50 protein-coding genes and 2 tRNA genes (2 of these 52 running past the window's edge) are annotated in these 57671 nt (G+C 72.3%); 16 read left to right on the plus strand and 36 right to left on the minus strand.

Features of this window, described 5'->3' with window-relative positions:
- Both BMY89_RS09490 and macS read right to left on the minus strand, forming a co-directional pair.
- On the minus strand, positions 1-31 hold the 5' portion of the coding sequence (locus tag BMY89_RS09490; RefSeq protein ID WP_092378163.1) for a response regulator. 632 nt of this gene lie to the left of the window's left edge; the window shows 31 of its 663 coding nt (coding positions 1-31); its start codon is at positions 29-31; its stop codon lies beyond the left edge, outside the window.
- On the minus strand, positions 28-1152 hold the full coding sequence (gene macS / locus BMY89_RS09495; RefSeq protein WP_232521156.1) for a MacS family sensor histidine kinase: 1125 nt from the start codon (positions 1150-1152) through the stop codon (positions 28-30). Before macS ends, BMY89_RS09490 begins: the two co-directional genes overlap by 4 nt.
- 116 nt (positions 1153-1268) lie before the next feature.
- Between macS and BMY89_RS09500 the strand changes: the two genes are divergently transcribed.
- On the plus strand, positions 1269-1739 hold the full coding sequence (locus BMY89_RS09500) for an ATP-binding protein (RefSeq protein ID WP_092379207.1): 471 nt from the start codon (positions 1269-1271) through the stop codon (positions 1737-1739).
- Positions 1740-1768: 29 nt separating this feature from the next.
- Here BMY89_RS09500 and BMY89_RS09505 read toward each other — a convergent pair whose 3' ends face one another.
- The 6 genes from BMY89_RS09505 to BMY89_RS09530 all read right to left on the minus strand — a co-directional run bounded on the left by BMY89_RS09505 (position 1769) and on the right by BMY89_RS09530 (position 7702).
- Positions 1769-2599 (minus strand): phosphoribosylaminoimidazolesuccinocarboxamide synthase, encoded by an 831-nt coding sequence (locus BMY89_RS09505; protein ID WP_092378165.1) that lies wholly within the window; start codon positions 2597-2599, stop codon positions 1769-1771.
- A gap of 63 nt (positions 2600-2662) precedes the next feature.
- The gene (locus BMY89_RS09510) at positions 2663-2917 is read right to left on the minus strand and encodes a hypothetical protein (RefSeq protein ID WP_092378168.1); all 255 of its coding nucleotides are present in this window, start codon (positions 2915-2917) and stop codon (positions 2663-2665) included.
- Between the two features lie 109 nt (positions 2918-3026).
- Positions 3027-3100: transfer RNA gene (locus BMY89_RS09515), tRNA-Met, on the minus strand.
- Positions 3101-3270: 170 nt separating this feature from the next.
- Positions 3271-3344 (minus strand) — tRNA-Met (locus BMY89_RS09520).
- A 131-nt stretch (positions 3345-3475) separates the two neighbouring features.
- A complete protein-coding gene (locus BMY89_RS09525; protein ID WP_175510333.1) occupies positions 3476-6496 on the minus strand; it encodes a UPF0182 family membrane protein in 3021 nt (1006 codons plus the stop codon).
- 192 nt (positions 6497-6688) lie between these two features.
- Positions 6689-7702 (minus strand): YlbL family protein, encoded by a 1014-nt coding sequence (locus BMY89_RS09530; protein WP_092378172.1) that lies wholly within the window; start codon positions 7700-7702, stop codon positions 6689-6691.
- 111 nt (positions 7703-7813) lie between these two features.
- On the opposite strand from BMY89_RS09530, the gene BMY89_RS09535 reads away from it, so the two are divergent.
- Entirely contained in the window at positions 7814-9112 is a 1299-nt protein-coding gene (locus tag BMY89_RS09535) for a zinc-dependent metalloprotease (protein ID WP_170147620.1), read from the plus strand.
- A 15-nt stretch (positions 9113-9127) separates the two neighbouring features.
- On the opposite strand, the gene BMY89_RS09540 is transcribed toward BMY89_RS09535, so the two are convergent.
- Positions 9128-9757: a hypothetical protein gene (locus tag BMY89_RS09540; protein ID WP_092378178.1), complete on the minus strand. Its 630-nt coding sequence runs from the start codon at positions 9755-9757 to the stop codon at positions 9128-9130.
- A 31-nt stretch (positions 9758-9788) separates the two neighbouring features.
- Positions 9789-10310, minus strand: a complete 522-nt coding sequence (locus tag BMY89_RS09545) for a M48 metallopeptidase family protein (protein WP_092378180.1) — start codon at positions 10308-10310, stop codon at positions 9789-9791.
- A 529-nt stretch (positions 10311-10839) separates the two neighbouring features.
- Between BMY89_RS09545 and BMY89_RS30305 the strand changes: the two genes are divergently transcribed.
- The 3 genes from BMY89_RS30305 to BMY89_RS09555 all read left to right on the plus strand — a co-directional run bounded on the left by BMY89_RS30305 (position 10840) and on the right by BMY89_RS09555 (position 13655).
- Positions 10840-11007 (plus strand): DUF5679 domain-containing protein, encoded by a 168-nt coding sequence (locus tag BMY89_RS30305; protein WP_012014940.1) that lies wholly within the window; start codon positions 10840-10842, stop codon positions 11005-11007.
- A gap of 195 nt (positions 11008-11202) precedes the next feature.
- Positions 11203-12258, plus strand: a complete 1056-nt coding sequence (locus tag BMY89_RS09550; RefSeq protein ID WP_092378182.1) for a hypothetical protein — start codon at positions 11203-11205, stop codon at positions 12256-12258.
- A gap of 68 nt (positions 12259-12326) precedes the next feature.
- On the plus strand, positions 12327-13655 hold the full coding sequence (locus tag BMY89_RS09555; protein WP_092378183.1) for an ABC1 kinase family protein: 1329 nt from the start codon (positions 12327-12329) through the stop codon (positions 13653-13655).
- Between the two features lie 404 nt (positions 13656-14059).
- Here BMY89_RS09555 and BMY89_RS09565 read toward each other — a convergent pair whose 3' ends face one another.
- The 3 genes from BMY89_RS09565 to BMY89_RS09575 all read right to left on the minus strand — a co-directional run bounded on the left by BMY89_RS09565 (position 14060) and on the right by BMY89_RS09575 (position 17135).
- On the minus strand, positions 14060-14425 hold the full coding sequence (locus BMY89_RS09565; protein WP_092378188.1) for a WhiB family transcriptional regulator: 366 nt from the start codon (positions 14423-14425) through the stop codon (positions 14060-14062).
- A gap of 135 nt (positions 14426-14560) precedes the next feature.
- Positions 14561-14845, minus strand: coding sequence for a hypothetical protein (locus tag BMY89_RS09570; protein ID WP_092378190.1), 285 nt, complete (start codon positions 14843-14845; stop codon positions 14561-14563).
- Positions 14846-14984: 139 nt separating this feature from the next.
- On the minus strand, positions 14985-17135 hold the full coding sequence (locus BMY89_RS09575) for an ATP-dependent DNA helicase UvrD2 (RefSeq protein WP_092378193.1): 2151 nt from the start codon (positions 17133-17135) through the stop codon (positions 14985-14987).
- Between the two features lie 91 nt (positions 17136-17226).
- Here BMY89_RS09575 and BMY89_RS09580 point away from each other — a divergent pair, with 91 nt between their 5' ends.
- Positions 17227-17469 carry a mycoredoxin gene (locus BMY89_RS09580; RefSeq protein ID WP_092379211.1) on the plus strand — a complete coding sequence of 81 codons (243 nt, stop codon included), beginning with the start codon at positions 17227-17229 and terminating at the stop codon, positions 17467-17469.
- Positions 17470-17501: 32 nt separating this feature from the next.
- Here BMY89_RS09580 and BMY89_RS09585 read toward each other — a convergent pair whose 3' ends face one another.
- Positions 17502-18791, minus strand: a complete 1290-nt coding sequence (locus tag BMY89_RS09585) for an MFS transporter (protein ID WP_092378196.1) — start codon at positions 18789-18791, stop codon at positions 17502-17504.
- Between the two features lie 221 nt (positions 18792-19012).
- On the opposite strand from BMY89_RS09585, the gene BMY89_RS09590 reads away from it, so the two are divergent.
- From BMY89_RS09590 to BMY89_RS09600, 3 genes are all read left to right on the plus strand, one after another.
- On the plus strand, positions 19013-19993 hold the full coding sequence (locus BMY89_RS09590) for a helix-turn-helix domain-containing protein (protein ID WP_092378199.1): 981 nt from the start codon (positions 19013-19015) through the stop codon (positions 19991-19993).
- Positions 19994-20060: 67 nt separating this feature from the next.
- Positions 20061-20297, plus strand: a complete 237-nt coding sequence (locus BMY89_RS09595; RefSeq protein ID WP_092378201.1) for a DUF397 domain-containing protein — start codon at positions 20061-20063, stop codon at positions 20295-20297.
- A gap of 217 nt (positions 20298-20514) precedes the next feature.
- Positions 20515-20787, plus strand: coding sequence for a hypothetical protein (locus BMY89_RS09600; RefSeq protein WP_092379214.1), 273 nt, complete (start codon positions 20515-20517; stop codon positions 20785-20787).
- A 126-nt stretch (positions 20788-20913) separates the two neighbouring features.
- On the opposite strand, the gene nudC is transcribed toward BMY89_RS09600, so the two are convergent.
- The 9 genes from nudC to BMY89_RS09645 form a co-directional block, all read right to left on the minus strand.
- Complete coding sequence (nudC, locus tag BMY89_RS09605) at positions 20914-21867, minus strand: NAD(+) diphosphatase (RefSeq protein ID WP_092379216.1); 954 nt, start codon at positions 21865-21867, stop codon at positions 20914-20916.
- A 76-nt stretch (positions 21868-21943) separates the two neighbouring features.
- Positions 21944-23281, minus strand: a complete 1338-nt coding sequence (locus BMY89_RS09610; RefSeq protein WP_092379219.1) for a M16 family metallopeptidase — start codon at positions 23279-23281, stop codon at positions 21944-21946.
- Between the two features lie 85 nt (positions 23282-23366).
- Complete coding sequence (locus BMY89_RS09615) at positions 23367-24677, minus strand: M16 family metallopeptidase (RefSeq protein ID WP_092378203.1); 1311 nt, start codon at positions 24675-24677, stop codon at positions 23367-23369.
- A gap of 114 nt (positions 24678-24791) precedes the next feature.
- The gene (locus tag BMY89_RS09620; protein WP_092378205.1) at positions 24792-24974 is read right to left on the minus strand and encodes a hypothetical protein; all 183 of its coding nucleotides are present in this window, start codon (positions 24972-24974) and stop codon (positions 24792-24794) included.
- Positions 24975-25220: 246 nt separating this feature from the next.
- A complete protein-coding gene (locus BMY89_RS09625; RefSeq protein ID WP_092378207.1) occupies positions 25221-25424 on the minus strand; it encodes a cold-shock protein in 204 nt (67 codons plus the stop codon).
- Between the two features lie 229 nt (positions 25425-25653).
- On the minus strand, positions 25654-29007 hold the full coding sequence (locus tag BMY89_RS09630; protein ID WP_092378210.1) for an ATP-dependent helicase: 3354 nt from the start codon (positions 29005-29007) through the stop codon (positions 25654-25656).
- A complete protein-coding gene (locus BMY89_RS09635) occupies positions 29004-32561 on the minus strand; it encodes an ATP-dependent helicase (RefSeq protein ID WP_092378213.1) in 3558 nt (1185 codons plus the stop codon). Before BMY89_RS09635 ends, BMY89_RS09630 begins: the two co-directional genes overlap by 4 nt.
- A gap of 160 nt (positions 32562-32721) precedes the next feature.
- Positions 32722-33267 (minus strand): LOG family protein, encoded by a 546-nt coding sequence (locus BMY89_RS09640; protein WP_092378215.1) that lies wholly within the window; start codon positions 33265-33267, stop codon positions 32722-32724.
- Between the two features lie 3 nt (positions 33268-33270).
- A complete protein-coding gene (locus tag BMY89_RS09645; protein ID WP_092378218.1) occupies positions 33271-34110 on the minus strand; it encodes an LOG family protein in 840 nt (279 codons plus the stop codon).
- Between the two features lie 137 nt (positions 34111-34247).
- On the opposite strand from BMY89_RS09645, the gene BMY89_RS30310 reads away from it, so the two are divergent.
- The gene (locus BMY89_RS30310) at positions 34248-34400 is read left to right on the plus strand and encodes a hypothetical protein (protein WP_170147621.1); all 153 of its coding nucleotides are present in this window, start codon (positions 34248-34250) and stop codon (positions 34398-34400) included.
- A gap of 43 nt (positions 34401-34443) precedes the next feature.
- Here BMY89_RS30310 and dapE read toward each other — a convergent pair whose 3' ends face one another.
- A complete protein-coding gene (gene dapE, locus BMY89_RS09650; protein ID WP_092378221.1) occupies positions 34444-35517 on the minus strand; it encodes a succinyl-diaminopimelate desuccinylase in 1074 nt (357 codons plus the stop codon).
- Between the two features lie 128 nt (positions 35518-35645).
- Here dapE and dapD point away from each other — a divergent pair, with 128 nt between their 5' ends.
- On the plus strand, positions 35646-36605 hold the full coding sequence (dapD, locus tag BMY89_RS09655) for a 2,3,4,5-tetrahydropyridine-2,6-dicarboxylate N-succinyltransferase (RefSeq protein WP_092378224.1): 960 nt from the start codon (positions 35646-35648) through the stop codon (positions 36603-36605).
- 106 nt (positions 36606-36711) lie between these two features.
- Here dapD and BMY89_RS09660 read toward each other — a convergent pair whose 3' ends face one another.
- Entirely contained in the window at positions 36712-40008 is a 3297-nt protein-coding gene (locus BMY89_RS09660; RefSeq protein WP_232521206.1) for a S8 family serine peptidase, read from the minus strand.
- 182 nt (positions 40009-40190) lie between these two features.
- Here BMY89_RS09660 and BMY89_RS09665 point away from each other — a divergent pair, with 182 nt between their 5' ends.
- The gene (locus BMY89_RS09665; protein WP_092378230.1) at positions 40191-40748 is read left to right on the plus strand and encodes a sugar O-acetyltransferase; all 558 of its coding nucleotides are present in this window, start codon (positions 40191-40193) and stop codon (positions 40746-40748) included.
- Positions 40749-40851: 103 nt separating this feature from the next.
- Complete coding sequence (locus BMY89_RS09670; protein ID WP_092378232.1) at positions 40852-43482, plus strand: hypothetical protein; 2631 nt, start codon at positions 40852-40854, stop codon at positions 43480-43482.
- Here the strand turns inward: BMY89_RS09670 and BMY89_RS09675 are convergent.
- The 3 genes from BMY89_RS09675 to BMY89_RS09685 form a co-directional block, all read right to left on the minus strand.
- On the minus strand, positions 43459-44106 hold the full coding sequence (locus BMY89_RS09675) for a nucleoside/nucleotide kinase family protein (protein WP_092378235.1): 648 nt from the start codon (positions 44104-44106) through the stop codon (positions 43459-43461). The two genes, BMY89_RS09670 and BMY89_RS09675, sit on opposite strands and share 24 nt — an antisense overlap.
- Positions 44106-44753 (minus strand): SIMPL domain-containing protein, encoded by a 648-nt coding sequence (locus BMY89_RS09680; RefSeq protein WP_092378238.1) that lies wholly within the window; start codon positions 44751-44753, stop codon positions 44106-44108. Before BMY89_RS09680 ends, BMY89_RS09675 begins: the two co-directional genes overlap by 1 nt.
- 90 nt (positions 44754-44843) lie before the next feature.
- A complete protein-coding gene (locus BMY89_RS09685; protein WP_092378241.1) occupies positions 44844-45863 on the minus strand; it encodes a prephenate dehydrogenase in 1020 nt (339 codons plus the stop codon).
- A 325-nt stretch (positions 45864-46188) separates the two neighbouring features.
- Here BMY89_RS09685 and BMY89_RS09690 point away from each other — a divergent pair, with 325 nt between their 5' ends.
- Entirely contained in the window at positions 46189-48033 is a 1845-nt protein-coding gene (locus tag BMY89_RS09690) for a M48 family metallopeptidase (RefSeq protein ID WP_232521158.1), read from the plus strand.
- Positions 48034-48087: 54 nt separating this feature from the next.
- On the opposite strand, the gene dapC is transcribed toward BMY89_RS09690, so the two are convergent.
- Complete coding sequence (gene dapC, locus BMY89_RS09695) at positions 48088-49197, minus strand: succinyldiaminopimelate transaminase (protein ID WP_175510348.1); 1110 nt, start codon at positions 49195-49197, stop codon at positions 48088-48090.
- Positions 49194-49520, minus strand: a complete 327-nt coding sequence (gene fdxA, locus BMY89_RS09700) for a ferredoxin (protein ID WP_030490464.1) — start codon at positions 49518-49520, stop codon at positions 49194-49196. The genes dapC and fdxA overlap by 4 nt, the downstream gene beginning before the upstream one ends.
- Positions 49521-49599: 79 nt before the next feature.
- Here fdxA and BMY89_RS09705 point away from each other — a divergent pair, with 79 nt between their 5' ends.
- On the plus strand, positions 49600-50589 hold the full coding sequence (locus tag BMY89_RS09705) for a GNAT family N-acetyltransferase (RefSeq protein WP_092378246.1): 990 nt from the start codon (positions 49600-49602) through the stop codon (positions 50587-50589).
- A gap of 2 nt (positions 50590-50591) precedes the next feature.
- Here the strand turns inward: BMY89_RS09705 and BMY89_RS09710 are convergent, their stop codons facing one another.
- The 3 genes from BMY89_RS09710 to mshB all read right to left on the minus strand — a co-directional run bounded on the left by BMY89_RS09710 (position 50592) and on the right by mshB (position 52520).
- Positions 50592-51056: a hypothetical protein gene (locus tag BMY89_RS09710; RefSeq protein ID WP_092378248.1), complete on the minus strand. Its 465-nt coding sequence runs from the start codon at positions 51054-51056 to the stop codon at positions 50592-50594.
- A 79-nt stretch (positions 51057-51135) separates the two neighbouring features.
- Positions 51136-51579, minus strand: coding sequence for a hypothetical protein (locus tag BMY89_RS09715; RefSeq protein WP_092378251.1), 444 nt, complete (start codon positions 51577-51579; stop codon positions 51136-51138).
- A gap of 14 nt (positions 51580-51593) precedes the next feature.
- Positions 51594-52520: an N-acetyl-1-D-myo-inositol-2-amino-2-deoxy-alpha-D-glucopyranoside deacetylase gene (gene mshB, locus BMY89_RS09720; RefSeq protein ID WP_092378254.1), complete on the minus strand. Its 927-nt coding sequence runs from the start codon at positions 52518-52520 to the stop codon at positions 51594-51596.
- An 86-nt stretch (positions 52521-52606) separates the two neighbouring features.
- On the opposite strand from mshB, the gene BMY89_RS09725 reads away from it, so the two are divergent.
- Entirely contained in the window at positions 52607-54754 is a 2148-nt protein-coding gene (locus BMY89_RS09725; RefSeq protein ID WP_092378257.1) for a S9 family peptidase, read from the plus strand.
- Between the two features lie 10 nt (positions 54755-54764).
- On the opposite strand, the gene BMY89_RS09730 is transcribed toward BMY89_RS09725, so the two are convergent.
- From BMY89_RS09730 to BMY89_RS09740, 3 genes are all read right to left on the minus strand, one after another.
- The gene (locus tag BMY89_RS09730) at positions 54765-56507 is read right to left on the minus strand and encodes an ABC transporter substrate-binding protein (RefSeq protein ID WP_092378260.1); all 1743 of its coding nucleotides are present in this window, start codon (positions 56505-56507) and stop codon (positions 54765-54767) included.
- A gap of 124 nt (positions 56508-56631) precedes the next feature.
- Positions 56632-57618 (minus strand): ABC transporter permease, encoded by a 987-nt coding sequence (locus BMY89_RS09735; protein ID WP_092378262.1) that lies wholly within the window; start codon positions 57616-57618, stop codon positions 56632-56634.
- A gap of 9 nt (positions 57619-57627) precedes the next feature.
- Positions 57628-57671 carry the 3' portion of an ABC transporter permease gene (locus BMY89_RS09740; protein WP_232521160.1) on the minus strand. The gene runs 916 nt beyond the window's last position, so 44 of the gene's 960 nt are visible here — the last part of the coding sequence; the start codon falls outside the window, past its right edge; its stop codon occupies positions 57628-57630.

Genomic DNA, 57671 nt, shown 5'->3' on the forward strand with positions numbered 1-57671 from the left:
CGTCGACGACCATGACCCGCACGCCGCTCATGCTTGCCTCCTGGGCACGGTGAGTTCGACCTCGGTACCGGCATCCGGCGTCGAGCTGATCCGGGCGGTTCCGCCCAGATCGGCGAGCCGACCCCGGATCGCCTGCGCCACGCCCAACCGACCCTGGGCCGCGGCCTGGTCCAGCCGGCCCGGCGGGAAACCCGGCCCCTCGTCCCGGATCGACACGGTCACCGCCGAGCCCTCGTCCTCGACCAGGACCCAGGCTCGCCCACCACCGTGCCGGGCCGCGTTGTCCAGCGCCGCCCCGGCCGCCGCCGCCAGTTCGCGGGCCACCGCCGGGGGCAACGACACCGGGGTGGCCGGTACCGACAGCGACACGGTGGCCGAGGCGTACCGGCCGAGCAGCGCGCGTAGGTCCTCCGGCACGTCGGGGGCACCGGCCGGCACCGGCCCGGCGCCGGATATCAACGCCCGCAGCGCGGCCTCCTGCTCACCGGCGAGCCGGGCCAGTTCGCCCGCCTCACCGTCAAGTCGGGCGCCGCGCCGCTGCACCAGGGCGAGCACCTGGAGCACCGAGTCGTGGATGTCGCGGGCCAGCCGCTCCCGCTCCCGGGTGGCGGCCTCCAGCTCGATCGCCCGTTGCAGCCGTTCCCCGGCGGTCACCGTCAGCCGGGCCACATGCCCGACCACCACGCCGGCGAGCAGCATGAGGATCGCCCCGTTGAACGCGCTCGGGGTGACCACGCCCCGCGTCGAGAGGTCGGTCGCGCCGAGCACGAGCGCGGCGATCGTCCCGCGCCGCCGCCCCCCGGAGACGGCCCAGGCCAGCACCGGCCCGCTCAGCCAGGCCACCGGCAGGGTGGGCAGCCCGGCAGCGAGCGCCGGCCGGCCCATCACCCACGGCGTGGCGACCAGGATCGCCACGACGATGCCCAGATCGGCCAGGAGCAGTGGCCAGCCACGCCGGGCCGGGTTCGCGTAGCCGACCGCGGTCACGCTGGTCCAGACCGCCATCACCAGCACCAACGCACCGGCGGCGAAGGGGTGGGCGTACCGGTCCGCGTCGCGGATCAGCACCACGCAGACGTACGCCAGGGAAGCCACCCGGAAGACCGCGACGGCCCGCCAGAGCGGGACCTCGAAAGCACCGGGCGCGGGCACGTGCGTCACGATGCCATAGCCGGTCGGGCCCCCTGCCGCCGATGTGGTTCCACGAACACTGACGTACGGTGGTAAAAGCCGCGTAAACCTTTGTGATCTCTTGTCGGGACAGGGCCATGACGAACGGAGAATCCCCCACACCGCGTACGGTGGTGCCCATCGAACACGCCCTCCTGATCGCCGACGCCTTCGACCAGGCCCAGGTGACCGAGCTCAGACACTCGGTCGCCTCCTGTGCACGCGCGGCCGGGCTGCTCGACGAGCGACTGGACGACTTCGTGCTCGCCGTCAACGAGCTGATCACCAACGCGGTGCGGCACGGCGGCGGTCGGGGCTGGCTACGACTGTGGCAGGACCCGGGACTGGTGCTCTGCGAGGTGTCCGACCATGGCCAGGGCATCACCCCGCAGGATCTCGCCAACCGCAGCCGACCGGCACCCGAGACGGCCGGCGGCTGGGGCCTCTGGCTGGCCCGCGAGCTGACCGACGCGATGGACGTCGAGACCGGTCCGGCCGGCACCACGGTACGCATCACCACCGCGACCGTCCCCGCCGAACAGCACGTCGGCCGCCACCGCAGCGAGTAGCGTCCCCACCCGCGGCCATCGGCGGCGCGCTACCAGCGGTTGCCGGTCAGCTTCTCATAGACATCGATGTAGCGGGCCCTGGTGGATTCGACCACCTCGGGCGGCACCTCGGGCGCCAGGGCCTGCTTGTCCCAGCCGCTGTCAGCCGCCCAGTCCCGCACGTGCTGCTTGTCGTAGGAGAACTGCGCGCGGCCCGGTTGGTAGGACTCCGCCGGCCAGAACCGGGACGAGTCGGGGGTGAGCAACTCGTCGGCGAGAACCAGCGTCCCGTCCGGCGCCCAACCGACTTCGATCTTGGTGTCGGCGACCAGGATTCCCCGGTCGGCGGCGAGCTCGGCACCCCGGCAGTACACGTCGATGGTCAGCTGCCGCAGCCGCTCGGCGGTCTCCGCGCCGACCTTGTCGACCACCTCCGCGAAGGTCATCGGCTCGTCGTGCTCACCGACCGGCGCCTTCGTCGACGGGGTGAAGATCGGCTCGGGCAGGATGGACGCCTCGACCAGGCCGCGTGGCAGTTCGACGCCGGAGACCGCTCCGGTGGCCTCGTACTCCTTCATGCCGCCGCCGGTGAGGAAACCCCGGGCGACGCACTCGACCGGGACCATCTCCAGTCGGCGACAGCGGATCGCCCGGCCGGCGAACTCCGCCGGCACGTCGGTGGCCGAGATGACATGGTTGGGCACCAGGTCGGCGAGCTGCTCGAACCACCACAGCGACAGGGCGGTGAGCAGCTTGCCCTTGTCCGGAATCGGGGTCGGCAGCACCACGTCGTAGACGGAGATGCGATCCGAGGCGACCAGGATCAGATCGTCGCCATCGGCGTAGACGTCCCTCACCTTGCCCGAATGCAGAAGTTCCACGCGGACAAGTAGACCACGCGGCGGAGCTACCACCGGTGGCGGACCTGGGGCCTGGGCGGCCCGTCAGCGCGGCGGACCGCCGCGACGGCCGCGGGTCAGCCGGATCAACAACACGACGACCACGGCCACCACCACCAGGCAGCAGAGCAGACTCAGGAAACCGAAGACGCCGAAGCCGCGTCCGCGCCGCCGGGCCGCCTCTACGACCAGTTCGCCGGTACCGGTCGAGGCCCAGGCTGCCACCGGGACGAACACCGTCAGCACGACCGTACCCAGCAGCGTGCCGAGACGTCCCCACCACTTGCCGAAGGAAGACATGCAGCCATCCTCGCCGACACGCGCAACTGCGGACGGTGAACAGCGGTGACCGGCGAGTTCACCGAAAAAGTCGACGGCCCCGGATGAATCCGGGGCCGTCGACTGACCGTAGCGGGGACAGGATTTGAACCTGCGACCTCTGGGTTATGAGCCCAGCGAGCTACCGAGCTGCTCCACCCCGCGTCGCTAGATCCACCCTACCCCACCCGCTCCCGCCCCATTCACTCACCCCCGGTACCCGATCCGCCGGAGCGTGCGGCGTCAATCGCGCCCACGTCAGCGGGTCTGCCGAGACGGACCTGGCACGGAACGAAAAACTGGCCCCGGACGAGTCCGGAGCCAGTTTCTGGTAGTAGCGGGGACAGGATTTGAACCTGCGACCTCTGGGTTATGAGCCCAGCGAGCTACCGAGCTGCTCCACCCCGCGTCGGTAGATCTACCGTAGCGCACCACCCCGGGCCGCCGCAAAACGACCCACGGTGCGGCCCGCAGCGCCAACGACAGGGCCCGCGGCGGCGACCAGAGGATCGCCGGGCCGCGGGCCCTGTCGGTCGGTCGTCAGCCCGTGGGTGACGGGCTACCGGTCGGTTCCGCACCACTCGGCGCGCCGGACCCGCCGGCCGCCTGCTGAGCCTGCTGGAACGCGGTCAACGCCTCGTCCAGCGCCTTGAGCGCGCGGCCGTACCGCTCGAAGTCACCGGACGCCTGCGCGGCCCGCACCTCGGTGATCGCCGCCTGCACCCGGTCGGCGGCCGCCCCCAGTTCTCCGGTGAGCGGCGGTGCCTCGCCGCCCGGCGACGGCGGAGGTGTCGCCGTCGGCGAAGCCGGCGGTTCCTCGCCCGCTGGCGGCGGCTCCTCGCCCGTGGCCGGCGGCGGGTTGCCGGCCGCCGCCCGCTTGCCCTGCTCGACGAGTTGCCTGATGCCGTCCGTCGGGTTGTCGGCCAGCACCACGAAGGAACCGCCGTCACCGTAGGAGAGCAGCACCTTCTGCAGCAGCGGGTACGCGTCCTGCTGGTTGCTCTTCACGTAGACCGGCTCGACGTAGAGCATCCCGTTGCCGAACGGCAGCGAGAGCAGGTTGCCGTACTGCACCTGGGCCTGGTTCGAGGAGAGCAGGTTCAGCTGCTGGCGGATGTTGGCGTTGTTGGTCATCTGCTGGTGCACCTGCACCGGGCCGGAAACCCGGGTCTGGTCGGGCAGCTCCAGCACCTGCAACGTCGGCCTGCCGTCCTGGTACGACCCGGAGATCAGCGCGGCCAGGTTCTGCCGGCCGTTCGGGGTGACCGCGCTGGTGAGTTGGAAGCGCGGCGCCTCCTGGCCGGGGAACTGCGTGTAGAGGTAGTACGGCGGCTGCTTCTGCCCACTGTCGGGCGCGTCCGGCACGTTCGGCACCTGCCAGAAGTCCTGCCCGGAGTAGAAGTCACCGGGGTTGGTGACGTGGAACCGGGTCAGCAGGTTGCGCTGCACCTTGAACAGGTCGGCCGGGTACCGGAAGTGGTCGGCCAGCGCCGGCGGGATCTCCGCCCGCGGCTTGATCAGGTCACCGCCGAACGCCTTGTTCCACGCCTTGAGCACCGGGTCGTTCTCGTCGAACTCGTAGAGGACGACCGTGCCGTCGTACGCGTCGACGGTCGCCTTGACCGAGTTGCGGATGTAGTTGACGTTCTCCCGGGCCAGCTGGATGGTGCCGCGACCGGTCAGCTCGTCGGTCGTCTCCTGCTGAAGGTTGACCCGCTCGGCGTACGGGTAGGTGGCGGCGGTCGTGTAGCCGTCCACGATCCACTGCACCCGGCCGTCCACCACCGCCGGGTAGGGGTCGCCGTCCAGGGTGAGGAACGGCGCGACCTTCTCCACCCGGTCCCGGGGGTTACGCACGTAGAGCAGCTTGGAGTTCTCGTTGACCGCCTCGGAGAGCAGGAAGTTCGCCTCCTGCTCCTTGATCGCGTAGAGCAGCTTCCGGCCGAACGAGCCGACGTCGACGCCGCCGGAACCGGTGTAGGTGTAGTACGACTCGCTACCCTCCTCGCCGCTCTCGCCGGCGGGCCGGTCGAACTCGGCGGGGTTGGCGTCCGGGTTTGGCTTGCCGACGATGGCGTAGTCGCCGTCCTGCATCCGCTCGCCGTAGTAGATCCGCGGCTGGCTCGCCGGAATCTGGTCGGTGGGCGAGGAACAGGATTCCTGCGACCGGTCGCCCAGGAAACCGGAGACGAAGAACGGCTGACCACCACAGACCACCTGGTTGGCGGGGGCGGCCACCACCCCGTACCCGTGGGTGTAGACGGTGTGCCGGTTGATCCAGTTGCTCTGCTGGGCGGTCAGCTCGCCGTAGTTGATCTCGCGTACCCCGACCACGTAGTCCTGGGTCTCCCCGTCGACCGCGTACCGGTCGATGTCGAGCTTGGGGCCGAAGTCGTAGAAGCCACGGACCTGCTGGAGCTGGGTGTAGGTCTCGCTGACCAGCTGCGGGTCGAGCAGCCGCGCGTTCGGCACCACCGAGGTGTCGGTGGCCAGGCTCTCCGGCGGGGTCAGATTGCTGGCCGCGTACGCCGAGGTCTGGGCGTCGGCCAGACCGTACGAAGCGCGGGTGGCGTCAATGCTGCGCTGGATGTACGGCGCCTCCTTGTCCCGGGCGCTGGGCTTGACCTCGAACGTCTGCACCGCCCACGGGTAGATGCCGCCGATCGCGACCGCGGAGACCCCGAGCAGCGCCAGGGAGATGCCCGGCCAGACCAGGTTACGCATCCAGGCATTGGAGAAGACGATGATCGCGATCGCCACCACCACGGAGATGTAGGCGAGGATCTCCTTGGCCGGCAGCAGCGCGTTGATGTCGGCGTACCCGGCGCCGTAGACACCCACCCCGTCGTTGTACTCCAGCAGCATCGACCGCCGGTCCAGCACGTACGCGACCGCCTTGAGCAGGACGAAGACCGCGGCCAGCGTGCTCAGGTGGGCGCGGGCGGCGTTGCTCATCCGGTCACCGACGCCCTGCAGGCGCACCCCGCCGAAGAGGTAGTGCACGGCCAGCGAGCCGATCAGGGCCAGTACCACCGCGGTGAAGCCGAGCCCGAGCAGGAACCGCCAGAACGGCAGTTGGAAGACGTAGAAGCCGATGTCGACGCCGAACTCCGGGTCGTCGACACCGAAGTTTCCGCCGTGCAGGAAGAGCAGCCACTGGTTCCAGCGGCTCTGCGCCGACAGCCCGGCGAAGAGACCGACGACAGCGGCGGCCACCGTGATCCACAGCCCGAGCCGGGGGCCGAGCAGCATCCGGTAGCGCTCCAGGGTGGCCTGTTCCGGGGAGTGCGGGCGCATCCGGGGACGCAGCCGTTGCGCGAGCCAGAGGTTGCCACCGACGATAGCCGCCATGGCCAGGCCGGCGGCCAGGAAGAGCAGCAGCCGGGTGACCAGCACCCCTCTGAAGACCTCGGTGTAGTCGACCTCGGAGAACCAGAGCCAGTCCGTCCAGGCCTGCACCCCCCAGCCGAGCAGGGTGAACAGGACGAACACCCCGATCAGAACACCGATTGTGACGCGTCCGCGTCGGCTCATCCTCGGCAGGGGGCTGCTGCTACGCATGACCACTGTTGGCTCCGCACGCTCGTTATGATCGGCTCCGATCAGGGACCCAGAGTACGGGGTGTTCCTGAAGGCGTCGGCGGAAGGTCGTGCCGCGCCTGCGGCGCCCGGTCGCGATCCGACCGTACGGCCCGGCCGCAAGCGTCCGACGTCGACGCGGTCGACGCGCAACGTGCAGGTCCGGCGCGCGGATCAGCAGAGCGTGGGCGCACCCCCGGCGCGCAGCGTCTCCAGTGCGTCGAGCGCCTCGTCGAGCGAACCCACCCGCACCAACGGCAGGTCCGGCTGCCGGTTACGTGTCGCCTCGGCGCAGTTCGCCGCCGGTACCAGGAACGCCGTCGCGCCGGCCCGCTTCGCCCCGACCAGCTTCTGCGGGATGCCGCCGATCGGGCCGACCTGCCCGGAGTCGTCGATGGTGCCGGTGCCGGCGATGACCCGGCCGCCGGTCAGGTCCTCCGGGGTCAGCTTGTCGATGATGCCGAGGGCGAACATCAGGCCCGCGCTGGGACCGCCGATGTCCCGCAGGTCGAAGGAGAGGGTGAACGGGTGCGGCTGCTGCTGCTCGATCTCGATCCCGATCCGGGGCCGGCCGTCCTGCTCGCGGCTGGTGACCGTGTCGGTGCGGGCGACACCGTCGCGGGTGTAGCCGATCCGCAGCGCCGTACCCGCCGGCTTCGCCCTGATCAGCTCCGTCAGCCGGGAGGCGAGCGGCACCGCCGCCCCGTCCACCGACGTGACCACGTCGCCCGGGCGGAGCAACCCGGCCGCCGGGCCGTCGGCCGCGACCGTCTTGACCACGACCTGCACCTCGTACCCGAGCTCCCGCAGCGCGGCGGTCTCGGCGCTGGTCTGCGAGACCTGGAAGTCCTCGGCGTTGCGCTGTTCCACCTCCTCCTGACTCTCCCCCGGCGGGTAGACCAGCTCGCGCGGCACCACCGCCTGCTCGTCGGAGAGCCAGCCCTGGATGGCCGAGCGCAGTTTGACGCCGGGCTGCACACCCACCGTGGTCAGCCGCAGCTGACCTGCCGAGGTGGAGGTCTCCCGCCCGCTGACCTGGATGACCTCCTTGCCGTCCTCCCGTCCCACGGTGTCAACGGTCGGGCCGGGACCGAGCACCACGTACGGGACGGGCGCGCCGAGCACCCCGATGCTGAGCAGAGCGGTGAGCAGTGCACCGAGCAGGACGGTCACGCCGCGACGTCTCATGCGGCAGAGCGTACCGACCCGGGTGACGGCTCCCGACCGCCACGACGACTTCGCCCTCAGCGCAACCGCGGTGGCGGCAGCCGGGGGCATCGCCCGCGTACCGTAGACGTCGTGCCTGATATTCCGTTCGGTTTCGCGCTTCCGGGTGGGCAGCCGCCCGATCCCAACGACCCCGCGCAGATGCAGCAGTTCATGTCGCAGTTGCAGCACCTGCTCTCCGCGCCGGGGAGCGGGCCGGTCAACTGGGATCTGGCCCGCCAGGTGGCGGCCAGCCAGCTCGCCGCGTCGGGTGACCCGGCGGTCTCGCCGTACGAGCGCAACGCGGTGGAGGAGGCGCTGCGCATCGCCGATCTCTGGCTGGAGCCGGCCTCCGCCCTGCCCTCGGGCATCCGGAACACCATCGCCTGGAACCGGAACGAGTGGATCTTCAAGACGCTCGACGTGTGGCGCAAGCTGTGCGATCCGGTGGCCAGCCGGATGGTCGGCGCGATGGGAGACCTGGTGCCGCCGGAGGCCCGAGCTCAGCTCGGCCCGATGCAGTCGATGGTGGCGACCCTGGGTGGGGCGCTCTTCGGCGGCCAGCTCGGTCAGGCGCTCGGGTCGCTCGCCGCGGAGGTGCTCTCCGCCGGCGACATCGGCCTGCCGCTCGGCCCGGCCGGCACCGCCGCGTTGGTCCCGGCCAACATCAAGGCGTACGGCGAGGGCCTGGAGCTGCCCGAGGACGAGGTACGCCTCTACGTGGCCCTGCGCGAGGCCGCGCACCAGCGACTCTTCGAGCACGTGCCGTGGCTGCGCGGGCACGTCCTCAACGCCGTGGAGACCTACGCCGCCGGCATCCGGGTCAACCGGGAGGCGATCGAGGAGGCGATGGGGCGGGTCGACCCGACCGACCCGGAGTCGATGCAGGCGATCGCCCTGGAGGGCATCTTCACCCCGGAGGACAGCCCGGCGCAGAAGGCCTCGCTGGCCCGGTTGGAGACCGCCCTCGCCCTGGTCGAGGGCTGGGTCTGCCACGTGGTGGACGGCGCGGCGGCCGGCCGGTTGCCGAACGTGGTGTCGCTGGGCGAGGCGTTCCGCCGACGTCGGGCGGCCGGCGGACCGGCCGAGCAGACCTTCGCCGCCCTGGTCGGGCTGGAGCTGCGCCCCCGCCGGCTGCGGGAGGCTGCCGCGCTCTGGGCGGCGCTCACCAAGCACCGGGGCATCGCCGGCCGGGACGCGCTGTGGGGACACCCCGACCTGCTGCCCTCCGACGACGACTTCGCCGACCCGGTCGCCTTCGCCATGGCCGACGTGGATCTGATGACCGAGCTGGAGAACTTCGACTTCTCCGCCCCGGGTGGCCCGGAGGAGAAGGCGCCCGGCGAGATCGAGGGCCCCGACGGACCCGAGGACGGCGAGAAGCGCTCCTGACCGTCAGCGGCGGCGTCAGCCGCGCCGACCTGCGCCGGAGAGCAGGGCGCGGGTGTTCTCCCACCCGCCCAGGGCCGGGTCGAGCCGGGCCAGGTCCGCCGGGCCGCGCAGCCGGTGCCAGGACGGCGTCACCGCCAGCTCACCCGGGCGGGGCGCGGCCGCACGCACAGCTGCGGGCACTGCGGCATCCATGTCCAGCGGCGGCAGCCACGACGGTACGGGAAGCCGTGCCGCCACCCCGAGCAGCCCGGGGAGGCTGCCCTCGACCGGGGCGAGGGCGACCGGCCGGCTGGTGAGCGGACGCAGCAGTTTGCCGACGGTGAGCCCGGGCAGGTCGGGGGCGTCCCCCGCGACCACCGCGGCCTGCTCGTAACCGCCCGGCGCGTCGACCGACGAGTCGAGGGCGGCGAGCACCGCGTTCGGGGTCGGCTCGGGCACCTCGTAGACGGTCGTGCCGGGCCAGATCACCGCGTCGGCCAGCCAGCGGTCGGCCTGGGTGACCGCCACCGCGGTGTCCACCTCGTTGAGGGTGGCGAGCAGGTCCACCACGTCCTCGGCGAGGGCCGTGCGCCAATCGACCGGGTCGATGCCGGGCGGCGCCCAGGCGACCGGCGCGAGCAACGCCACCACCACACGTCGGGCCATCCTCCGACCCTACCGTCGCGCTGCCGGGCGGTCAGGGGGTGCCGGCGACGGCCGCCACGCCCTCCAGGTAACCCCGGGCGCGTTCGGTCCTCGGATACCGGCCGACCAGGGACCAGAACTGACCGTCGTGGCTGGGCACGATGAGGTGGGCCAACTCGTGCAGCAGCACGTAGTCGATCACCCAGTCCGGCATCTCCTGGATCCGGTGCGACAGCCGGATCGAGCGGTCCGCCGGGGTGCAGGAGCCCCACCGGCCGTTCTGGTTACTCACCCATCGAACGCTGGCCGGCAGGGCCTGGTCGCCGTACTCAGCCAGGTAGAGTTTGATCAACCGGTTCGCCCGGGCCAGCAGCTCCGCGTCGGAGCGGGTCAGGCGCCCCTCCCGAGCGGCGAGCCGAGCGAGCATCCGGTCGACCCACTCGCTCTCCTCGGCGCGGGAGAACTGGTCCGGGATGAGGACCACCACCCGCTCACCGTCACGGTAGGCGGACACCGTGCGTCGCCGGCGCTGGCTGCGCCGCACCTCGACGACCGGCTTCCGCGCCCCAGCCATCAGTGGACCGCGCAGCCTCGGTTTGCTGTCACGTTGGCAAGCTAATGCGTTGTGACCAGGGGTCCGCAAGAGTCAACCCCCCGACACGCGTCCGGAAAGTGGGGATTGGTCGCCAGGAGTCCCGAAAAAATTCTTGCCGGACCCGCTGTACGCGTCACGATCACCCTTCGTGGTGGTCGGCGAGTGTCACACGCGGGCCGACCACCACGGTAAGTGATCATTTCTCGGGCCGCACACCGGGGTCTCATCCCCCGCCTGGGGGCATCACCTGCGCAATTGCGGGCCCCCGGTCGGCGTGTCCCCGCCAAACTGGCTGATCTGACCCAATTCGCCGTGCACACTCTCGACGTCGCCTTGCTCACAGTGGCAATGCGCAGCTGACATGGAACCGCCCACACCTGGGTAGGGTCCGCCAACCAGTGGTCACGTGGGTGGCCACGGAAGATGCCCAGCGCCGGGCGCCGTACGCGACCGCCGCCGGGAACCCCGCCGGGTCGGTCCGACCGGCGGACGAGACGAGGAGGACATCGTGGCCGACCAGGCCCAGACCTACAACGGTTACTGCGTCAAGTGCAAGGAGAAGCGGGACTTCGAAGGCCGTGTCGAGGTCTCGAAGACCGGCATGAACATGGCCAAGGGCAAGTGTCCGGTGTGTGGCACAACAGTGAACCGCATCCTGGGCAAAGCGAAGGTCTGACGTACGCGTACCGCAGGAAAGGGGGTGGCCGCGGCCACCCCCTTTCACGTCTCCCCGGTCACTGTCGGACGACCGACTCTGCTACCCGCAGGTTGTGGATATCTCGCCGAATCCTGTGGACAACCCTGGACCTGGGGCTGGCCACCTGTGGACAACGATCGACGGAAAGCATGGACTCGGTAACGATCCGTGCCCATGGCGCAGTCCACCGCACGCCCGCCGTCCCTCCGCCCCCGGCTACTACCCGGGCTCAGCCGGTTCTGGCGCGACCGGCACACTCTCCAACTCGGGCTCGGCCAGGAGCGGGCCGTCCTGGTCGAGGTCGCCGACCCCCGGGCCGCCCGGTTGCTCGACCTGCTCGACGGCACCCGCAGCGAGCGACAGGTGCTGACCGGCACGACCGGTACGGGTGTCCGCCCCGAGCACGCCCGCGCCCTGCTCGACGCCCTGTCTGCTGCCGGCCTGGTGGTGCCGGCACACACCCTGGTACCTCGGGACCTCGCCGAGCCACGACGCACCCGGCTCGCCGCGGAGGCCGGCGCGCTCGCGCTCGCCGCCGCCCGGTTGCCGGGCACCCCGGCCCAGGTGCTCCGGCGCCGGCTGGCCGCCCGGGTGACGGTCACCGGCACCGGGTCGCTCGGCGCTGCCATCGCCGTCGCCCTGGCCCAGGCCGGCGTCGGGCACATCCATCCCGACCTGCCCGGCGCGGTCCGTCCGGTCGACCTCGTCGGCACCGGCATCGCCGCCGGCGAGATCGGGCGCCCGCTCGGCGCCACCGTCCGGGCGGCCCTGCAACGCGCCGCCCCCGGCACCGCGACCGGCGCCCTCCGCCGGCCCCGGCCCGACCTGGTGATCCAGCTCGGCGCCGACCGACCGGCCGCGCTGCTCGCCGCCGGTCACGCCCAACGGCGACAGCCGCACCTGCTGGTCGAGCTACGGGAGGGGGTACCGACCGTCGGTCCACTGGTCCGCCCTCCCGCCGGCCCGTGCTTGCGCTGTCTCGACCTGCATCGCGCCGACCGGGACCCGGACTGGCCGGTGCTCGCCGCCCACCTCGCCACCGGCCCGACCGAGCCGGCCTGCGCCACGAGCCTCCTGCTGACGGCGACCGGGTACGCCGTCGCCGAGGCGCTGGCCCAGCTCGACGGCGGTACCCCGGAGACCCTCGGCGGGGCGGCCGAGGTGGTGGCCCCGGGCAGCCTCCGCCGGCGACTCTGGCCACCGCATCCCCGGTGCCGATGCGGCGAGTAGCCGGTGCGCGAGAGACGGAGCCGGCCGCACGGCAGCAACGGGCCGGCCGAGTCGGTAACAATGACCAGGTGACCGACATCCCGCGCCGGGCCGTGTCCCGGACAGCCAAGCTCGCCGCTCTGCCGCTCGGCTTCGCCGGCCGGACCGTTCTCGGCATGGGAAAGCGCGTCACCGGGCTCGCCTCCGACGTGATCTCCGCGGAGATCCAGCAGCGCACCGCCGAGCAGTTGTTCAGCGTCCTCGGCCAGCTCAAGGGCGGGGCGATGAAGTTCGGTCAGGCGCTGTCGGTTTTCGAGGCCGCCCTGCCGGACGAGATCGCCGCGCCCTACCGGCAGGCCCTGACGAAACTCCAGGAGGCCGCACCGCCGCTGCCCGCCGCCAGCGTGCACAAGGTGTTGGCCGAGCAGTTGGGCCCTGCCTGGCGGGACCGGTTCGTGAGCTTTGACGACTCCCCGGCCGCCGCGGCCAGTATCGGCCAGGTGCACCGGGCGGTGTGGCGGCTGCCGGACGGCACCGGCCGGGACGCCGCCGTCAAGATCCAGTACCCGGGAGCCGGCGACGCCCTGCTCGCCGACCTCAAGCAGCTGTCCCGGCTGGGCGGCATGTTCCGGGCCATCCAGCCCGGGCTGAACATCAAACCGCTCCTGGCCGAGCTGCGGGAACGGATCACCGAGGAGCTGGACTACGAACTGGAGGCGGAGTCGCAGCGGGCCTTCGCCGTCGCGTACGCCGACGACCCGGAGATCTACGTGCCGGCCGTCTTCTTCGCCTCGCCCCGGGTGCTGATCACTGAATGGATCGAGGGCACCCCGCTGGCCGACATCATCCGCGCCGGCAGCGAGGAGCAGCGGGACGAGGCGGGGCGGCTGATGGCCACCCTGCACCTGTCCGCGCCGGCCCGGGCCGGGCTGCTGCACGCCGACCCACATCCGGGCAACTTCCGGATGCTGCCTGACGGTCGGCTCGGGGTGATCGACTTCGGGGCGGTGGCCAGGATGCCGGAGGGTACGCCGGAGCCGATCGGCCGCATCGCCGGGATGGCCCTGCGTGGTGACGCCGCCGAGGTGGTGGCCGGCCTGCGGGCCGAGGGCTTCGTCAGCTCCGACGAGCCGGTCGACGCGCACGCGCTGCTGGACTTTCTGCGTCCGATGCTGGAACCGATCGCCGCCGACGAATTCCGGTTCACCCGCGCCTGGCTGCGTGCCGAGGCCACTCGACTGGCCAGTCCGCGCTCCCCGGCCTACCAGTTCAGCCGGCAGCTCAACCTGCCGCCGTCGTACCTGCTCATCCACCGGGTGACGCTCGGGTCGATCGGGGTGCTGTGCCAACTTGAGGCCAAGGCCCCCTACCGCGGCATCCTGGAACGCTGGCTGCCCGGCTTCGCTCCGGTCAGCTGACCGGGCACCGGGCTCCCCGGCTGTTCGCTGCTGCTACCGGGCGACCTCATGTCCCTTGATAACAGGGGGCCCCTTTACTACTGCAGGCGTTAAGAGGGGGCCCTTCCTTAACTGAGCGGCGGGCGGGGACCGATCGGTCCCCGCCCGCCGCCTGAGTTGCGTCGTCCTACAGAACGCCCAGTTCGCGAGCCGACCGGGCACGGCCGGACATGGCGACGGTACGGGCGGATCGGGTTGCCTCAGTGCTCGTGGTGCTGCGACCGGCCTGAGGCCGGAGCATTCGAACCTTCGACAACGCTTCGTTGAGTAGGTACATCTCGGCTCCGTTCGGAAGGTGCAGCATGGTGGTCAGCTCTCTGTCGACCGGCTTGACGCCGGCGGGGTTGGTTCGAATCGGGAACATGTCAGGCCGCCAGCCAGACAGCGTTGCGCGACGTGGCAAGACCGTTGGCCGCCAGCCGCGCCTCGGCCTCGACCCGCAGCTCCGCGTCACGGGCCAGGTCCTCCTTGCGCGGACGGCCACGGGGCCGCTTCCGCGGAACGACCGCGCCGCGCTCGAAGATCTCGCCACCCCAGACGCCCCACGGCTCGGCCCGCTCCACCGCGCCGGCCAGGCACTCGACGCGCAGCGGGCAGTCCCCGCAGAGCGACTTGGCCAGTTCCAGCTGGGTGGGTGAGTCGGAGAACCACAGGTCGGGGTCGAACTTCCGGCAGGGCAGGTTCGCCTCCACCTCGACGCTCACGTCGAGCGGGGCCAACGCCAGACTCATCGCCCGGTCACCTCTCTCTCACACTGCGATCTCGTGGATCGCTGTTCCGACGTACTTCGGCGGTGCAAAAAAAACTGAGGCCGCGGATCCCGGTATGCGGGTTCCGCGGCCTCGAGGTGAGCCGGTGGTCTGGTGTCAGACCGGTCTACCTCGAGGTGGAACACCGCGGACGTCCATCCGCTTGTTGGCGCCATCGACGCCCTTGCCCGTGAAGCCACTGCTCCCCTGGAGCCCGTTCGGCATCGGTGCGAGAATCAGCTCGGCCTGAACCTCGACCCGGTGAACCTGCGGAGCCCACGGTCGCGCGGCGACGGTGGTGACCCGGCCTTCCGTCACCGGGGTGACGGTGGTCAGGGCAGCCGACAACGGAGCGACGGCAACGGGCAGCGCCGTCGGACGCTGGTAGATGTAGCTCTCCATTGGTGCCACCTCCTTGACGTTCACTCGTGGTCGACCCGGACACAAACCCCGTGAGCAGCCCGAACAGGGCCCCCTCTCGAGGTGTGTTCTGAGGCTATGACGGCCGGTGGGGCGAGGGCAAACGAATTAACGGTCAGATTTAGAAACTTTTCTGAGGGCAGATTTCGTCGACCGCGGCGCCCCCCACCAGCGCCAGCACCGCCTCCCCGTACAGGCCCAGTTTGCGCGGCCCGATGCCGGCGATCGCGACCAGGTCCTCGGCCCGGCCCGGCCGCCGTTCGGCCAGCGCGACCAGCGTCGCGTCGGTGAAGACCACGTAGGCGGGAACCTTCTGCGCGCCGGCCACCCGGGACCGCCACTCCTGCAACCGCTCGTGCAGCTCGTCGTCGATGTCCGACGGGCAGGTGGCGCAGCGACCGAGCTTGCGGTCCGGCCCGGCGAGCAGGGTCGTACCGCAGATCCGACAGGACACGATCCGGGTGACGCGCCGCTGCGGACCGCGGGTAGGCCGGCCTCCGGTGGCCCGCTCCACCCCAGCGGCGGGAGCCATCTGGGGAAGGAACCGGCACGGCCGTCGGGGCCGGCCGCCGGGCGAGCGCGCCGAGGCGTACGACAGCCAGAGCCACTGACGGGCCCGGGTGATGCCGACATAGAGCAGCCGGCGCTCCTCCTCGACCTGTTCGGCGGTGCGTGCGTACGTGGTGGGCAGGGTGCCGTCGGCGAGGCCGACCAGGAAGACCGCGTCCCACTCCAGCCCCTTGGCGGAGTGCAGCGAGGCCAGAGTCACGCCGTCCACTGTCGGCGCGTGCTGCTGGGCCGCCCGCCGGGCCAGCTCCTCGGTGAAGTCGGTCAGGGTGACCGGGCGCTCGACCGTGGCGGCCACCCCCAGGGGCACCAGGTCGGGTGTGCTCGCGTACTCCTCGGCGAGTTGGACCAGCGCGGCCAGCGCCTCCCAACGCTCCCGGGCCGCCCCACCGGGCGGGGGCGCGTCGGGCGCCCACCCGAGCGCGGCGAGCGCCTCGACCACGGCTGCCGGCAGCGGGGTCTCGCCGGGGAGCGACCGGGTGGCCGCGCGTAGCGCCACCATCGCCTGCCGCACCTCGGTCCGTTCGAAGAACCGCTCCGCGCCCTGCACCAGGTACGGCACGCCGGCCTCGGCGAGCGCCTTCTCGTACGCCTCGGACTGCGCGTTGGTGCGGAACAGCACGGCGATCTCGCGGGCCGGCGTACCGGCGTCGATCAGCGCGCGGCAGCGGGCGGCGACCGCGTTGGCCTCGGCCGGCTCATCGGTGAAGATGCGCCGCTCCGGCTCGGGGCCGGCCGGCCGCTGGCCGACCAGTTCCAGGCGCAGCCGCGACTCGACGCCCCGCGCCTGGGAGATGACCGCGTTGGCGAGGCCGACCACCTGCGGGGTGGACCGGTAGTCACGGACCAACCGGACCACGGTCGCGCCCCGGTTGCGGCGCGGGAAGTCGACCAGGTACGACGACGTCGCCCCGGTGAACGAGTAGATCGTCTGGCTGGCGTCGCCGACCACGGTCACGTCGTCCCGGCCGCCGAGCCAGACGTCCAGCAGCCGCTGCTGCAACGGGTTGACGTCCTGGTACTCGTCGACGACGAAGTGCCGGTACTGGTTGCGGACCTGCTCGGCGACGTCCGGGTGCTCCTCGATACCCCAGACCGCGGCGCGCAGCACGTCCTCGAAGTCGATCACACCACCGGCGCGCTTGAGCTTCTCGTACGCCACGAAGACCTCGGCGACCTTCGTCGGCTCGTGCGGGGTCTCGCGCAGCGCCTTGGCTGCCGCCACCACGTACTCGCCCGGCTCGACCAGGGACGACTTGGCCCATTCGATCTCGCTGGCGAGGTCCCGGGCAGCCGTCCGGTCGGCCCGCAGTCCGGCCCGGGCGGCGGCGAGGGTGACCAGCCGGACCTTGCTGTCCAGCAGCTCGGGCATGGCCCGCCCGTAGAGCAGTCGGGGCGCGAAGTAGCGGACCTGGCGCAGGGCCGCCGCGTGGAAGGTGCGTGCCTGCACACCGGCAACGCCGGCCACGGCGAGACGGTGCCGCAGCTCGGCGGCGGCCCGGGCGGTGAAGGTGACCGCGAGCACGTGCCGGGCCGATATCTCACCGGTCAACGCCCGGTAGGCGATCCGGGACGTGACGGCCCGGGTCTTGCCCGTACCCGCGCCGGCGAGCACGCAGACCGGGCCGGCGGGGGCGGTCACGGCCGAGCGTTGCTCCGGATCGAGCCCGGCGAGCACGCGTTCGGACGCGGAGTTAACCACCACAGCGGGGAATTGTCGCAGCTTCTGTCGACGTTGCAGCGGTTAGTGTGTGTTGATCGGCGACCAGCCGGGCGTGAAGTTGGAGGATCTGACCATGCTGACGATGTATTCCACTCCCTGGTGCGGCTACTGCCACCGGCTGAAGTCGCAGCTCGACCGGGAGGGGATCGCCTACGAGGTGGTCGACATCGAGCAGGATCCGGACGCCGCGACCTTCGTGATGGGGGTCAACGGCGGCAACCAGACCGTCCCCACGCTGCGCTTCGCCGACGGCAGCTCGCTCACCAACCCCTCGATCACGCAGGTCAAGCACCACCTGGCCGCCACCACCGCCTGACCGCCCCCGAACCATCTCGGTCGATCATGGGGTCATCGCTCCCGCGACCGGCGTGTCGCGGCGACAACCTCATGGTCAACCGTCTCGACGGCGGGGGCCGGACGGGGTTTGGGGATGCGGGCAGGGGCCGGCGGGGTCAGGTGACGGCTGCGCCACAGGTAGTTTCCGGCGAGCAGGGTGGCCAGGCCGACCAACGCGAACGCCAACCGGTAGTCGAGCACGCCGACGAGCAGGGCTCCCACGCCGATCGAGAAGGCCTGCGGGCACCTGACCACCGCGTCCGAGGCAGCGGCGACCCGGCCGAGCAACTCCGGCGGGGTCCGTCGCTGGATCAGGGTGTGCAGGCCGACCAGGGTCAGCGGTAGGGACAGGCCCGCCATCAGCAGCGCGACGAAGCCGAGCCACATATTCGGGTAGGACAGCATCAGCGCCGCGGGGCCGAAGAGCGCCACACCGCCGGCCAGCGTGCCAAGCTCACCGACCCGGCGGAGCGCGGCGGCGGAGCAGAGGCCACCGACCAGGCCGCCGATGCCCTGCACCGTGAGCAGTACGCCGACGAACGCCGGATCCCGGCCGAGTCCCCGGTCGACGTACGCGAAGATCAGTGACTCGGTGAAACCCATCACCAGCGAGCCGAGGCCGTAGCCGAGCAGCGCCCGCCGCAACGCAGGTTCGTCGACGAGGTGGCGGAGCCCGGCGACCAGCTCCGCCGGCCAACGCCGCGCCGTCGCCGACCCGGCGGTCGATTCCGTCGACGGCTCGACCGCTCGCCGTGCACCGACCACGGCGGCGGCGATCAGGAAACCGGCCATCCCGACGGCGGCCAGCATCCAGCCGCCGAGGGCCACGTAGAGCCCGGTGCCGAGGAGCGGGCCGATCAGCCGCAGTCCCTGCCGGGCTGTCTGCAACGCCCCGTTGGCCTCACCGAGCAGCTCGGACGGCACCAGTTCGCGGATCAACCGGCTCAGCACCGCGCCGACGGTCAGGTTCGCCAACCCGTACAGCGCGGCCACTCCGTAGATGATCCACATGTCGCCCGCGTCCCGGACCGCGAACAGCGGGGTGAGCAGCAGCGCCATCACGAGGTTGGTGGCCACGAAGAAGGGCCGTCGCGGGTACCGGTCGACGAACCAGCCGACCAGTGGCGCGAGCATGCGCGGCGCGAGAATGACGAAGATCGTGGCTCCGGCGAGGCCGTCCGATCCGGTCAGGTCCTTCACCCAGATGGCGAGCGCCAGCAGCAGGATCGACTCCGCGACCATGCTGGCCAGCAGTCCGCCGAAGAGCAAGCGGAAGTCCGGGCGACTCAGGACGTTGCGCATTGATCCTCCGCAGGTGACGCGACCGGGGCGGCAGACCGATCTTGACCGAGGCCGGCGACGCGGGGCGTAGCGGGCCGGGCCGGTTGGGGTCTGGCGTATTTCTGATGACACGCCCTCCGCCGGTACCTCCGACGCCGGTCGCGACGTCCATACTGACCGTGGGGGGCGAATTTCATACAGTTACCGTCGCGTCGGCGGCGGTCGACGGAAAAGAGGACACTGTGCCTCCTGCCGTACCCAGCCCGATCCTGCGTCGTCGCCGGCTCGGCGGCGAACTGCGCCGTTTGCGCGAGGCTGCCGGGCTCACCGGAGACCAGGTGATCGACCACGTCGGCTGGGCCTCCGCGTCCAAACTGTCCCGCCTGGAGAACGGTCGCAGCCGGCCGGACCCGGAGGATGTCCGGGATCTGCTTGAGTTGTATGGCGCCGACGACGCGCTCCGCTTGGAACTGCTCGGCATCACGCACGAGGCCGGCGACATGCGCGGTTGGCTGAAGGGCTATCCGGCGATGACGCAGCAGCAGCGCGGCTTCGCCGAGTTGGAGGCCGGCTGCGCCGAGATCTCCGAGTACAACCCGGTGCTGGTACCGGGGTTGTTGCAGACCACCGGGTACGCCCGGATGCGGATCGCCTCGGCCCGGCAGGTCGACCAGGCCGCTGGCGCGCCCGAGGCCGACGAGGACATCGAGACCGAGATCAGGGCCCGGCAGGCGCGACAGTTGGCGCTCACCCGGGAGACCGACGCGCCCCGCTACACGGCGGTGCTGGAGGAGACCGCGCTCGGGCACCGGGCCGGACCGTCCGAGGTGCTCCGCGAGCAACTGGCGCAGCTCTGCGAGCTGGCCATGCTGCCGAACGTCACGCTGCACGTGCTGCTCCGGGACACCCCGATCGGCCAGTGGTACCTGCCACCGACCGCGTTCTCGGTCTATCGGTTCGCCGATCCCCTCGATCCGGAGACGCTCGCCATCGAAGGTGGCTTCACCGACGTCATGTCGACTGAGGTAATCACCCTAAATCGCTATAAAGTGGTGTTCGAGTGGCTATGCACGGCGGCACTCTCCGCTACGGACACCGCTACCTGGCTGATGGAGTCGGCAGGACGGCTGTCCGCAGCGGCGAACCCGCCCACCGCGGCAAGTGGTCCGGCAACGGCGCCGGCCCAGCGTCGCGGATCCTCCGGGCGTCTGACGGAACGCTGACAACCTCGGATCGCCGTCGGGACGTGCGGCGCCACTCGTTCCATTGGTTCACCTCAGGAGCGCAACGATGAACGAGTACCGCAACACGCCGTCCGTCCTCGCCCAACTCGCGGACGCACCCTGGCGTACCAGCACCCGCAGCCAGACCTCCAACTGCGTGGAGGTCGCGCCGCTCTCCCCCGGTCCCGCCGCGGTGGCGCTGCGCGACAGCAAGGACCGCGGTGGCGCGGTGCTGCTGTTCAACCGGTCCGGTTGGCTCGGTTTCATCTCCGGTGCCAAGAACGGGCAGTTCGACCTGGACTAGCACGCGGACGTCTCGCGGGGCCGCCGGCAACCGTGCCGGCGGCCCCGTCGTCGTCCAACCTCGACGACCGACCCCGGTAGCAGGGGTCGGATGATCGGTCGGGCCTGCGGACCAATGGGCGAGTTTCACTTGCTGAGACACGACCCGGGCGTACGATGGCGGGGTAGTGACGTGGAACTTCCACGATTGCACCGTCGCGGCACATCCGGAGACCCACATGCGGTTCCTGATCGTTCGCACCGACATCCGAGCCGCCGCCGAGACCGACATCACGGCCGCCTGGGCCGGAGGTCGCCGGCTGCGGGACGAGACCACCAGGCCCGAGGCGCGCCGCCAGGTCGTCCACGCCGAGGACCGCGACGCCGCGCTGCTGCTGGCCCGGGCGATCGCCACCGTTGGCGCCGTACGGTCCGGCAAGCAGCGGGTCAAGGTGCTGCCGCTGGACCGTCCGTGGCACCAACGGGGCCAGCCGGGCGGGCCCGGCACCTGACCCACCACACGTCCGTCGTGGTCGACCGGCTCCCCCGCCGAGTTCCTCCCCAGCCGACCACGACGGCCCGTGTCCCCGGCCCGTGACCGCCGCGGCAACGACGGTCACGGGCCGGGGCCGCAAAGTTCAGCAGTGCCCGTCCAGCCAGCGGTGGATCAGGAACAGCGCGATCGACGACGGCGGAGGCAACATCAGCCGGGCGCCGCCCACGTCCACCGGCCGGCCGGCCAGAGCCCCCCCGATCTCCTGCCGGGAGAACCAGCGCGCCTGGGCGATCTCGGTGGCATCGACCTGCACCGGATGCTCCGGGTCGGCGGTGGCGAGGAAACCCAGCATCAGCGAGCCGGGAAACGGCCAGGCCTGGCTGCCCGCGTACGTGATGTCGGCGACCGGAACGCCGACCTCCTCGTAAACCTCCCGCAGCACGGCGGCCTCGGCGGACTCTCCCGGCTCCACGTAACCGGCCAGACAGGAGAACCGGCGCCGCCCCTCGGCGCTGGGCCAGGTGGCGTTGTTGCCGAGCAGACACCGCCCGTCGACGCCGTCGACGCCGTCATGCACGAGCACGATCATCGCCGGATCGGTACGCGGCCACACCCGCTCGCCGGTGGGATCCACCCGGGACCAGCCGCCCTCGTCCGCCCGCGTCGGCGCGCCGGTGACCGGGTGATAGAGATGCCGCAGGTGCCAGTTGGTCAACGCCAGCGCCGTGGTGAACAGGCCCGCGTCGCGGTCGCTGAGCAGGTGCCCAACCTGCCGCAGGTGGGCCGACCGGGTGTTCGGCACGGCCGCCAGCGTGGTGTGCACACAGAAGACCGGCACCCCGTCCGGTTCGACGCCCAGAAACATCGCGCCGGTGGCGAGCGCCGGTGGCAGGCTGTCCGCCTCCGCCAGGACCAGCGCCGGCACCGAGGTGTCGGTACGCACCAACGCCCGCCCACCGGACTCGATGTCGAGGACCAGTACCCGCGCCCCAGCCCACGCCTGCGCAAGCCACTGCAGGTCGGTACGCCGGTGCGCCGTCCGGTCCAGGGTGGCACGGGCCAGCGGCGGACTGGCCTCACCCCGCCGATCGCTCACCACGGCACTCCGCTGCGCTGCGTGCCGTCGTGAGGCGCCAACGCACCCAGCCGGATGGTTCGCTCGCTGCGCTCGCTCATGACGGCACGGGGACGGTGTCGATCGGGGCCAGCGTGGCCAGCGACGCCGAGATCCGCTCCGCGTCGCCGAGCACGACGGTGACCGCCCGCGACGGGGCGAGGTACCGGGCGGCCGCCTCGGCGACATCGGCGGCACTCGCCTTCGCCAGCCGAGCAGCGTACTCGGGCAGGAAGTCCAACCGCAGCCCGCTGCCGGCGTACGCGCTGACGAACGATGCCAGTCCAGCCTGGGTGGAGATGCCGAGCTGGAGGGTGCCGAGTGCGTACTGCCGGGCCTGCTCCAACTCCTCTGACGTGGGCGGCACGGTGGCGAGCCGGCCCAACTCATAGGTCGTCTCCACCAGCGCCGGCGCGGTCACCTCGGTGGCCACCTCCGCGGCGGCCAGCAGCACCGAGCCGGCCACCGAGTGCTGGACCACCGAGTGCGGCCCGTACGTGTAGCCCTTGTCCTCGCGGATGTTCTCCACCCACCGCGAGGAGAAATAGCCACCGAAGATCAGGTTGGCCAGTTGCAGCGCGGCATGGTCGGGGTGCGTACGCGGCACCGCCGGCAACGCCAACCGCATCGACGACTGCACCGACCCGGGCCGGTCGACCAGCAGCAGCGGGCCGGGCTCCAGTGGCGGAGCGGGCGGCAGGTCGGCGGTGTGGCCGGCACCGTTCCAGCCGTCGAGGGCCTTCTCGGCCGCGTCCAACGCCCGCTCCGGACGCACGTCGCCGACCAGCACGAGCACCGCGCCCGCCGGATGTACCCGCTGGGCGTGCAGCGTCCGCAGCGCCGCCGGCCGGACCGCGCTGACCTGCTCCGGATTCGGCGTCTGGACGGCGTACGGGTGCCGGCCGTAGATTCGCTTGAGCAGGGCGGTACGGGCCAGGTGAGCCGGCTGGCTCCGAGCCACCTGGATGCCGTCCACCAGCCGATCCCGCTCGACAGCCACCCACTTCGCCGGGTAGCTGGCGCCGGTGAGCACCTCGCCGAGGATCTCCAGCATCCGGTCCAGGCCGGTGGCCAGGCCGGCACCGGAGATCATCAACCGGTCCGGGTCGAGCCCGGCCGAAAGCCCACCGCCGATCCGCTGCAGCTCGGCGGCGATCTGCACGCTGCTCATCGTCTCCGTGCCGGAGAGCAGGGTCTGCGCGAGCAGGTGACCACGAGCCAGTTGGGCCTGCCCGAAGGGCATCCAGAGCCGCAGCTCCACCAGCGGCACCGCCGGTCGGCGTACCACGATCACGGTCAACCCGCTGTCGAGCGTGCGCTCGGTCTGCCGCGGCACCTTGAGCCGGCGGGTCGGACCGAGCGGCGGCAACGGCCGCGGCGTCGCGGGTGCGGTCAGCAGACCCGGCTCACTCCTCGCGCTCACCGGGCCATACCTTTCGTTCGCGACTGCGGGGCTCGCAGACCCGGCTCACTCCTCGCGCTCACCGGGCTCCTCCCGCAATTACCTCGACCGACGCGCGGCGTTCGGGCCGCAGGGTGGCCGCGGCGGCGCGGACCTGCTCGTCGGTGACCTCGCCGACCAGCCGGGGCAACTCGCCGAGCAGTCCCGGCTCGCCACGCTGCTGCTCCAGCACCGCCATCTTCAGCGCGCGACCGAGCACCGCGTCGGTTTCGCGCAGCAGGTGGGTGGCCATTCGGGCCTGGGTGCGGGCCAACTCGCCGTCGGTCAACCCGTCGGTGGCGAGCCGGTCCAACTCCTCGTCGACGGTGCGCAACACCTTGTCGATGTCGCCGCCGGGCGGCAGGTGGGACTGGAGCAACAGGGCAGTGGGGTCGCGTACGTCGAACGGGTCCCCCATGAACCCGAGGTAGCCGCCCACGCTGGTCACCGCGCGGTCCCGGTGGACCAACCGCTCGACCAGCCGGGACGCGTCGCCGTCGGTGAGCACCTCGGCCAGCACCACGTACGGCAGGTAGGCGGCGAAGTCGTCGACCGGGTCGGGCACCCGCCACGCGGACGCCACCGCGGGCAGCGGTGCCAGTTGGTCGGTGTACGAGGTGCGCCGCTCGGCGCGCAGGTCCGGCTCCGCGAAGTCCGGCCGGGTGGGCGCCGGACGGGCCGGCACGTCTCCGAAGTGCCGCTCGATCAGGGTGACGGCCTCGGCGGTGTCGATGTCGCCGCTGACCGCGAGCACCGCGTTACCACTGGCGTAGTAGTGCCGGAAGAAGTCGGCGGCGTCGGCGACGGTGGCCGACTCCAGGTCACCGAAGGAGCCGTAGCCGTCGTGCGCGTTGGGGAACGTGTCGAAGAGCACCGGCGGCAGGGTCAACCAGGGAAACCCGCCGTACGGTCGGTTGAGCACGTTGACCCGGATCTCCTCCTTGACCACGTCGACCTGGTTGCGCAGGTTCTCCTCGGTCAGCCGGGGGCCGCGCATCCGGTCGGCCTCCAGGAACAGCGCCCGCTCCAGGGCGTTGCTCGGCAGGGTCTCGAAGTAGTCGGTGTAGTCCAGGTGGGTGGAGCCGTTGAAGGTGCCGCCCGCACCCTGGACATGCCGGAAGTGGGCGAGCTTCTCCAGGTTCTCCGAGCCCTGGAACATCAGGTGCTCGAAGAGGTGGGCGAAGCCGCTGCGTCCCTCCGGTTCGGAACGTATGCCGACGTCGTAGACGACCGCCACCCCGATGACCGGGGCACTGCGATCGGGGATGAGGACGACCCGCAGGCCGTTGTCGAGGGTGAACCGCTCGACCGGATACCTCGTCGCTGGGATTCTCGCTCTGCGCGTCGGCACGGGTCCGACCCTAACGTCTCGGCGCGCCCGCCGACGCGTCCCCGCCAGGAAGGCTCCGGTTCGCGGCGTTGTCGACGGGTCGCCCTGTGCGTGACGCGACAAGGGCTCGCCAATTCAGCCGGAAGCGCTGCCGAGCCGGCCGGTCGGGGCAGGCCCGTGCAGGTCCACCAGTCCCGACGGGGCGGGGCGGCCAGGATTGACGGGCCAGGGCGCGAACGCCACGGCGCTGGCCAGCAGTACCCCGACGACCGCCACCGCGATCACCAGGAGCAGCTCACGCGCCGCCGAGCCCACCATGGTCGCTCCTCCCCCGCACCGAACCGAGCCCCCCGGCTCACTCCCCCGGACCCAGCGTTGCCCAGCCGGCCGAGGGTGACAGTCGCCCACCCGACGGTAGGACGGCTGATTGCCGACTCAGGGTTCCGCCGCTGCCCGGAGGACCGCACGAGATCCCGCTCCCGCACGCCGAAGAACGAACGGCCGGGCCACCAACCGCGCGAACGCACGGCGGTGACCCGGCCGGTAGCCGGTGACCTGTGAGGGTCAGACCGGACGGATGTTCTCCGCCTGCGGGCCCTTCTGGCCCTGGACGACCTCGAACTCCACCCGCTGGTTCTCGTCGAGGCTGCGGTAGCCGGAGGACTGGATCGCCGAGAAGTGGGCGAAGACGTCCGCGCCGCCGCCGTCGGGGGTGATGAAGCCGAAGCCCTTGTCAGCGTTGAACCACTTGACGGTGCCAATAGCCATGCTTGTTTCGTCTCCTTGACGGAACGTCAACCCCGCACCTGTTGCGGGGTTGAAAGAGGTGTGTCCCGGACGTACGTGCCCGGAACGCCTGTCGCTTCTGGTCGCCCCGCCCGGAGAGATCCGGACATAACAAGGAGCGCCTGGGGCTACAATCCGCCAGGCGCAAACAGAGCTGGTAACCAAAACTGCAACGCGGGCACTCTACCACGGATCCTGCGCGACGCCAGCCTCACGGCAGTTCGGGAACCGAGCTGATCAACGCGATCAACCCGTCGGCGTCGAGCAGGTCCGCCGGACGGACGGTCACCCCGTCCCGCACGTAGTGGAAGGCCGCGCCGACCCGCTCGACCGGCACACCGGCCAGCTCGGCCCAGGCCAGCCGGTAGACCGCCAGCTGCACGGCGGCGACCTCGGCCGACGCGCCGCCCGGGCGGGCCCCGGTCTTCCAGTCGACCACGTCGAAGTGGTCGCCGGTACGACGGAACACCGCGTCCATCCGGCCGCGCACCACCACGCCGCCGAGCACCGTGGCGAACGGCACCTCCACCTCGACCGGCGTACGGTCGGCCCACTCGCTGACCAGGAAGCGCTGCTGAAGCTCGACCAGCTCCTCGTCCGGCGCGGCGTCGGCGTCCGCCGCCCCCGGCAGCTCGTCGGTGTCGAGCAACCGGTCCGCCCCGAACCGCTGCTCCAGCCAGGCGTGGAATGCGGTGCCCCGGCGGGCGTACGGGTTGGGTTCGGTGGGCAGCGGGCGGCGCAACGCCCGGGCCAGCGCCGCCGGATCCCGGCGCAACGCCACCAGCTGCGTCACCGACAGGTGCTCGGGCAACGCCACGTCGACCGGACCGGAGAACCGGCTCAACTCCGCCCGCTCGGCGAGCAGCAGATCGGCCTCGCGTCGCCACCGGGCCACCTCCGGATCCGCGGTGGCCTCGTCGTCCGTCCGGTCGGTGTCGCCCTCGGTCAGGAAGCGGCGCACCAGCGCAGCTGCCTCGGTCAACGTCGGCCGACGGACGCCGAGCGGATCGGCCGGCCACTCGGCCCGCAGCACCACCTCGGTCGTCGGGTTCACCGCGTCCGGCGTCGGCTCCGTGGCCCACTCGTCGACCAGCTGGCCGGCTCCGGCGTCCAGGCAGGCGTCGTGCACCTCGCGCAGCAGCGCCGACGGCCCGCGCGGGCGCTTGGTGCCCTCACCCCACCAGTGACCGGAGCAGAGCAGCAGACGACGCGGCCGGGTGACCGCCACATACGCCAGCCGCCGCTCCTCCCGCTCGTCGTGGGCCCGCCAGGCGTCGGTGAAGTCCTCCACCGCCCGGGCCACACCACGCTGGTCGTCTGCCTCGGCCAGGACCAGTTCGGGCAGCCCGTCGACGTCGCCGCGCAGCGGGAACGGCAGCACGCCCAGCCCGCCGAGCCAGTGGTCGGAGTTGCGTACCGGCCCCGGCCAGACCCCTCGGCTCAGCCCGGCCACCGCCACCACGTCCCACTCCAACCCCTTGGCGGCGTGGGCGGTGAGAATCTGCACCGCCCCCTCGACCACCTCCACCTCGCCCGGAGCGAGGCCACGCTCCTCGTCCTCGGCAGCGGCGAGATAGGCCAGGAAACCGGCGAGCGTGGCGCTCGGGGACTCCCCACTGAACCGGGCGGCCACGTCGCCCAACGCGTCCAGGTGACCACGGGCCAGACCGGCGTCGCCGGCGCCGTCCCGGCCGGCCCGCACCGCCACCTCCACGTCCAGGCCGGTGGTTCGCTCCACGTCCGCGATCAACTCCGGTAGGGACTGGTCCAGCCGGTAGCGGAGCAGTCCCAGCTCCCGGGCGTACGCGCGCAGCCGGGCGTACCCCTCGGCCGAGTACGCCTGCGCGGGACCCAGGTCGGCCAGCGCCTCCACCAGGGTCGCCTCGTCCAGGCGGTCCGTGGCGATCTCCGGCGTGCCGTCGTCGGCCAGCCTGCGGCGGGCCGCCGCGATGGCCTTGGCCCGGCGGTGCAGGGCGACCAGGTCACGCGGCCCGATCCGCCACCGGGCACCGGTCAGCAGGCGCAGCAGCGCCGCCCCGTCGGTCGGATCGGCCAGCACCCGCAGCGTGCACACCACGTCGCGTACCTCAGGGGTGTCCAGCAGGCCACCCAGCCCGACCACCTCGACCGGTAGACCCCGCTCGCGCAGCGCCGAGGCGATCGCCGGGATCTGGCTGCGCAACCGGACCAGCACCGCCGTGGTGGGGCGCAGGTTGACCGGGATCTGCTCGGGCAGCGCAGCCGGCATCCCGGCCGCGCCGCGCCAGGCGGCCAGCAGACTGTCGGCGATCCAGTCGGCCTCGTCGGCGTACGTCGGCAGCAGCGCGCAGTGCACCGTGCCGGCGGCCGCGCCACGCGGGCTGCGATGCGGGATCGGGTCGTCGACGCTGAGCGCGGCGTGCAGCTCGGGCACCCGCGCTCCAGCGGCGCGCAACGGGGTGGCCAACGCGTTCGCCGTCGCGAGGATCTCGGGACGGTTGCGCCAGCTGGTGGTCAACCCCAGCACCCGGGCGGGCTCGCCGTCGACGCGGGCGAACTCAGTCGGGAAGCGGTCCAGGGTGCCGGCGCTGGCCCCCCGCCAGCCGTAGATCGACTGGCAGGGGTCGCCCACCGCGGTCACCGGATGCCCGCCGCCGAACAACGCGCCGAGCAGCACCACCTGGGCGTGGCTGGTGTCCTGGTACTCGTCGAGCAGCACCACCCGGTAGCGGCTGCGCTCGATCTCGCCCACCGCCGGGTGGTCTCGGGCCACCCGCGCGGCGCGGGCGAGCTGGTCGGCGAAGTCCATCGCCTCGAAGTCGTCCTTGCGCCGGCCGTACGCGCGCACCAACGGCAGCAGCTTCAACCGGGTCTGCTGGAGCGCGAGGGCCTTGCGCACGTCGGCGTAGATCCGCCCCGGCCTCGACTGCACGTCGGCGAAGAACCGACCGGTCCAGGCGGCCAGCTCGTCCGGGCCGACCAGGTGCTCGTCCAGCTCGCCGGCGAGCGCCAGCACGGCGTCGGTGACGGTGCTCGGCATCCGGTCCACCTCGGACATGTCGCCGTCGTAGTTGCGCACGATCAGGTCGACCAGCTGCCAGCGGGACGCCTCGGTGAGCAGCCGGGTGGAGGGCTCGTAGCCGGCGCGAAGCCCGTGCTCGGTGACGACGCGTCCGGCGTACGAGTGGTAGGTGGCCACCGTCGGTTCGCCGGCGAGGGGATCGTCGAGCGGGTCCCGCCCTCGCCGGCCGAGCCGTCGGACGAGCTGGTCGAGCCGGGTACGCACCCGGTGCGCCAGCTCACCGGCGGCCTTACGGGTGAAGGTGAGCCCGAGCACCTGCTCCGGCCGGACGTAGGAGTTGGCGACCAGCCAGACCACCCGGGCGGCCATCGTCTCGGTCTTACCCGAACCGGCACCGGCGACCACCAGCAGCGGCTCCACCGGCGCCGAGATGATCGCCGCCTGCTCCCGCGTCGGGGCCGGCAGGCGCAGCAGCTTCGCCAGCTCCACCGGCGTGTACCGAGGTCCGGCGTCGGCCGCCCGGGGTGCCGGCGCGGCGGGGTTGAACAGAGCAGGCTGGGTCACGGCTCGACCACCTGTCGCCCCTGCCCCGACACCGGGCAGCTGGTGCGTACCGGGCAGACCCGACACTTGGAGTTGGCGACCGCGGCGAAGGTGGCGGCGGCCATCGTGTCGGCGGTGCGGCGGACCAACGCGGTGGCCCAGCCGGCCTCGGGCCCGTCGGTGGCTGGCCCCTGGGCCTGCTCACGGGCGTCCTTCGCGCCGGTGCCGAGCTGCACCAGGGCCGCCCCGCCGGGCTCGTCGCCGAACTCGGCGAACGCCCCCGCCTCCACCGCCGCCTGGTACGCGCCCAGCTGTGGATGCTCGGCCACCTCACGCTCGGTGACGGCGGTCGACTTACCGGTCTTGAGGTCCACCACCACCAGCCGGCCGGCCGCGTCGACCTCCAGCCGGTCCACCCGGCCGGCCAGCTCGATTGGCCGGTGCGGGTCGTCCAGGCGTACCGCGAACTCGTGCTCGATGGCGAGCAGCCGACGCGGGTTGGCGGCGAGCCAGCGCAGCAGCTTGTCGACCATCGCCTCGGCCCGGGCCCGCTCGGGCCCGACCATCCAACGAGCCGCCAGCTCGATCACGTCGAACCGGGCGGCCACGTAGTCGAGCAGCGTGCTTCGGTCGGCGCTGGCGTCCTCGGCGAGCATCGCCGCCGCGTGCACCAGGTTGCCGACGCCCTGCGCGGTGCTGGCCGGCGCGCTGCCGCCGTGTCGTTCGAGCAGCCAGCGCAGGCTGCACCGCAGTGCGCTCTCCATCGCCGACGGGGTGACCCGGACCGGCTCCCCCTCGCCCGCCAGCGGCCGGTCGTCCGACAACGGACGCAGCCCCCACCAGTCGTCGGGGTGCGCGCCGGAGACTCCGGCGGCGGCCAGCCGGGCCAGCTCGGTCGCCGCCGCGCGCCGGCGGGCGACGGGTACCGCCGGGTCGGCGACCGCGGTACGCAGCTCCGCCACCAGCGCGGGCAGCGTGAGTGCCCGGGGCGGCCGGCTCAACGGCAGTCGGCGCGGGCCGCCGTCCGGACCGGGCCCGCCGTCCGAGCCGGGCCTGTCGGTGGGGCCGGGTCCGTCGGTGGGGCCGCGTCCGTCGGTGGGGCCGGGTCCGCCGTCCGGATCGGGCCCGTCGGTGGGGCCGGGTCCGTCGGTGGGGCCGAGTTCGTAGAGGAATCGGCTGGGCTGTTCCTCGTGGTCGTCGCCGCCGACCGCCGCGGAGGCGACCGCGCTGACCAGCAGCCGCCGCCGGGCCCGGGTCACCGCGACGTGGAACAGCCGCCGCTCCTCGTCGAGCAGCGCGGAGGTCTGCCCGACCAGGGTCGCCACCCCGCCGGTGCCGTCCGACCGACCGGTCAGCACGTCGACCAGCCGTTCCGAGCCGAGCAGGCTGCCACGCAGCCGGAGATCCGGCCAGACACCCTCCTGTACCCCGGCCACCGCGACCAGGTCCCACTCCAGGCCCTTGGCGGCGTGCGCGGTGAGCAGCCGCACGGCGTCGCCGCGGTCTGCGGTCGGTGCGAGGGTGTCGGCGGGCAGTTCCTGGCCGAGCACGTGGTCGAGGAAGACCTCGGTGCGCGCGCCGGGCAGCCGGTCGGTGAAGCGGGCCGCGGCGTCGAAGAGCACCATCACGGCGTCCAGGTCACGGTCGGCCGCCTCGGCCCGGCGGCGACGGGCGAGATCGCCCTCACCGGCCACGGCCGGTCCCCGGGTCAGCGCGGCGGACCACAGCTCGGCCAGCCCGCTGGCCCGCCAGACGGCCCAGAGGACCTCCTCGGTCGTGGCGCCCGCCCGGGAGGCCGCCTCCCGGGCCACGGCCAGCAGACCGGCCACCGTCTGTGCCGGCTCGGCCCAGCGCCGCTCGACGCCGGCCAACTCGGCCGGATCGCGCAGCGCCTCGACGATCAGCTCGCCGGAGGGTCGGCGATCGCCGCCGGCCAGGGCGAGGGCCCGCAGGCCCTGTCGGAGCCGCCGTTCGGCCAGCGGGTCGGCGCCGCCGAGCGGCGAGTGCAGCAGCGTGACGGCGGCCTCCTCGTCGAGCCGCGCCGGCTCCAGCGCGCAGCGCAGCAGGAGCAGCAGCGGCGCGACCGCCGGTTGCAGGTGCAGTGGTAGATCCTCGCCGTGCACCACGGTGGGCACTCCGGCCGCGTGCAGCGCCCGGCGCAGTCCGGGCAGCTGCCGGGCGGTGGAGCGGACCAGCACCGCCATCCGTGCCCACGGCACCCCGCCGAGCAGGTGCGCCTCACGCAACGCGTGCGCCAGCCAGGCCGCCTCGCTGGTGGTCGAGGAGAACGTACGTATCTCGAGTGCGCCCGATGGTGCGTGCGGCAACGGACGCAGTTGCCGGTGCGCCGCCGGGCCGCGTAGCCGCCGGGCCAACCGTGCGGAGGCGGCCAGCAGCCGCTCACCGGCGCGGTAGCTGGTGGTCAGCAGCACCTGCGCGGCCGGCGCGCCGGAGGCGGTGCGGAACCGGTGCGGGAAGGTCGTCACCCCGCCCGGGTCGGCGCCCCGGAAGGCGTAGGTGGAGGAGTCGGGATCAGCGAAGGCGACCAGCGGGGTGCCGCCGCCGGCGACGATGTCCAGCAGGCCGAGCTGCGCGGGATCGCTGTCGGCGAGCTCGTCCACGTAGACGTGCGCCAGCCGGCGCCGTTCGGCGGAGAGCAGCTCCGGATCGTCACGCAGCATCCCGGTGGCCGACCGCACCAGCTCCGCCGGGTCGTACGCGACCGAGCCGCGGTTGGCCACGTCCCGCAGAGCCAGCACGGAGACGTACTCCCGGAGGAACCGGGCGGCGGCCGGCCAGTCGGCACGACCGAGCCGCTCGCCGAGCCGGGCCAACTCCACCGGGCCCACCCCGCGCTCGGCGGCACGCATCAGCAGGTCACGCAGCTGGGCGGCGAACGCCCGGGTACGCAGCGCCGGGCGCAGGTCCTCCGGCCAACCGACCGGGTCGTCGCCGGACTGCTCGCCGGGTTGCTCGCCGGGTTGCTCGCCGACCACGTCCAGCAGCTCACGGATGATCAGATCCTGCTCCGGGCCGGTCAACAACCGGGGCGACGGCTCACCCCGCTCGGCGGCGGCGCGGCGCAGCAGCCCGAAGGCGTACGCCGGAAAGGTACGCACCAGCGGCTCACGCAACACCCGCTGCCCGTTCGCGGCGATCCGCGCCTCGATCCGGTGCCGCAGGTCGCTGGCACCGCGCCGGCTGAAGGTGAGCACCAGGATCTGCTCGGGGTCGATCCCCTCGGCGACCCGCGCGGCGACCGCCTCCACGAGCGTGTGGGTCTTACCGGTGCCCGGTCCACCGAGGACGAGCATCGGCCCGTAGGTGTGCGCCACGACCTCCGCCTGCCGCGGATCGGCCTGGTCGGCAGCGACCTCCGGCCCGGCCTGGCCTGGAACGGCCTCGGGGCCGGCTGAGCCGTCGGCGGCCTCGGGGCCGGCTGAGTCGCCGGCGGCCTCCGGGCCGGCCTGGCCAGGGACGGTCTCCCGGTGCGCCGGATCCGGGAGCGGCCCGGCGGACGGGCCACTCCCCTCGGTCGGCCCGACGGGCCGACGCACCAACCGGTACGCCTGCATCCCGACATCCCATCACGGCCCTGCGACACCACCCGACGCGCCACACCCCGGAGCGCCAGCTCAGGCCCGACCCCGTCCCGCCGCCCGGGACAGCGCGCGTACGCCTGGTGGCCAGCTTCGGCTCGTGCCGAGGGCGCGGCCCGGCGGGTCCACCAGGCGGTCAGGTGAGGTGGGACTCGATGACGTCGAGGGCGCTCGGAACGGTGTCGGCCAGCCGGAGCAGGTCGAAGCCGGCGGGCTTGAGGAAGGTCTGGTCGGTCAGATTCCGCAACCAGTCCAGCAGCGGACCGTAGAAGCCGTCGGTATCCACCAGCACCATGGGCTTGTGGTGCAGGGCCAGCGTGGCGGTGGTCCAGACCTCGAAGAGCTCGTCGAGGGTGCCGAGCCCACCGGGCAGGGTGAGGAAGGCGTCCGACTTCTCGATCATGACAATCTTCCGACTGGCCATCGAGTCGGTCACGAGCAGCTCGTCGGAGGCCACGTCGGCGACCTCCAGGTCGACAAGCACCTGCGGGATGACGCCGACCGTACGCCCGCCCGCCGATCGAGCGCCGTTGACCAGTGCGCCCATCATCCCGACGCAGCCGCCACCGCTGACCAGCGTGTGCCCGCGCCGGGCGATCTCCGCGCCGGTGGCGGCGGCCAGGTCGAGCCAGCGCTGGTCGAGGGTCCGGGAGGAGGCACAGAAGACACAGATCGCGGCCACCGCTCAGCGCTCCGTGGACTCGTCGGCCGCGGCCTGCTGGTCGGCGGCCGTCCGGGCGACGGCTTCCTCGCGTACCGCCTCCTGCTCGGCGTTGATCGCCGCCTCGGCCTCCACGATGTGCCGCACCGCCGCCGCGACGTCGTCGGTGACGCAGATCAGCTCCAGGTCGACCGGGCCGATCTTCCCTTCCGCTGCCATCGTGTCGCGCAGCCAGTCGAGCAGGCCCTGCCAGTACTCCGCGCCCATCAGCACCACCGGGAACCGGGTGACCTTGCCGGTCTGCACCAGGGTGAGCGCCTCGAAGAGTTCGTCCATGGTGCCGAAGCCGCCGGGCAGCACCACGAACGCCTGCGCGTACTTGACGAACATGGTCTTGCGGGCGAAGAAGTACCGGAAGTCGATGGCCAGGTCGACCCAGTCGTTGATGCCCTGCTCGAAGGGGAGCTCGATGCCGAGGCCGACGGACTTGCCGCCCGCCTCGCTCGCTCCCCGGTTGGCCGCCTCCATCACGCCGGGCCCGCCGCCGGTGATCACCGCGTACCCGGCTCGGGCCAGCGCCGCGCCCAACGCCTCGGCGAGCTGGCACTCCGGGCTGTCCGGCTTGCTACGCGCCGAGCCGAAGACGCTGACCGCCGGTGGCAGGTCGGCGAGGGTGTCGAAGCCCTCGACGAACTCGGAGAGGATGCGCAGCGCCCGCCAGGCGTCCTTGGTCTTCCAGTCGGCGCGCGCCCGCGAGTCCAACAACCCCTGGTCGGCAGTGCTGGAAGTGATCGACTGGCGACGAAATGTGACGGCGCCGCGGTGCCGCTCCTGTCCTGGTTCGCGGCGGTTGCTCTGGGTCATGGAGCAACCGTAGTGGAGTCCGGCCGGAGAACTCGGCAAACACTTCGTGATCTTGTGCAACCAAATCGCTTTCCCGTACGTCTTACTATTCACATACCGGGTATGCCCCGGCGCGCGGCTTCGGGGGAGGAGACAGCGTGATCAACAACAACGAACGGCTCCGGATACGGCGCCAGATGCAGCGGCGCATCAGCGACGTGGTGGCCGAGCGCCGCCGCACCCGTCTGCTCGAGAAACCACCCGAGCCACCCGTCGAGCCCAGCGCCGACCCCCAGCTGAGCACCGTCTGACCCAGCTCGCCGGCAGCCGACCAGGCGAGACCGAGCGGCGTCCTCAGGCCGGGGCGAGCCAGCGGTGCAGGGTGGCAGCGCCGTCACGGATCTTGCCGATCTCGACGTGCTCGTCCGGGTGGTGGGCCAGGTTCGGATCACCTGGGCCGAAGTTCAGCGCGGGGATCCCCATCGCGGCGAACCGGGCCACATCGGTCCAACCCAGCTTGCCGATCGGCGCGGCACCCACCGCCGCCAGGAACTCGCGGGCAGCCGCGGCCTCCAGCCCGGGCAGGGCACCTGGCGCGGAGTCGGTCACCACCAGCTCGTAGCCCGCGAGAACCTCGCGCAGATGCGCCTCGGCCTCGGCCGGCGTACGGTCCGGCGCGAAGCGGTAGTTGACCTCGATCTCACACCGGTCCGGCACCACGTTGCCGGCCACCCCACCGTTGATCCGCACCGCGTTCATCCCCTCGCGGTACTCGCACCCGTCGATGGTCACCCGCCGCGCCTGGTACGTCGACAGCCGACGCAGCACCTCGCCGGCACCGTGCACCGCGTTGACCCCGTGCCAGGAACGGGCGGAGTGGGCCCGGACCCCGGTGGTAACCACCGTCGCCCGCATGGTCCCCTGGCAGCCGGCCTCCACGATGCCGTACGTCGGTTCGAGCAGCAGCGCGAAGTCGGCCGTCAGCCACTCGGGGTGCGCCTCGGCCACCAGGTGCAGCCCGTTGTACCTGGACTCGATCTCCTCTGCCTCGTAGAAGAAGTACGTGACGTCGTAGCGCGGATCAGGCAGGGTCGCCGCGAGGTGCAGCGCGAAGGCGACCCCGGACTTCATGTCCGAGGTGCCGCAGCCGTACATCAGGTCGCCGCGCAGCGTCGACGGGAAGTTGTTGTTCAGCGGAACCGTGTCCAGGTGCCCGGCCAACACCACCCGGGAGGACCGGCCCAGGTCGGTACGGGCCATCACCGTGTTGCCGTGCCGATAGGTGGCCAGGTGCGGCACCACCCGCAGGACCTCCTCGACGCAGTCGGCGATGGCCTTCTCGTTGAGGGACACGGACTCGATGTCGACCAGCGCGCGGGTCAACGCCACCGGATCGGCGAGGACCTCGGGGGTAAGCGGGTTCTCCATGGTCCGCACGGTACCGTCACAACCGGCGACCGCGAGACGCGAGCCCGTCGGCGAAACGCGAGGAGTGAGCTTGCGAGCCCCGCAGTCGCGAGCAGCAGCAAGCCCACATGGGATCGAGAGGTGAGTAAGTGACGTCCACACAATCCGCGTGGGGCATCGGCCTGGCCACCGTCACCGGCGACGACCAGGTGCTCGACACCTGGTACCCGACCGGCAAGCTGGGCCTGGGCGAGCTGCCGTTGATCGCCGGCGAGGACGAGGCCGACGTGCTGGACCTCCCGCCAGGCGCGATCGGCGACCGGGCGCTGCCGGGTCTGCGTACCGTCCAGGTGGTCACCGTCATCGGTTCGCTGGACGATCCGATCAAGGACGCGGCCGACGCGTACCTGCGGCTGCACCTGCTCTCCCACCGCCTGGTGCGACCCAACGAGATCAACCTCGACGGCATCTTCGGCAAGCTCGCCAACGTCGCGTGGACCTCCGCCGGCCCGTGCCCGCCGGAGCGGGTGGACGAGTTGCGCGTCATCGAGCGGGCCGCCGGCCGCCACCTGGGCGTGTACGGGGTGGACAAGTTCCCCCGGATGACCGACTACGTGGTCCCCTCGGGAGTACGGATCGCCGACGCCGACCGGGTCCGCCTCGGCGCGTACCTCGCCGCCGGCACCACGGTGATGCACGAGGGCTTCGTGAACTTCAACGCCGGCACGCTGGGCACCTCCATGGTCGAGGGCCGGATCGTGCAGGGCGTGGTGGTGGGCGACGGCTCCGACGTCGGTGGTGGCGCCTCGATCATGGGCACCCTCTCCGGCGGCGGCACCGCCAAGGTACGCGTCGGCGAACGCAGCCTGATCGGCGCGAACGCCGGCGTGGGCATCTCGCTCGGCGACGACTGCGTGGTCGAGGCGGGCTGCTACATCACCGCCGCCTCGAAGATCAGCCTGCCGGACGGCCGGGTGGTCAAGGCCCGCGAACTGTCCGGCGTGGACGGGCTGCTCTTCTGGCGCAACTCGGTCACCGGTGCGCTGGAGGCCCGGCCGCGTACCGGCCGGGGCATCGAGCTGAACGCCGCCCTGCACGCCAACGACTGACCGGGAGGAAGGGCCCCTTCCTAACGCCTCGCGCGTAGGAAGGGGCCCTTCTTGACGCCCGTCTCCGGTGGTGGTCCCGGCAGAGGGCCGGGACCACCACCACGGCTCACCGCAGGCGGTACGCCTGGATGATCCGTTGAGTCACCGTGTTGCCACTGGTGTCCCGGGCACTGGCCCGCAGCGAGACGTGACCGTCGGTCCGCGGGTGCTGCACGGTCGCCTGCCAGCCGCCGCCGGCCTTGCGCACCTTGGCGGTCCTCCAGCGCTTCCCACCGTCGTAGGAGACCTCGACGGTGAGCGACGCGATCTTCGCCGCCGGGGCGCCCGGCTGGCGCGGCACCGCGACCGGAATCACGAAGGACCGGCCCGCCGGAGCCGTGTTCCGCGCGTCCAACTGCGGCGCGAACCTGATCGCCGAGGCGGGCAGCACCACCGGGTCGTCGCCCCGCGCATGCCGGGACCGGAAGGTCCAGGTGGTGGCGATCTCGGTGCTCAGGTCGGTGAAGCTGCGCTTCGCCGACGTCTCCAGCCGGTACGTGGCGGGACCGGCGGGCACCTCGAACTGCCCCCAGCCATGCTCCGGGATCTCCTCGACCAGCTTGCCGTTGCGGTACAGGGCGGTGCGTGAGCTGTCCGCCAACGAGGCGCCGACGTGCCCCGCCGCGTCCCCGTGCATCGGTATCGCCAGAGTGATCACGTCACCCTGCCGGGTCAGCCCCTCGCCCGGCCAGCGCGGCGCCGGGAACGACGGTCCGTACGGCGCGCCGCTCCAGGTGTCCTGGTACTTCCGGCCGGCCCGGTACGCGGTCGGATCCGACCACAGCACGGCCACCAGGTCCAGCCACGGCCCGTCGTCGGTCGGCGTGCCGAACGCCAGTTCGGTGCTCCAGCGCACCGCCCTGGTGTTGTAGTACTCGACCCGTTGCCCCGGCACCGTGACGGGCAGTATGGCCGCCCAGCCGCCGAGATCCGGCTCGAAGACGGCGTAGACCAGTCGCTCGGCGAGGGTGTCCGGGTAGCCGTCCCGGAACGTCTGCGTGACGGTGGCCAGGTCACTGCTCCGGTAGTGCTTCGTCAGCCCGTTGGGCAGCCGGCCCGGGAAGGTCTCGGCCAGGCCGTAGAAGTACGGGCTGCTGGCAGCCTCCCGGTCGGCGAACTGGCTGGTCATCGTGGCGAGGAACCGGTCCGCCGTAGTCGGCCGACCGAGTTGCCCGGTGTACAGGCCGCTGAAGTCGTCGCCTACCACGCCGAAGCTGGAAGAGCCGATCTCCTCGACCAGGAAGGTCGCGTCGACGGCGACCATCGCCAGCTTCGCCGACCGGTCCGGCACCGACATCCGGACCGACCCCGCCGTGCGCCCGTCGATCGTGATCTCGGTGTCCCTCTCGACCACCAGTTCGGGTTGGGCCAGCAGCGTCATGCCCTCCTCGTCCGATTCGAGCAGGTAGCTGGCCAGCCCGTACCGGCCCTTGGGCACGCGCACCTCGGCGGTGCCGTCCGGGTCGTACACGAAGATGTCGCTGAAGTCGGCGAGCCCGATCAGGAAGGTGGCGTAGTCCACCGGCGCGGTGCCTGCGCGGTCCAGGTGGCGGATGGTCAGCGTGTAGCTCTCCACCTCCTTGTTGACGGCCAGCGGGGTGTTGACCACCGTGTCGCCGGCACGGGCGACGATCCGACCGGTGTAGTGACCGTCCGGTCCGTCGACGCTGGTGTCGGTGGTGGCCGAGGCCGAGGCCGTGCCACCCGCGGGCACCACGACGCGCTGCGTGCTCAACTCGAACATCCCGGCCGGGGCCGGTTCGCCGCCGGGCCCGGTGGCCTCGACGGTGAGGTCCAGGGTGAGCGGGGTCGCACCGGTGTTGCGCCAGGTCAGCTCCCGGGTGATCGGCTCGTCGTCGTCGTGCGGCCAGAGCGCACGGCCGAACGAGATGCTCGCCGGCTCGCTGATCAACGACTGGGTGATCGCCCGCGCCACGTCGACCCGGCCGGCCCCCTGCTGGTACGCGGTCAGCTCCGGGTGTGGCTGTGCCGAGGCCATCAGGGTGCTCTTGAGCTGCTCCGCCGTCGCGTCGCCACGCTGTTGGGCGAGCAACGCCGCCGCCCCGGCGACGTGCGGCGCCGACATCGAGGTGCCGGAGAGCGAGACGTACTGCTCTCCGACCGGGTCGCCGAGCAGCGTGCCCTGCCCCCGAGCCGCGACGATCTCCACCCCCGGGGCGGTGATCTCCGGCTTGAGCGCGTCGTCGCCGACCCGCGGACCCTGGCTGGAGAAGTAGGCGAGTTCGTCGTCCCGGTCGACCGCGCCGACCGCGAGTGCGGCGTCCGCGCTGGCCGGTGAACCGACCGTGCCGGCCCGGCCGGCGTTGCCGGCCGAGATCACGAAGAGCGCCCCGGTCTGCGCGGTGAGTGTGTTCACCGCCTCCTCCAGCGGGTCGACCTCGGGGGTGTCCGTCCCGCCCAGGCTCAGGTTGACCACGTCGGCCCCCGCGTCGCCGGCCGCCCACTGCATCCCGGCCAGGATGGCCGACTCGGTGCAGCCGTACTCCTCGCAGACCTTGCCGGAGAGCAGGGTCGCGTCGGGCGCCACTCCTCGGTAACTGCCATCCGAGGCGGCGCCGCTGCCGGCGATGATCGAGGCCACGTGGGTGCCGTGCCCGACGATGTCGCCCGGGTTGGTCTCCTCGGTGAAGTTCTGCGCTTCGGCGACCCGACCTACCAGGTCGGGATGCGCGGCGTCGACACCGGTGTCCAGTACCGCCACGCGTATCCCCTGGCCGGTGTAGCCGGCCTGGTGCGCGGCGGGCGCGCCGATCTGCGGCACGCTGTGCTCCAGCGTCAACTGTCGCCGACCGTCGAGCCAGATCCGCTCGACACCCCCCGCCGCGTCGAACCGGGCACCGCCGCTACCGGCGAGAGCGGCCCAGACCTGGCCGGCCCGCTGTTTGTCGGCCGTCGCGGCGACACCGCCGATGGCCGTCAGGTCACGGGTGACGGTCACCCCGTCGGGTGCTCCGGCTCGTCGCGCCGTCGACCCGTACGTCATCAGCAGGGGCAGGTCGTCGCGGTGCGCGTCGTCGTAGCCAGCGGCGATCAACCCGGCCACGTCGAATAGCCGGCGGTCGACCCGGCCGTCGCGGATCAGCGGCAGCGCGTCCTGCGGCACCACCCAGAGGTGGTCCCCCATCCGCTGGGTGAGGAAGCGGACGCCGGAACGTCCTTCGGCCGGGCGCACGCTCGCCGCGCCGGCCGTGGTGACCGTGACCCGATCACCGGTGATCAGGGTGACGGTGCTCGTTTGGCCGTCGGTCGTCGGCTGCCCGGCCGTGAGATGGGCCGACGGTGCCGCCGTCGGCCGGGACGGTGCGGCCGTCGCCGCCGCCGGTACGCCGAGCACCAGACCCATCACGAGTCCGATAGCGGTCAGTCTGCTCTTTCGTCGCAACTGATCCTCCTTGCTGGAGCGTCTATGTCGATGAGGGACACACATCGACACCCGTCAGCATTGCATACCGAGTATGCAAACAGGAGTCAAGAATTCGACGAAGTTGATTCCTCGTCGCGGCCGGAGACGGCATCCTCAGACGGATGAGATCGATGAAGGAACGCATGCTGGCCGGCGAGCCGTACCTCGCCGACGACCCGGAACTCATCGCCGACCACCTCCGCGCGCTACGGCTGATGGAGCGGGTCAACACCAGCGGCGTCGACGACCACGAGGACCGCCGGGCCGCGTTGCGCGAGCTACTGAGCGAACTCGGCGATGAGACCGGCATCCGCCCGCCGTTCTACTGCGACTACGGCTACAACATCCGGATCGGACCCCGCAGCTTCGTCAACTACCACGGGGTATTCCTCGACGTCGCGCCGATCACGCTCGGCGCCGACGTGCAAGTCGGCCCCAACGTACAACTGCTCACTCCGACCCACCCGGTGGAGCCGGAGCCGCGCCGGGCCAAGTGGGAGGCGGCACGACCCATCACCATCGGGGACAACGTCTGGCTGGGCGGCGGCGCGATCATCCTCGCCGGAGTCACCGTGGGTGAGAACACGGTTGTCGGCGCCGGCGCCGTGGTGACCCGGGATCTGCCCGCCAACGTCGTCGCAGTCGGCAACCCAGCTCGCCCGGTACGCCAGCTCGACTGACCACAAGAGGGCTCCTACCTGCGCAAACACCTCCTCGGCGAGTGGCGCTCGACCCAGCATGTCAGGCACTCTGGGTGATACGGGCATTACCAGGAGGCTTGCCATGAGCGGTCGGATCCTCGAACTTCGCGTACACGGAGTGTCGAACACGCCGCCCGCCGATGCCCTCGGCCTGACCACGGAGCCGGGCGGCGAAACACCCCAGCCACGGCTGGTGGCCGGCGGCCCGGTCACCGGCTTCTACCGCTCCGCCACCACCGCCCCCCTCGACCCGATCGTCGTCGAGGCGTACAGCTGGGGGCAGTTGACCTCCGGCGCGCGGACCGCCCGCGACGTGGAGCGGGCCATGTGGACGCTGCTGCTGCCCTTCACCCTGGCCAACGTGGCGCTGCACGCCCGGCCCGGGATACCGCCCGACCCCAACACCGAACGGCTGGCCAGCCGTTCGGGGATCACCGCCTGGCTGATCCGGCTCTTCTGCCTGACCCTGACCGCCACGCCCGTGCTCGCGCTGACCGGCGTCGGCGTCGACCTCATCGGCTGGCAGTGCGTGGACGAGAGCTGCCTGCGCCGCATCCCCGGGCCGTGGGAACTCCTCGCCAGCCCCTGGTGGCAGCAGGGCGGGCGGGCGCTCGCTGTCGGCCTGGCCGTGCCGCTCGCCCTGATCGCGGTGCTCGGCGTGGTCACCTGGCGGACGTACCAGTACGAGTCGGTGATGCCCGCCGACCCGACGACGAATCCACCGGGACGCGGCATGCCGGCACCGGTCGACGTCGACGTGCCGACCAGCCAACCGGTGCAGGATGCGCCGCCCGCACCCGAACCATCGTCCGGCCCACCCACCAACCCACTGCAGGACCCGACGTTCTGGTGGGGCGAGGGACAGTTGCGCCGCGCGGCCGTGCTGCACCTCTGCACGGCAACGGTGGTGGCGGTGGCCGTCCCACTGGGTACGGTCGCGGTGCTGGACCCCCCGCACGGGGCACGGGCCGTCGTCGCCTGGTCCGCCGTGGCGGCGATGGTCGTCGTCCTGCTGATCACGCTCGTCGCCATCGGTCGGCCCTTCCTGACCCGGCGCGACGGGGCCACCCCACTCGGCCCGTGGAGCATCGCGGTCATCGTCCTCACCGGCCTCGGCGTGGCCGGCACCGTCGCGGTGCTGATGCTGCCCGAAGGGGCCGCCGGTGCCCCGCTTGCCCAGCTACGCCCACCCGCGGGCTGCGGCGACGACCCGGCTCTGCCCGGCTGCCTGGCGGACCGGTCACTACCCGGCTTCGACCGGATCATCGCCTGGCTGGGCACCGGCCAACTGCTGCTGCTCATCGCGATCGGGGCGACCGCCCGCTCCGGGCGGCGTGGCGGTGCCACCCCCGCCGTCGCCACCGTGCTGATCGCCGTCGGCGCCGCCTGGTGCCACGGCTGGCTGCCCGCCGCCCCGCCGGCACCGCTGGCGATGTGGCAGCTCACCCTGCCGCTGCTGGCCCTCGCCGCGGCCGGCCTGCTGCTGCCCCGGACCCGGCCCACCGCCGTGAAACAACCGCTGGAACCGCACACCGACCTGGCCTGGCAGGGCCGGGCACCAGCCGTCATCGCCGGCTTCGGCTGGCTGCTCTGCCTCGCGTACAGCACGGGAGTGCTCTACTGGGTCGCCGACCGGCTCAACGGCGACGCCACGCCCAGCGGCCGATCCCCGGTCGTCCCGCCGACCCCGGTTACCTGGGCCGGGCTGAGCTTCGGTGTCGCGCTGCTGCTGCTCGTCCTGGTCGCCCTGCGCGCCGTCGTGCTCTACCACCGACTTCGTCGTGAGGAGTACGCCGAACTGAGAGCCCGCGGCGGGCGGCTGTCCGCGCACGACCTGCGCCGGGGCCGGGACGTCAGCACCCACCAGGCGTTGCATCGGCTGGTCGGTGAACACGCGCTCCGCCTGACCGGCTGGTACGCCGGCACGATGACCGTCCTCGCCGGCCTCGGCTGCGTGGCCGTGCTCTCCTCCGCCCGCCCGCAGATGATTACCACAGGCGGAACCGCCGCCGTGGTCAAGGCCGTCGCCGACGTCGGCGACTCGCTGCTCGGTTGGCTGCCGGTGGCGGTCGCCGCCGTCGGTCTGCTGGTCTACCGCAACGACACCGTCCGGCGGTCGGTCGGGGTGGTCTGGGACGTGGGAACGTTCTGGCCCCGCGCCGCGCACCCGCTCGCCCCGCCGAGCTACGCCGAGCGGGCCGTCCCCGAACTGCTGACCCGAACCGCCGGCCTGCTCGCACTGACCGAACACGACCCCAGACGGATGGACGGCATCATCCTCTCCGGACACAGCCAGGGCACGGTGATCTGCACGGCCGTCATCCTCCAACTGCCCAGCCGATGGCGGCGACGGGTCTGGTTCTTCTCCTACGGATGCCAGCTGACCCGCCTCTACGGGCGGATCTTCCCCGCCTACTTCGGTCCGGACCGGCTGCCGGTACTGACCGAGGCGCTGACCCGCCCGGCGGGGGGGACCAGGTGGACGAACTTCTGGCGGGACACCGACCCGCTCGGCTGGCCGGTCACCGCCGGGGAACGCGACATCGCGGTCACCGACCCCGAGGCGCTGCACCCGAGCGACGGCGAGGTGGCCGACCCACCGATCCGTAGCCACAGCGGCTATCCCGAGGCGGCCGAGTTCCATCGGGAACGATCCCGGGTGGCGTGGCTGCTCCGGCGGGCGGTCCCGTCACCCCGGCGGGGGCTCAGCTAGGCGTACCACCAGGTCGGCACGGCCGGCGGTACCCGCCACCACCGCCGCATTGGTCTCGTCGCTGCCCAACGCCCAGGCCCGGGCATCCTGCTCCGACCGTCCGTGGGCGAGGTGTCGGGCGACCAACCGGTGCCGCCGCAGGTCGGCGTCGAGGTCCAGGAACCACACCTCGTGCAGCAGCGCCCGCAGCTCGTCCCAGGGCCAGTCCGGGATCATCAGATAGTTGCCCTCGGTCACCACCAACCGGACCTCCGGTGGCACCTCGATCGCCCCGGCGATCGGCTCCTCCAGATCCCGGCGGAACTCCGGCGCCCAGACCGAGGTCGGCTCCTTGCGCCGCAACCGACGCAGCAGCGAGACGTAGCCGTTGGCGTCGAAGGTGTCGATCGCGCCCTTACGGTCTGATCGGCCGAGCCGAAGCAGTTCGGCCTGGGCGAGGTGAAAGCCGTCCATCGGCACCAGCCGGGCGGCCGGACCGACCGCCTCGACCACCTGCGCGGCCAGCGTCGACTTGCCGGCCCCCGGTGCGCCGGTGATGCCGAGCAACTGGCGCGGGCCGGCGTCGGCGAGCGCGCGGGCCCGCTCCAGCAGGGCATCGACGGGCAGCACCTGTGCGTCGGGCATCAGGTCAGCACCGGTCGGCTGATGACGAACCGGGCCCGCACGGCCGCGTGCACCCCCTGCGGCTGCGGATCGAACTCCAACTGCGGCGGTCCGGCGATCTCCGCCCCACCCGCGTCGAACGCCATCCGCGCCATCATCGGCTGTGCGGTGCCACCCTCGTCGGCCAACTCGACAAGGTCGGTGACCTGGGCACCAAGCGCCTCGGCGTACTCGCGGGCCCGCTGCAACGCGTCGCTGATCGCGGCGTGCCGGGCCTGCCGGTGGACCGGGCTGTCAGGGCGCAGCGACCACCACGGCCCGGCCACCTCGACCTGGTCCTGGTCGGCCAGCCGCAGCATCACCTCACCGAGCGCGACGAAATCGGTGACCGTCACGGTGGTGACCACGGAGCCGTGCCAGGCCACCACCCGCTCGGCGGAGCGCCGCGTCTCCGGCCGCACCCGCAGCTCGCCGGTCTCCCGGCGGTCGATCGTCGGCCCGCACGAGTCGAGCAGCACCCGGATCGCGGCGGCCCGCTCGGCCAACCGGGTCAGCGTCGGCTCCCGCTCCCGGTCACGGGCCAGCGCGGTCACCGTGAACTGGGCGAGCTCCGGGGCGACCTCGCGGTACGCCTCGCCCCGTACGGTCACCACCGGTCCGTCCACCATGCCCTCACCCTACTGGCGCGCCCGGCGGCGCGCCCGCCGATGCCGGGCGGGTGGCCAGCCAGCCACGGCAGTCGGCCGGGGCGTGCCGGGTCAGGCTCGGGCGGTGGGCGGGCGGTGCGCGGTGTAGTAGACCGTGCCGCCCCTCACCTGGCACGCGCTCAGGTGTCCCCCGGCCGCCCCCAGGCCGCACAGCCAGTCCAGCTCGGCGCGCTCCTCGCCGACCGGAAACGACCTGACCTGCTGGTCGTACGGGCGGCCGACCAGCGCGGCACGGGCGGCGCCGGCCTCGACGTACCGGTCGGCGAGCCGATCGCCGTCACCGGACCGCAGCGCCCCGGCCAGCTCGTCGAGGAAGGCGGTGACCTCGGTCAGCGCGGCCAGCACCTCGTCGCGGTTGCCGCGCAGCATGTTCACGGTGCGCTGCGGCGGGGTGCCGGCGACCCGGGTCCCGTCCCGGAAGCTGCCGGCGGCAAGCGTGAGGACCGCGTCGCTCAGTGGCGAGCGCTGTGCCGCGCCGGCCAACGCCCCGGCGAGCAGGTGCGGCACGTGCGAGGCCAGCGCCACCACCGCGTCGTGGCGGTCCGCCGCCATCGGCACCACCCGGGCGGCGAAGACCTCGGTGAGCAGTGTGGCGAGCCGGCGGAACGCGGCCAGCCCGTCCGGCGCGGGGCAGAGCACCCAGGAAGCGCCCGCGAACAGGTCGGGCAGCGCCGCGGCGAGACCGGCCCGGTCGGCACCTGCCATCGGGTGACCGGGCACGAACCGGCGGGTCAGGCCCCGCTGGGCGGCGAACGCCGCCAGCGCCGCCTTGGTGCTGCCCACATCGGTGAGCAGGCACTCCTCGCCGGTCGCCGTGGCCACCTCGACCAGAGTCGCCGGCAGGGTGGGCAGCGGCCCGCCGAGGAAGACGACGTCCCGGTCGGCGACGGCGTCGACGAGCCGCTCCGCGGTCGGTACGCCGGCCAGCCGGGCCTGCCGACGGGTCTGCTCGTCCGGATCCCAGCCGGTCACGTCCAGTCCGCAGGCGTGCAGCCGGAGCAGCACCGAGCCACCGATCAGGCCGGTGCCGACCACCGCCACCCGCAGCCGGCCGTCAGCCGTGAGTACCATCGCGTACCTCGGCGTTCCGTCTCGTTCACGGAGCCGGCCGGCCCCGCGCGAAGTCCGCGCCGAGGATATCGCCCGGACCCGCCGCTGCCCGGTGCGCAGGTCGCCTCCCGGCCACTCAGGTCGCCCGGCGGCCCGGGCCGGGCGGCGCGGGTGTTGGCCCGACGGCGCCGCCACGGCCACATCCGGCTTCCTCTCCCGTCGCGATCCGCAAGATCGAGAGCCGGCCGACCCGGACCGGAAGGGGGTTGTCGGGGAAACCTCCACGTCGTACGGTCCCCTGCGCCGCCCACCGTCCGGCGGGCGCTCAACGGGGAAAGGAACGACCGTGGCCGCAACGTACCGGGCCCTCGCCTCGGTGGTCATGTTGATCGGTTTCTATGTGGTCGCGCTGCTGCAGCTCGCTGCCGTCGCGGCGCTCGGGGTGTGGCTGTACAGCCACTCGAACGCCCTGGTGACCGGCAAGCTGCTGCTACCGCTGGTCATCGCGCTGGGCGCGGTGGCGGTCGGGCTCTGGCGGGCGATCCGGACGAAGAACGAGCCGGCACCGGGTCTGGTGCTCGACGAGCGGGATGCGCCACAGTTGTGGGCGATCGTCCGGGAGTTGGCCACCGCCGTCGACACCCGCGCACCCGACGAGATCCGGCTGGTGCCCGAGGTGAACGCGGCCGTCGGCGAACAGAGCCGGCTGCTCGGTCTGATCGGCGGACGGCGCACCCTCTACGTCGGCCTGCCGCTGCTCCAGGCCATGCGGGTCGACCAGCTCCGCTCGGTGCTGGCGCACGAGCTGGGTCACTACTCGGGGAAGCACACCCGGCTCGGCGGGGTCGCCTACCGCGGCCGGCTGGCGATCGAGGGCACCATCGAGCGGATCAAGCCGCGCAACCCGATCGGGCTGGTCTTCAAGGGCTACTCGAAGCTGTACCTGATGGTCGACAACGCCGCCTCTCGGCGCCAGGAGTTGGAGGCGGATCGCGCGTCCGTCCAACTCGCCGGCCACGAGGCGGCCACCTCCGCGCTGCGTACCCTGCCGGCGCTCGACGCGGCCTGGAACTTCTTCATGGGCCGGTACGTCCAGTCGGGCTGGCAGGCCGGCCTCGCCCCGGACGATCTGTTCGGCGGTTTCGGGCGGCTCATCCAGGCCCGCCGGGAGGAGATCGACGAGCTACAGCAGGAGGTGCCGGACCGGAAGCCGTCCCGGTGGGACACCCACCCACCGGTCGGCATCCGGATCGACGCGATGGCGCAGCTGCCCGCCGGCACGGTCGCGGCGGACGACCGTCCCGCCCACACCCTGCTCAGCGACGTGCTGGAGGCCGGCCGACGGTTGCAGAGCCTCGCCGTCGACCACGACAACCGTCAGGTCCTACCCTGGCCCGAGTTCACCCACGCGGCGATCGCCGCCGGCGTGCAGCGGCAGGTGGACGGGATCTACCGGGCGGCCGGCCGGTTCACCGGCACTTCGGAGCCCGGCCTGACCACCATCCTCGATCTGGTCCGGGACGGCCGGCTCGGCGAGTTCGCCGAGCAGTTCTTCGGCGATGTCACCCCCGAGGAGGCGGCGGCCCGCTTCACCGGGCCGATGGAGAGGCTGCTGGTCAACGCGGCCGTCCGCGCCCAGCGGGCCCGCTGGGCGCTCTCCTGGGGCAGCCCGGCCCAGTTCGTCGGCGCTGCCGGCGAGCCGCTGGACCTTGCCGACATCGCCAAGCTGGCGGTCTCCGCGCAGACCCTCGACGAGGCACTGGCCCGGCTGGCCGAGCTGGGCGTCGACCCGGGCAACGCGACCGTCGTGCAGCGCCGGGCGACCGCCGACAACGCCGGCGTGATCGGCGCCATCGGCAACGTGAAGATCGACGACGTGGAGCACGACCTGCTGATCCTCGACCGCGGTCTGGTCCTGGTCGGTGGCCCGGGCAAGGCCGGCGACGGCGAGAAGCGACTCAAGGACATGCTCGAATCGACGCCGGTGGCGACGTTGGCCGCCCGGCACCAGTTCCTGCCGTACGAGGAGATGGTGTCGGTGAACGTGACCAAGCAGATCCCGCTGCGGGCCGAGCTGACGTTGCACGACGGCCGGGTGATCGCCATGAAGGAGCTGTTCGGCAGCGTACTGCTGGAGCGGCGCAGCCGGGACAACCTGCTGCGGGTGTTCGAGCGGATCAACGAGGACTGACCCCGTACCTCGGTCGAGGCCCGCTCCCGGCCACCGGGGCGGGCCTCGTGCCGATCAGGGTTGCGCGAGGCGGGCCGCGACGGCGGCGATCCGCTCGTCGGACTCGGTCAGCGCCGCCCGGACGTACTGCCGGGCGCCGGGGCCGTAGAAGACACCCGCGGCGACCAGGATCCCCCGCCGGGCCAGCCAGTCGACGGTGTCCCAGCAGTCCTCACCCCGGGTCAGCCATAGGTAGAGCCCCGCCTCGGAGTGCTCCACCGCGAAACCGGCGTCCACGAACGCCGCCCGCAGCGTCTCGCGCCGCGCGCGGTACCGCTCCCGCTGCTCGTCGGCGTGCCGCTCGTCGCGCAGGGCGGCCACCATGGCCGCCTGCACCGGCGCGGGAACGATCATTCCCGCATGTTTGCGGATCTTGAGCAGCTCGGCCACCAGCGCCGGATCGCCGGCCACGAAGCCGGCCCGGTAGCCGGCCAGGTTGGAGCGCTTGGACAGGGAGTGCACGGCCAGCACCGACTGGTACGAGCCACCGCAGACCTCGGGCGAGAGCACCGACACCGGCTCGGCGTCCCAGCCCAGCGGCAGGTAGCACTCATCGCTGGCGACCACCGCACCGCGCTCCCGCGCCCAGTCCACCACCTTGCGCAGGTGCCTCGCGGGCAGCACCCGACCGGTCGGGTTGCCCGGCGAGTTGACCCAGACCAGACGCACCCGTGACGTCGGCCCGACCGCGGTCAGCGAGTCGGCGCGTACCGTGGTCGCCCCGGCCAGCCGGGCGCCGTCCTCATAGGTCGGGTAGGCGACCGAGGGCACCACCACCACGTCGCCGGGCCCCACCCCGAGCAGGGTGGGCAGCCAGGCCACCAGCTCCTTGGAGCCGATCGTCGGCAGCACCCCGAGGCCGTCGACGTCCGCGCCGCAGGCGCGGGCCACCCAGCCCGCGATCGCGTCCCGCAGCGCCGGGGTTCCGGCGGTCAGTGGATAGCCCGGCGCGTTGGACCCCTCCGCCAGGGCCTGCCTGATCACCTCCGGCACCGGGTCGACCGGCGTACCCATGGAGAGGTTGACCAGACCATCCGGATGCGCCGCGGCCAGCGCGGCTGCGGCGTCCAGGGTGTCCCAGGTGAACTCGGGCAGCCGCGACGAGACCGGCGCGGGCCGGTTCAGTGGCCCTCGCCGCGCGGCGGCTGCGCGGCGACGAAGGTGGCGTCCTTCTCCACCTTGCCGACCTTCGAGGCGCCACCGGGAGAGCCCAGGTCCTCGAAGAACTCGTAGTTGGCGCCGGTGTAGTCCTTCCACTGCTCGGGGACGTCGTCCTCGTAGAAGATCGCCTCCACCGGGCAGACGGGCTCACAGGCACCACAGTCGACGCACTCGTCAGGGTGGATGTAAAGCATCCGGTTGCCCTCGTAAATGCAGTCGACCGGGCACTCCTCGATGCATGCCTTGTCGAGCACATCCACGCACGGCTCGGCGATGATGTAGGTCACCGGTCTTCTCCTCCGCAAGACACGCCGCGATCACCCGCGACGGTAAGAGCCTAGTATCTCGCCGGGGAGGAGGTCGATCGTGCTCCGAGAGCAGGACGTGGGACACCGGATCGTGGTGCGGCGCCGGGTGGGCGTACGCGCCGGTCGCCCGGTCTATGCCGACGCCCTCGGCGAGCTGGTCGAGCTGACCGAGACGCATCTCACGCTGACCACCCGCCAGGGGCGGCTGCGCGTCCCGATGGCCGACGTGCACCGGGCCAAACGGGTCCCCGCGGCCCGGAGGCCCACCGCCGCCGCGGTGGTCGAGTTGGAACTCGCCGCCGACGAGGCGTGGCCGGCACCCACCCGGGGCCGGCTCGGCGACTGGTTGCTGCGGGCTGCCGACGGTTGGACCGGCCGGGCCAACTCGGCCCTGCCCGTGGGTGACCCGGACCGGCCGCTGCCGGCCGCGCTCGACCAGGTCGAACGCTGGTATGCCGAGCGGGGCCAGCCGGCGCTGGTCAACACGCCGCTGCCGCTGGCCGCACCGGTCGGCGCCGAACTCGACCGGCGAGGCTGGGGCAGCCGCCCCCCGGTGCTGGTGCAGACGGCCTCGCTCGTCGCCCTGACCCGGCGGCCAGAACCGGGAGCGGGCGGCGCCGGCGGCCCGGTGGTCGAGCTGGCGGCCGCGCCGTCGGCGGACTGGCTCGCGGTGGCCGCCGGCCGCAAGGGTGGCCTGCCGGCCGCCGCGCGACACGTGCTCACCGCCGTGGACCAGGTCCGTTTCGCCCACGTGTACGCCGACGGCGCGCTGGTCGCGATCGGCCGCGGCACGGTGACCGGCCAGGGACGCTGGCTCGGCCTGTGCCTGATCGAGGTGCTGCCCGCCGCGCGCCGGCAGGGGCTGGCCGCGCGACTGGTCGGGGCGCTCGCCGAGTGGGCCGTCGAGACCGGGGCGACCGGGGCGTTCCTCCAGGTCGAACAGGGCAACGTCGGCGCGGTCGCGCTCTACCGCAAACTGGGCTTCACCACCCACCACACCTACCTGACCCGCGTCGGGCCGCCCGGACCGGCCGCCGCTGGCCGATGACGTCAGCGGCGGACGATGCGGCGGGGCTTGGCCACGGCGGTCTCGGCGTACCGCTGGAGGCTCCGCGAACGGTAGTCGCGGCCGAGCGTGGTCAGCAGCAGGTAGCCCAGCAGCGTCCCGGCGGTGCTCGCCACCAGGTAGAGCCCGATCTGCGCGAAGAACGTGCCGCCGCCACCGGCGAACGGGTTGTTGCCGACCAGCAGCGGCCCGACCAGCACGGTCAGCCCGAGCGCGATACCCACCGCGCTGGCCACCTCGCCGGCCCACTGCGCCAGCGGACGCCGGCCGCCCCAGACGAAGGCGACCCCGGCCAGAATCAGACCGATCACCACGAACATCCCGAGCGAGACCCGGTCGGCGACGGTGTCGTCCCCGTCGAACCCGAACCGGATGACCAACCGGGCCACCACGTTGACCGCGAACAGTGCGATCGCGAGCACCCCGACCGCGCGCCAACGCTGTCCCATCACACGCCTCCCGCCGTACCACCCGCCCCGATGGCGGGTCTCCTTGGCAGGAATATCTACCACTCGTTGCACAGCGCCGTCAGTACCGGCCGGCCGGCGAACCGACCGGGGCGAGGATGGACCGGAACGCCATCACCGCGAACGTCATCGCACCGGCCACCACCAGGGTGAGTCCGACCCAGTTACCGACGAGCAGCACATCACCCTCGTCGGTCCGGTCGGCGGCGACCATCATGACCGCCACCCACGGCAGCGCCGGCAGGGCGACCGCCCAGCGGCGACCCACCGTCTCGATGGCGAACCAACTCAACGCCACGTTCGCGATCACCGCCACGAGCACCGCCGCTCCGACCAGGTACCCGCCGATCCGCAGCGGGGCGAGCAGCAGTTCCAGCACCGCGGTCGCCGCCCCGGCGACGACCGCGAGCACGCCGCCGGTCACCCGCAACCCGATGTCGACGATCCGGCGCAGCCGGCTGGGCCGCGACGGCTGCTGTTCCTGCTCCTGCGGGGCGACCGACATCGCGGCGGGCAGTGTCACCGGTGACCGGCCGACGTGACCGGCGCACGCGGCGGTGCGCCATCGACATCCAACCCGGCGAACAGGTCCGACTCCCACCCGTGCGGGCCGGCGCCCGGGCCCTTCTTCCCCACCGCGAGGGTGAAGTACTCCACCCCCATGAACTCGGCACCGAAGTTGCCGGCGATCGAGTAGAGCCAGGAGGTGGCCGGGATCTGGGTGGCGTGGGCGCGCATCGCCGCTTCCTTCGCGGCGTGCTGCTCGGTGGCGTCGATCCGCGCCGCGATCTCCTCGTCGGGCGTGCAGAAGGGCAGCTCGGTCGCGTCGGCGATGCCGGCGAAGGGGTTGTCCGACGCCTCCGCGAAGTGCGTCATGCCCGCCTCCAGTACGCTGCGCGGCATCGCCGTCCAGTAGGTCTTCGCCGGAGCGAGCCCCTCGACGGCGGCCAGTTCGGCGGCGCGCATCGCCACCCGGTGCGCCTGGATGTGGTCGGGGTGGCCGTAGAAGCCGTTGCCGTCGTACGTGATCATCACCTGCGGCCGCACCTCGCGGATGATCTCCAGCAGGTGCCCGGCCGCCTCGTCGAGGTCGGCGCCCCAGAAAGCCCGGGGGTGCTCGTTGGTCGACAGGCCCATCATGCCCGAGTCGCGGTAGCGACCGGCGCCGCCGAGGAACCGGTGGTCGGTCACGCCGAGCTCGGCACAGGCGGTGGCCAACTCGGCGATCCGGTACCCGCCGAGCTGGTCGGCCTCGGCGGCGGCGAGACCGGCCAGCTCCGGCACATGGATCTCGCCCTCCTCGCCCAGGGTGCAGGTGACCAGGGTGACGTGGGCACCCGCGGCCGCGTAGTGAGCCATGGTCGAACCGGTGCCGATGGACTCGTCGTCGGGGTGCGCGTGGACCAGCAGCAGGCGGCGGTCGGGCAGCGTCGTCACGGTGGTCACTCTAACCGGCGGTTCTGCCGGATCCGCCCTGACGCGTCCGCTCAGGTCGGTCACATCGGCCTCGGCACCGGCCTACGATCTGGCCTGTGGACTTTCCCGAGCTGGCCGCCCGCACCCGCAGGTTCAGCCACGGGGCGCCGCGCGCCGTCTCCGTGGCCGGCGACGGCGCGCGGGTGATCTTCCTTCGTTCCACCGGACCGGAGGATCCGGCCGACGCACTCTGGATGTTGGACGTGGCGACCGGCGCGGAACGGCTGGTCGCCGACCCGGGCGCCCTGCTCGGCGCGCACGCCGACGCCGAGGCGCTGAGCCCGGGGGAACGCGCCCGGCGCGAGCGGCTGCGGCTGAGCGCCTCGGGCATCGGCTCGTACGCCCTGGACGGGGCCGGGCGGGTGGCGGTGTTCGCCCTGGCCGGCCGACTCTTCCGCGCCGACCTGGTACACGGCGACGTGATCGAGGTGCCCGCCGTCGGCCCGGTGCTCGACCCCTGGCCGGATCCGGGTGGTCAGCGGCTGGCCTACGTGACCGACGCGGCCGAGGGGGTACGCCGGGGCGAGCTGCGGGTGGTCGACACCGACGGCAGCGACTCGATCCTCGCCGGCGAGGACTCCGGGGTGCTCTGGGGTCTGCCCGAGCACATCGCCGCGGAGGAGTTCGGGCGGCACCGCGGGTACTGGTGGGCACCGGACGGCCGGTCGGTGCTGGCCGCCCGGGTCGACGAGTCCCGGCTGCCCCGCTGGCACCTGCACGACCCGGCGCAGCCGGCGAGTCCGCCGACCACCGTCGCGTACCCGGTCGCCGGTGGCCCGAACGCGGAGGTCAGCCTGCACCTGCTCGACCTCGACGGCGGTTGGGTCGACGTGCACTGGGACCGGGAGACCTACCCGTACCTGACCGCGGTGCACTGGGGCGAGGGCGCTCCGCTGATCACCGTGCTGCGCCGCGCGCAGCAACACGGGCTGGTGCTCGCGATCGACCCGCGTACCGGGGAGACCCAGGTGCACGCCGAGCTGGCCGACCCGCGTTGGGTCGAACCGATCCCGGGCACGCCCGCGCACCTGCCCGACGGGCGGGTGCTGGTCGGCGGGGAACTGGCCCACGACGGGTACGACGCCCGCTGCCTCTTCGCCGACGGCACGCTGCTCACCCCGCCCTCGCTGTACGTGCGCCGGGTGGTCGGCCGACTGGCCGCCGCCACCGGCCCGGCGGACCTGCTGGTGGAGGCGAGCGACGGCGAGCCGAGCGAGCAGCACCTGTTCCGGGTGCGGACCAGCATCGGCGGCGGGGTCGAAGCCCGCCGCCTGACCTGCGACGCCGGCTGGCACCGCGCCGCGGTCGGCGGCGACGTGCTGGTCGTCGGCAGCGCCTCGCTGGACCATGCGGGCATCCGGTGGACGGTACGGCAGGGCGACCGGGAGGTGGGCGTGCTCAGGTCGCTGGCCGCCACCCCCAGCTACTCCCCGCTCCCGCTGCTGGAGCGGGTCACCGACCGACGGTTGCCCTCGGCGGTGCTCTACCCCGACAACCACGTCAGCGGGCGACGGCTGCCGGTGCTGCTGGACGTCTACGGCGGGCCGGGACACCAGGAGGTGCTCGCCGCCCGCTCGGCGTGGCTGGAGCGGCAGTGGTGGGCCGACGCCGGCTTCGCGGTGGTGGTGATCGACAACCGGGGCACGCCGGGCATCGCCCCGTCGTACGAGAAGGCCATCCACCGGCGGGTGGCCGACGTGATCCTGCTCGACCAGGTGGAGGCGCTCACCGCCCTCGCCGACAAGCACCCGGACCTGGACCTGGGCCGGGTCGGAGTGCGGGGCTGGTCGTTCGGGGGCTGGCTGGCCGGCCTGGCGGTGCTACGCCATCCGGAGCTGTTCCGGTGCGGGATCGCCGGCGCGCCGGTCAGCGACTGGGCCCTCTACGACACCGCGTACAGCGAGCGTTATCTCGGCCTGCCCGCCGACGGCGAGGACGTGTACGCGCACCACTCGCTGGTGGAGCTGGCCGCCGAGCCGGTCACCGATCCGGCGCAGGCCCGGCCGCTGCTGCTGGTGCACGGCATGGTCGACGACAACGTGGTGGCGGCGCACACGCTCCGGCTGTCGGCGGCGCTGCTGGCCGCCGGCCGGCCACACTCGGTGCTGCCGCTGACCGGCGCCACCCACATGGCGGCCGGCGGTCTCGCCGAACGCCTCCTCCGCCTGGAACTCGACTTCCTCCGCACCCACCTTGCCGGGTGAGGAAGTAGCGCTACGGCTTGACGTGGGCGTTGACCAGGGAGGGGAAACCGAAGACGCTGGAGACGAAGATCCCGCCGACCTTGGAGCCGTGCACCAGGTACGCGACGTCGACGTAGAGCGGCACCACCGGGGCGTGCTCCTTCATGATCCGCTCGTCGAGCTTCGCCCACTCCGGGCCCTGCTCGGTCGGGGGCAGGGCGAGGATCCGGTCGAGTTCGACGTTGATCGCGGGATCGTTGAAGTACGACTCGTTGCTGTTGCCCTCGGCCCGGATGCTGCGGCCGTCGTATAGCACCGGCAGGATCGACGCGCCACTGGGCCAGTCGGCGGCCCAGGAGCTGAGGTACAGGTCCCAGGGGTTGTCCCTCTTCTTGATCTCGTCGAGCTTGGCGTCGTCCGGGATGTTGCGGATCGTGATCTTGAATCCGGCGCGCTCCAGATTGCCCTTGAGCTGCGTCGCCACCTGCTGCTCGACCGCGCTGTCGGCCGCGCCGAGGACCAGTTCGGGGGTCTGCCCGCCGAGCAGCTCCCGTGCCTTCTCCAGCTCCCCGTTCAGGCCCGCCGGATACGCGTCGTAGGCCCGGTGGCCGATGGTTGACGACGGCATCAGCGTGGTCATCGGCGCGGCCACGTGCTGCCCACCGAGCACCTTGACCAGGCCCTCCCGGTCGATGGCGTAGTTGAGTGCCTGGCGCACCCGCAGGTCGGTGACCCGCCGATTGTTGATCACCAGGTGGTTGGCGCTCGGCGTCGGGGACAGGATGGTCCGGGACCGCAGCGCCGCGTCGCCGACGACCCGGGACACGAGGGAGGCGGGCACGTAGTTCCACGACAGGGCGCTCTGGTCGGCTCCGCTGTCGGCGATCACCCGGTTGGCCGCGGCGTCGGGGGTGGGGCCGAAGGTCCAGACGAACCGCTCCGGGTACTGGTGGCGCACCGGGTCGGTGGCGGCGTCCCAGTGCTCGTTGCGCTCCAGCACGACCTCGACGCCCGCCTGGTACCGGGTGACCTTGTAGGGCCCGGACGAGAAGGGCGCGTTGCCGAGGTTGATCCCGGTGTCCTTGTCCGGCGGAAGCGGCGCGGTCGATGGCAGTGACGCCGCGAACGGCAGGTCGCAGCGGGGTTTGGCGAACTCGAAGCGCAGCGTCCGCTCGTCCGGTGTGCTCAGTCCGGGCGGCAGCCCCGTGCGGTTGGCCGTGAAGTCCCACACGGTGTCGTACTGCGGGTTGTCGGCCAGCCACTCCTGGAGGTAGGTCGGCCCGCCGGCGAGGTCCGGATCGAAGGAGCGGGCGATCCCATAGGCGATCTCCTTCGAGGTCACCGGCCGGCCGTCCTCGAACTTCACGCCGTCCTTGATCTTGAATTCCCAGAGCTTGCAGTCGTCGTTGACGTTGTTGCCCGGCGTCTCGGCCAGGTCGCCGACCAGCACCAGATTGCCCGCGCCGTCGTCCTTCCAGGTGGTCAGGAAGCGCGCGAAGAGCGGCGCGGCCAGCAGGCCCACGAACGAGTACGTCCGCTGCGGGTCCAGGTGGGCGATCGGAGTCTCCCGGATGATGGTGAAGGTGCCGCCGGCCTGCGCGCCGGGCACCGCCGGTGCCGGCCCCGTCGAGTCCTTCGGATCGGTGGCGATGACCCCCGTCTGCCGCCGGTCGATGTCCACCGTGACGCCCTCGCCCGTGTTCTTCGAACAGGCAGCCAGGGACACCACCAGTGCGATCGCTCCACCAGCCGCAACCGCCGCGCGTGGTCTCATCCGCCGCCTCCCGCACCTGGGATGCCGCCGGCCGGACACCGACGCACCGAGGGACACAAAGAAGAAAAACTTCGATCTTTGTAACATTTGCCGGCAACTACCGCCACCGACTTCCGGTGCCGGCTCAGCCGAACCGGACCCGCGGGTCGATGACCGCGTAGAGCAGGTCCACCAGCAGGTTCGCCAGCACCACGAACACCGCCGCGACCAGCACGGTGGCCATGATGGTCGGCAGGTCGCCGTCGCGTACCGCCTCGACCGCCGTCCGGCCGAGCCCCTGGATACCGAAGGTCGTCTCGGTGATCACCGTGCCGCCGAGCGCCGCGCCGACGTCCAGCCCGGCCACGGTCACCACCGGAGTGATCGCCGCGCGCAGCGCGTGTCGCCCGTACACCCTCGACCGGGGCAGGCCCTTGGCCCGCGCGGTGCGGACGAAGTCCTCGCTCAGCGTCTCCAGCAGCTGCGCCCGGAACAGCCGGGCGTAGATCGCGGAGAACAGGAACGCCAGCGAGACCCAGGCGAGCACCAGCCCGCTCGCCCAACGCCACGGGTCCGTCGACAGCGGGGTGTATGCCGGCACCGGCAACCAGCGCAGCGTGTAGACGAAGACCAGCAGCAGCACCGCGCCGACGAAGTACAGCTGAAACGAGGCCCCGGCCAGCGAGAAGCCGATCGCCGCCCGGTCCAGCCAGGTGCCCCGGCGCAGCGCCGAGACCAGGCCCAGACCGACGCCGAGCAGCAGCCACAGGATCGCCGCCGGGATGACGATGCTCAGCGTCACCGGCAGCACCCGGGCGAGCGTGTCGGTGACCGCCTCGTTGTTGACGTATGACCAGCCCAGGCACGGCGCGTCGCACCGACCACCCTGGGCGCCACCCAGGTCCCGTCCGGTGACGATCCCCTTCAGGTAGCCCGCGTACTGGGTCACCAGCGGATCGCGCAGGCCCAACTCCTGGCGTACCCGCTCCAGCCGCTCGGGGTCGCAGTTCTTCGGGCACATGCCGCTGACCGGGTCGCGGGGCAGGGCGAAGAACATCAGGAAGGTCAGCACGCTCACCGCGAAGAGGGTGAGCACGGCCGAGAGGGCCCGCCTGAGCAGGAAGCGCGCCATCGAGAACCCCTACCGTACGGACTTCGGGTCGAGCGCGTCGCGCAGCGCGTCCC

Origin of the sequence: Micromonospora phaseoli (assembly GCF_900109115.1) — a bacterium.
Lineage (GTDB): Bacteria > Actinomycetota > Actinomycetes > Mycobacteriales > Micromonosporaceae > Micromonospora > Micromonospora phaseoli.

Coding starts and splice junctions, on each gene's coding strand:
- BMY89_RS09585 (WP_092378196.1), bottom strand. CDS start 18,791: ATGCGCAACGTCCTGAGTCGCCCGGACTTCCGCTTGCTCTTCGGCGGA.
- BMY89_RS09620 (WP_092378205.1), bottom strand. CDS start 24,974: ATGGTGGGCTCGGCGGCGCGTGAGCTGCTCCTGGTGATCGCGGTGGCG.
- BMY89_RS09530 (WP_092378172.1), bottom strand. CDS start 7,702: ATGAGACGTCGCGGCGTGACCGTCCTGCTCGGTGCACTGCTCACCGCT.
- BMY89_RS09500 (WP_092379207.1), top strand. CDS start 1,269: ATGACGAACGGAGAATCCCCCACACCGCGTACGGTGGTGCCCATCGAA.
- BMY89_RS09685 (WP_092378241.1), bottom strand. CDS start 45,863: ATGGTACTCACGGCTGACGGCCGGCTGCGGGTGGCGGTGGTCGGCACC.
- dapE (WP_092378221.1), bottom strand. CDS start 35,517: ATGGAGAACCCGCTTACCCCCGAGGTCCTCGCCGATCCGGTGGCGTTG.
- BMY89_RS09730 (WP_092378260.1), bottom strand. CDS start 56,507: ATGAGACCACGCGCGGCGGTTGCGGCTGGTGGAGCGATCGCACTGGTG.
- BMY89_RS09715 (WP_092378251.1), bottom strand. CDS start 51,579: ATGTCGGTCGCCCCGCAGGAGCAGGAACAGCAGCCGTCGCGGCCCAGC.
- BMY89_RS09545 (WP_092378180.1), bottom strand. CDS start 10,310: ATGGCTGGGGCGCGGAAGCCGGTCGTCGAGGTGCGGCGCAGCCAGCGC.
- BMY89_RS09665 (WP_092378230.1), top strand. CDS start 40,191: ATGAGATCGATGAAGGAACGCATGCTGGCCGGCGAGCCGTACCTCGCC.
- BMY89_RS09625 (WP_092378207.1), bottom strand. CDS start 25,424: ATGGCTATTGGCACCGTCAAGTGGTTCAACGCTGACAAGGGCTTCGGC.
- BMY89_RS09540 (WP_092378178.1), bottom strand. CDS start 9,757: ATGGCCCGACGTGTGGTGGTGGCGTTGCTCGCGCCGGTCGCCTGGGCG.
- BMY89_RS09570 (WP_092378190.1), bottom strand. CDS start 14,845: ATGGAGAGCTACATCTACCAGCGTCCGACGGCGCTGCCCGTTGCCGTC.
- BMY89_RS09680 (WP_092378238.1), bottom strand. CDS start 44,753: ATGGTGGACGGACCGGTGGTGACCGTACGGGGCGAGGCGTACCGCGAG.
- BMY89_RS09735 (WP_092378262.1), bottom strand. CDS start 57,618: ATGGCGCGCTTCCTGCTCAGGCGGGCCCTCTCGGCCGTGCTCACCCTC.
- BMY89_RS09510 (WP_092378168.1), bottom strand. CDS start 2,917: ATGTCTTCCTTCGGCAAGTGGTGGGGACGTCTCGGCACGCTGCTGGGT.
- BMY89_RS09660 (WP_232521206.1), bottom strand. CDS start 40,008: ATGGGTCTGGTGCTCGGCGTACCGGCGGCGGCGACGGCCGCACCGTCC.
- BMY89_RS09550 (WP_092378182.1), top strand. CDS start 11,203: ATGGCGCAGTCCACCGCACGCCCGCCGTCCCTCCGCCCCCGGCTACTA.
- BMY89_RS09600 (WP_092379214.1), top strand. CDS start 20,515: ATGCGGTTCCTGATCGTTCGCACCGACATCCGAGCCGCCGCCGAGACC.
- BMY89_RS09580 (WP_092379211.1), top strand. CDS start 17,227: ATGCTGACGATGTATTCCACTCCCTGGTGCGGCTACTGCCACCGGCTG.
- BMY89_RS09635 (WP_092378213.1), bottom strand. CDS start 32,561: ATGCAGGCGTACCGGTTGGTGCGTCGGCCCGTCGGGCCGACCGAGGGG.
- BMY89_RS09565 (WP_092378188.1), bottom strand. CDS start 14,425: ATGAGTCTGGCGTTGGCCCCGCTCGACGTGAGCGTCGAGGTGGAGGCG.
- BMY89_RS09645 (WP_092378218.1), bottom strand. CDS start 34,110: ATGACCCAGAGCAACCGCCGCGAACCAGGACAGGAGCGGCACCGCGGC.
- BMY89_RS09525 (WP_175510333.1), bottom strand. CDS start 6,496: ATGCGTAGCAGCAGCCCCCTGCCGAGGATGAGCCGACGCGGACGCGTC.
- BMY89_RS09710 (WP_092378248.1), bottom strand. CDS start 51,056: ATGGGACAGCGTTGGCGCGCGGTCGGGGTGCTCGCGATCGCACTGTTC.
- BMY89_RS09670 (WP_092378232.1), top strand. CDS start 40,852: ATGAGCGGTCGGATCCTCGAACTTCGCGTACACGGAGTGTCGAACACG.
- BMY89_RS09675 (WP_092378235.1), bottom strand. CDS start 44,106: ATGCCCGACGCACAGGTGCTGCCCGTCGATGCCCTGCTGGAGCGGGCC.
- BMY89_RS09595 (WP_092378201.1), top strand. CDS start 20,061: ATGAACGAGTACCGCAACACGCCGTCCGTCCTCGCCCAACTCGCGGAC.